Raw genomic sequence first — 53,979 nt, 5'->3', positions numbered from 1 at the left:
CCGGAAGAAGGCGGCCCCATGCTCCAGATTTCGTAATCGCGGTACTCGCCTTTCACGGGCTCGCGTTCTTTGACGCGGTAAGCCTTCAAATCTTCAAGGGTCATGAGGCCCGGATGAAAGGACGCGCCGCGCACGGCACGGACGATTTCTTCGGCCATCTCCCCTTCGTAAAAAACCGACGGGCCTTTCTCGGCAATCAGCTGGAACGTCTTGGCGAGCTCCGGCTGTTTGAGAATCGTTCCCGGTTTGAGAGCCTGGCCCTGGGCGTCGAGAAAAATGCGGCGCGGCCCCGGGAAAAGATGAAGACGCGGCGCTTCGCCGTCGATGTAGGCGGACAGCCTTTCCGAAACCGGAAATCCGTTTTCGGCCACGGCAATGGCTGGCTCAAAAAGCTTTCCGAACGGGATCTTGCCGCTGCCGAATCTCTGGTGCACGGTTTCGAGAAGCCGCAGCGTGCCGGGCACGCCCACCGGAAGGCCTCCTGTGTTGCGGTCCGGCCAGAATTCGTACGGCTTGCCTTGTTTATCCAGGAACATTTCCGGAAACGCGGCGGCCGGCGCGGTTTCGCGGCCGTCGAACGTGTAGACCTTCCGAGTGGCCGCTTCGTAGTAAACGAAAAAGCCTCCGCCGCCCAGGCCCGAGGAAAGCGGCTCCACGACATTCAGCACCCATTGCGCGGCAATGGCGGCATCCGCGGCCGTGCCTCCCAGCTTGAGAGTCTCGACCGCCGCTTGCGTGGCCAGGGGTTCGGCCGTGGCCACCATGGCTTTTTGGGAAACGGCGGCAAAGGAAAACGACGCGGGGGATAAAAGGAGGGTAAAAGCAAAAAAGATTTTGCTGGAACGAGAAATCATCGTTCAACCCAAAGGAACAGGACTGCGAAGGAAATTATTTAGAAAGGACTTTTTTGACGGCCCGGACAATGCCCTGCGCGGTCATGCCGTATTTTTCCATCACTTCGTCCGGGGCACCGGATTCGGCGAACGTGTCGTTGATCGCCACGAATTCCATCTTGCAGGGATGCGCGCCGGCCAGAAAGCGCGCCACCGCGCTGCCGACACCGCCCCAGATTTGGTGCTCTTCGGCCACGACCATGCGGCCCTTCTTGGCTTCTTCGACGAGGAGGGCTTCGTCGAGGGGTTTGATCGTATGAAGGTCGACGACGGAAGCCTGGATGCCTTCTGCGGCAAGCGTTTCCGCGGCCGAAAGCGCTTCGAAAACCAGGAGGCCGTTGGCCACGATGGAAACGTCTTTGCCCTCGCGCAGGCGGTTGGCCTTGCCGATCTTGGCGACGCCCTGCTTGTTGTAAATCAGCGGCGCCTTGGGGCGTCCGACGCGGACGTAAACGGGATGCGGATAATTCGCGGCTTCTTTGATCAGGTCGCGCGCGGAGAATTCGTCGGCAGGGCCGATCACGGCAACACCCGGAAGCGCGGCGGCCAGCGCGAAGTCTTCGATCGACATCTGCGAAGCGCCGTCTTCGCCGATCGAGATGCCGCCGTGCGTGCCGACCATCTTCACGTTGCATTCGGAAAAGGCGACGGCCATGCGCATCTGGTCAAAGCCTTTGCTCATGAGGAACGTCGCGAAGCTGGAGATAAAAGGAATTTTTCCGGCGGCGGCAAGGCCTGAAGCCACGCCGACAAGGTTCGCTTCCTGGATGCCGACGTTGAAGAAACGGTCCGGGAAAGTCTCGCCGAATTTCGCGGTCTTCGTGGACTTGGAAAGGTCCGCGTCCAACACAACCACGCTGGAATTTTCTTTTCCGAGTTCGACCAGCGCTTCGCCGTATGCGTCGCGCGTCGCTTTGCCGTACTTTTTCTCGAGCGGCATCAGCTGAGCTCCTTCAGGGCTTTTTCCATTTCTTCTTTCGTCGGAGAAACGCCGTGGAAATGATTGTTGTTCTCCATGAAGGAAATGCCTTTGCCCTTCACGGTATGACAGACGATGATGGCCGGCTGGTTCTTCACCTGCTTGGCTTTTTCCACCGCCGCGAGGATCTGGCCGAGGTCATGGCCGTCGATTTCCTGCACGTTCCAGCCGAAGCTCGCCCACTTCGCGCCCATGGGCTCCATGTTACAGATCACGTGCGTGGCGTCGTCGAGCTGGAATTTGTTGTAGTCCAAAAACGTAATCAGGTGGTCCACCTTGTGGTGGGCGGCCATGGCCGCGGCTTCCCAGATCTGACCTTCGTTGGATTCGCCGTCCGAGACGACCACGTAGGTATAAAAAGATTTCTGGTCGAGGCGCCGCGCGAGCGCGTGTCCGATGCCGATGGAAAGCCCCTGGCCGAGCGAACCCGTGGATGCTTCCACGCCCGCAAGGCGCCGGCGGTCCGGGTGTCCCTGCAGCGGGCTGTTCAATTTGCGGAAAGTCGGCAGAAGATCGCGGTCGAAATAGCCGGCCTCGGCAAGCACGGAATAAAGAAGCGGAGAAGCATGGCCCTTGCTCAGAATGAAGCGGTCCCGGTCGGCCCATTTGGGGCTTTTCGGGTCGTGCTTCATCACCGCAAAGTAAAGCGCCGTAAGGATTTCCGTCGCGGACAAGGAACCGCCGGGATGGCCGGAACCGGCCACCGCCGTCATGTGGACGATGTCCCTGCGGATTTGTTTGGCCTTGGCCTTGAGTTCTTCGATCGAGGGTGTTTTCACGGTTTTTGTCTGAGTGGGCATGAGATTGAGGAGTTTATCGTTTTTCTACGGGAGCGTCAACGTGAAATTCTGGAAACTCAAGCGGGACAAGGCGAAGCGCACGGCCCGAAGAGGCGCTCAGGCTTCGACGTACACGTCGTCGCCGTCTTCTTTCACCTTAAAAACGTCCTGCTTCAGCGCAGAATTGAAGCCGCACTGGCCGTTCTTGATGTTGAATTCCCAGCCGTGCCAGGGGCACATGACCTGTTCGCCGTGCACCGCGCCTTCGGCAAGCGGGCCGCCGGCATGGGGGCAGATGTGGTCGATGGCATACACCTTGTCATTTATTTTGAAAAGCGCGATCTCGCGCCCGCCCGCCTCGACGCAAAGCCCGCGGTCGGTCGGGATTTCGCTTTTCTTGGCCACTTTGACGAACTTGCCCATGCGCTCCTCAATCAAAAGATAAAGATACCGATAAAAAACTTGTTCCGGTTCCGGCAAAACCTCTACAATGATACTTAAACTTGAGGAACCCGCAATGAAAAAGCAGACGGACAATCGAAATATTCTCATGATCGCGGCGAGCGAATACGACGCGAATCTTTATTACGCCACGCAGTTCATTGCCCCGGACCCTTTCATCTTCCTGCAGATCAAGGGCAAGAAATACCTGCTCATGAACGACCTCGAAGTGGACCGCGCGCGCAAGCAGGCCAATGTCCACGAGGTCATCTCCACTTCTGTCCTGGCCCGGGAATACAAGGAACGGACGGGCAAGCGGCCCGGTTACGTGGACCTGGTCACGGACTTCCTGGAAAGAAAAAAGGTGCGCGACGTGGCTGTGCCCGGCAACTTCGCGCTGGAATACGCCGACCCTCTGCGCGAGAGAGGCTTCAAACTCGAAAGGCAGCCGGATCCGTTTTTTCCCGAGCGCGTGGTGAAGTCCGCCGCGGAAGTCAAAGCCATCGAGAAGGCGATCCGCCAGGTGGAAAAAGCTTTTGCCGCCGCCGTCGACGTCCTGAAAAAATCCGTGATCAAAAAAGGCAAAGTTTATTACCGCGGCACGCTCGTCACTTCCGAGTTCCTGAAAAAGGTCGTCAACGTAAGCCTGATGGAAAACGACTGCATCGCGGAAAACACGATCATCTCCTGCGGCAAACACGCCGTGGACCCGCATGACCGCGGCACCGGGCCCATTTATGCGAACCAGTCCATCATCATGGACATCTTCCCGCGTGATTCGGGCAGCCGTTATTACGCGGACTTCACGCGCACGGTCGTCAAAGGCAAGGCCTCCCCCAAGCTCAAAAAAATGTACGCGGCCGTACACGAAGGCCAGGAGATCGGCTTCCGCATGATCCGCGAAGGCGTGGACGCGAGCCAGGTGCACGCGAAAATCCACGCGTCCTTCGAAGCGCAGGGCTTCAAGACCGGTCTCATCAACGGACGCATGCAGGGCTTTTTCCACGGCACGGGCCACGGCCTGGGCCTGGACATCCACGAGCTGCCGCGCGTCGGCGGCGTGAAAGACATCCTGAAAGCCGGCCACGTGGTCACCGTGGAGCCCGGCCTTTATTATGAAGGCCTCGGCGGCGTGCGCCTCGAAGACGTGGTCGTCGTCACCAAAACCGGCTGCCGCAATCTCACCAAAGCCGCAAGATTCCTCGAGATCCGCTAGGTCCAGGGGACAGGTCCAAGGACCTGTCCCCATGAAACAAAAGAGGCGCCCGTAAAAGGCGCCTCTTTTGTTGCCGTCCCTTGGAAAAGCCAGCGTTTCTTCCAAAGAACAAAGTTTTTTTCTCCAGCTTATGCCGCACTCGGCTTGATAGCCGAGTACCGCATAAGCGGCGGACGGAGAAACCGCCGTCTTATGCGGCGGCATCCACCTTCCGTTGCGCGGCCTTGAAGATCGCGAGCTGCGCGGCCACGGCATTCAGCGGCAGATCGAAAGAACCGTCGTTTGCCACGTCCACGTGGATGTCCGGCAATTTCTGCGCGAAATATTCGCGGATCAAAACCGCGATCTGGTCCGGCTGCTGTTTCAAAAGCTCGGCGCTCATCTTGAGCTTCGACGCCAGGTCGAGGAGCAGCAGCGCGCGCGTCACATAAGCCTCCGCGGTCTTGACGAGGGCCTGCGGGTTGCCGCTGACTTTCATTTCCTGGGCGTTTTCTATCGTCTTGAGGATATTTGCGAGCACCTTGGAAAGCTGCGACGCTTCTTCGCTTTTCAGCGATACGGCGACGGAGCGGTTGCTCTTTTCTTCCTGGTGGATGTACTCGCCGACCACATCCGACAAGGAAGTATTCGGCTGCGTCGCGAAATCCACGATCTTGCCCACCAGGTTCTTTTCTTCGGGAGTGAGATTGTTACTCGCCGCGTACACCGCGTCTTTCAACGCGCGGGCATTTTCGCCCACGAGCTTGAACGACTGCGCGTACGTTCCGGTTTTGTCCTGCTTGGCAAGCGCCACCATGAACGGGATGGCCGCGAGCAGCAAGGGCTTGCGGTCCTGCAGCGCGCCTGACGTCGTCAGAATTACCGAGCCCGCGCCTTCCAGGACAAGCGTGCCGTTGGCCAGCAGCTTCTGTGTGGCAGCAATGCTCGAGTCGATTTCCGAACGGAAGCTGGCCACATCGATCTGCGCGACTTTCGCCACAGCAGGAACGATCTTGTCCAGCAGCGCGCGGAAAACTATATCATCCACGCGATGCGCATAGCCGATTGTGTCGGCCGCGACGTGCGCGGTTTCCGCGACGGCGTCCAGCGTATTCGGATACCGGGCAAAATAACGCGTCAGCACGTCCTCGGAAACGGCCGCGGGAGCACTGATGCGAAGCTCCGACTTCCGCGGCGGAACAATGCGCGTCACTTTTTTGGTGGGCGCTACCGGCGAAGTCCCGCCCAGATAAACGCCGGACAGCACGACCGCCAGGCCGAGATCCGAAAGTTCGTCGTGATCGGCGAACAATTCATCGATTCGTCTTTCGTTCTCCGCCTTTTCTTTGAGCCTCTTTTCGAAATCGAGGATTTCTTCCCCGTCTCCCAAAACCTTGGTGCCGCGGATTTCCAGCTTCCGGAACGGCGCCGTGCCCTGCGGCGTGCGGATTTGGATCTGGAGCTGGGTTGTCCGGCCTTCCGCGTCCGTCACCGTGATACGGAAGGTGTGCAGCAGGCCTTCCCGGGTTTCACGCGCGAAATACTCGATACGCACGCGCCCGAGCGGCGTATTGCCTTCGATGATCTGGTCGGGAATGAGGTCGCCCCCTCCTCCGAAATAACCGTAAGGGGAAAGCGGCTGCTTCTGCGGAACAGGGAGCGCCTGCGCGGGCAGAGTGGGATTACCATTTCCGAAAAGCGCGTTGAGCACCACGGGATTCACGTCCACGTGCGGCGCGGTCATGGCATTGAGCGCATTCGGCGGCAGGAAAAACAAGGGGCTCACGCCCGGCTTTTGCTCCCGCGGCTTTTCCGCCTTCACGGGAGTCTTGGGCCCTTGCTGCACAGGGCCTTGCACGGGTCCGGGCTGCGGCCGCGGTGTCACGGGCGTCGGAGGCGCATGACGCATGATCGTCACAGTAGCCGGGCGCGTGTTCAAATCGATCTTGAACGTGTCGCCCGGAATCTCGCCGGTCACAATGCCCTGCGGCGTGGCGACCGTGGCCCTAGTCGAGGCGACGATTATTTTTTCCGACTGGAACGTGAACCCGACCGCCCTTTGCAGGTGTCCGGTTTTCGTGCTCAGCGGGAGATTGATCACTTCCGTCCTCCCGGTCTGCGCGAATTCCCGGTAAGGAATCAGGTAAACGCGGTTGATGCTGTTGGCGGTCACGATTTGATTGCCGCTCGGGCTGAAAACCACCGGCGAATCGCTGCCGAAGCCCTGGGCATAGTCCTGCTGCACGTAACCCGTCCTGGCATTGAAAACAACGACATGCGTATTCGAACGTTCGTCGTAATTGTAAACCTGCAGTTCTCCATGCGCGGTTTGCACGAGGCCCACGAAAGAAGTTCCGGCCACGTTCGTGCGGACCGCGATCACGGGAGGAAGCTCGATGAGCTCGGCCTGCCCCTGGCGGGTGTCCACTTGAAAGGCCTTGCCCTGGTTCGGCGGAAAATAATTGACCAGGCCGGGAGCGAGCACGTCTTTCCGAAGCGTGACTTTCTGCCCCGAGGCCGCGTCGTAAAGCTCGGCCTCGCCGTTTTTGTAAACGACTCGGATCAAGCTGCTGGAGCCCGGCAAAAAGCGCGCGTCCAGAACCGGCTTCGCATCCGGAAGATCGATGTTCCGGTTCGTCTTCGCGTTCAAATCGCGGACGAAAATCGTGGACTGCTTCCTTATAAAGGCCGTCTGCGCGCCCTGCGGAATGTACGAAGATACGATCGCGAATCTTCCGTCCGGGCTTACGTCCACGTGTTCCGGATGATCGACGACCGTAAGCTCACTTTGCTCGGACGTCAGCCGGTTCAAGAGGACAATGCGCTGGACATTGCTTCCGGGCCTCTGAATGGTTTCGCCCGCACGCACTTCGTGGAACGCGTAAGCAGGATTCGACGGCGTCACCGTGAATCCCGCCGGGACCGCCGGGAGGAAATCCGAAAGCGAAACGCGGAAGGTCTTCGATTCCGTCGCCGGCTCGTTCGGATAGGACGCCGTCCTCACCGTGGCTTCCACAACCGCGAAACCCGGCTCGAAACGGATGGAATTGGCCGCGGCCGGTCCAATGGTTTTAACCGGCGTGCGGTTGCCCGCTTCGAGATCGGAGCGCCGGTAAAAGTTCACCTGTGAAAGCTGGCCGAGAATCGGGCCGGCTTCATAGAAAGCCGCGACCACGACGCTGCCGTCGGGCGAAATGTCGTACTTCCCCGGGCTGTGGCGCACGCGGCTTCCGCCGCCGACCAGGATCTCATTTGTAGGATTGCGCACGTCGATGAGGTAGAGATTCGCGTTCAGCTGCGTCGCATCGAGCTTCACGGCAAACGCATAATTAGGGTTTGATGCGGCAAGCCTGTAGCCTGCTGGAAGCGTCGGCTCAACTTGAAGCGTCCGGAGATTCACGGTCTTGTTGATCGCAGGGTTCGGGCTAGCCAGAACCACGGCGCGGTCGCCGCCCGGAAGCGTGGTCCAAGTAATCGTGTTGAGGCCGTAGGTGATCGGCACTGAAATCCCCTGCGCGGCATTGCTGATTTTCTGCACGCGTGCATTCGAGCCCGCGATGCCGAAGGCCGCGAAGTCGCCCTGCGGCGAAACGTCGTGAACTTTGAAAACCTGGTCGCCGTAGGATTCGATGGACGCGGTCGCGAGCTGCTGCTCCTGGCCCGTGCGCACGTCCAGCAAAAACAGGCGCAGCAGATAGCCGTTCAGCACGTCGGTGCGGAACGCGAAGTTGGCGTTCGAAGGCGCCAGCGTGTAGCCGGCCGGCAGCCCGGAAATCCGGGTGACCGTGGCAGGATGCGTGCCGAGGTCGATCTTGAATTTGTCTCCCGGCATTTCTCCGGTGACGACTCCCTGCGGCGTCGTGATCGTGGCTTTGGTTTCGACGATCGCCACGGTTTCGGATTCGAACGTGATTTTAACCGCGCGCTGCGTCCGGCCGGTCTGGGAATTCAGCGGCAGATTGACGAGATCCACCGTGCCGGTCTGCGCGAATTCTTTGTAAGGAATAAAGTACACGCGGTTGACGCCGCCGGCGATCGCGATCTGATTGCCGCTCGGGCTGAACGCCACGGCCGCTTCTTCGCCTTCTCCCACGAAAGGAAAGCCCTGGGCGGAATCCACCTGCACGTAACCGGTGCGGGCATTGAAAACGACAAGGCTGTCGTTGGAGCGCTGGCTGTTGTGATAAATCTGAAGCTCGCCGTGCGCCGTGTTCACGAGGCGGACAAACGAAGTGCCGACCACGTTGGTATTGACCGAGATGATGGCCGGAAGCTCGAGGAGGTGGAACTGTCCGTTCCGCGCGTCGATCTGGAACGCCGTGCCTTCCGGCGGGAAATAATTGATCAGCCCCGGCGCCAGCACGCTGGAACGCACATTCACCTTCTGACCGCTGGTCACGTCATAGAAATCCGCCTGCCCGGTCGGATAAAGCACGCGCACGTAACGGCTGGATCCGGGCATAAAACGGATGTCCGAGGGAATCGTCAGCGCCTGATTGTCCACGTCCTGGATCGTGAATCCCGGCAGCTGCCGGCCGGTCTGCGCGTCATAGACAAGGACATACAAGCGTTTCGTGTCATGGCCCGTGTAAAGCGAACGGCTTTGCTGGCCCAGGATCAGATAGTGGCTGTCCGGCGACACGTCTGGAACGCCCACAGCATTGACCGAAGACGGACCGAGGTTCATGGTTTTCGTGAACGTCGCGACGAGCGTGCCGTCCTTGCGGTAAACGTCATAAACGTACGGCGCAGCGCCGCCCTGGTACCGCGTCGCATAAAAAAACTCGGGATTCGAAAGCGTTCTGTCCGCCACCACCACTTCCCGCACGCTCGCGGCAAACGTGCCGTCGGGGCGGATGGAATCCGCCACGAAATTGCTCGCGTACTGGCGCTGCACGATGAGCTCCGCGCCGGGATTAAAACCGATGCTGCCCAGAGGCCCCACGTCCTTGCGCAAAGTCTCATGCCCCGGGCGCACGTAATAAAGGCCTCCCACGGGATTGACCGAGACCAGCGCGCTGTAAGTATACGGGATGGAAATGGGCACACCGTGGTCGCCGTAACCGGTCGTGTACGAAGTCCGCGTTTCATAGTGATTGATCTGCCCGCTGTAGGCGACAAAATACTTGTCGCCTTCGGACGTGTGGATGAGCGCCGCGTAATAGTGCGCGTTTTCGAGGCCCGCCGGAAAATTCAGGCTGGCCGGCGTCACGCCTTTCTGGTCGAGGCCGGATTGCGCGAGCACCGTGGACAGGTTCGTGCCCGTCACGGTGTTGCCGGCAATGATGATCTCGCGATCCACGATGACCGAAGGATTTTCCACGGGCGCAAGCCGGAGGCTGATGTCGCCCGACTGAGGTCCCGGATGATTCACGGACGCGATGGCAATCACGTTCGAGACGTTTTCCGGCTGAATGCCCGCGCGGGTAAACGCCGCGCGCGGAAAAGCATAAACCGTCAGGCCGGTTCCCACGCTTTGCACTTCGAATTTCACGCTCCGCTGCAGGCCTGAGGTGAAATCATTGAACTCGATGTCCAAGATGGTTCCGGCCGTGGACGAAAGCGCAAGCACGACTTGATCGCCCACCACTTGGGGACGAAGCGCGGTCGCGCCACCGCCGGCAAAACCGCTCAGCGTTCCCGCGGAGCCCGTATCCACATGCACGGTCACCGCTTTCCCGGTGGTGTCGATTGAAACAATGCGGCTGTCTTCGCTCGTGCCGAGCGAGACGGTCTGGCCCGTGAAACGAAAATCCGTCACATCGCGCGTCGCCAGCGCCGCGGAAGGTCCAAAAATTTCCAGGCCTTCGGGGCGCAGGCCGATCGTGACCGCGCCGTTCAGCGCGGCGCCCTTGGATTCCGCCACCACTTGCACGTAATTGAGATTCGGAAGCGCGGCGAGCTGCTGCGCGGACACCGTAAATACCTTGCGTCCGTCCGCGGGCGCGATCGTCACCGGAATTTTCACGACCTTGCGGTCGGAGCTCTGGAATTCCACGAAGACGTTGCCGATCTCGCCTTCGGCTTCCAGGGTAAACACGAGATTTCCCCGCCGGTCGATTTCCGCGCGGCTGAGAGGCTGGACGTAAGTGAACCCGCCGAAATCAAAAGTATTGCCGCGCACCGGCACGCGCACTTTGTCTCCGGGCACACGCGTGGTGTTCGGCCGGTCCCCGCTGTCGATGAGGCCGATGCCGGTCAGCACCGACTCCTGTGGCGTCAAGAGGTTCACGTCCGCGAAGGTCGGGACAATCGTCATGGTGTCGAAATTCACGGCCACGGTCTGCTCCGTCCCGTCATTATTCCGGACGCGGTACGTTCCCAGGTTTCCATTATATTGGACCGAGATGACGGCGCCCGGGAGATTCAGGACCTTGAAGGTCGTTTGTTCTTCGATCACGCTGCGGTTGGCGGTGCTGCCGTCGACGCCAATGGAAATGATCTGTTTTCCTGAGGGAGTCGTGTAGCCATCGAGAAGCGTATAAGCGCCGCTCGAATCCCCGCCGAGGCCGAGCACACGTTTGGTGGGCATGTTCACCTGCCCCTGGCTGGCATCATAGACGTAAACCTGGAACAACCGGCCGCTTTCAGAGCCGAGGTGCTCGGGCTGAAGCACGATAGGCGTGTCCTGGTCGACGAGAAGGCCCGTGCCCGCGGTCAGAATCGTCGTAAGCGGACGGCCGCTCCGGAGAATGGAGCCAGCGCCAACTTCAAATGCGTCGAGATCCTGAGTCACGGTGCCGCTGGGAAAACGGTTCCGCGTCGTCAGCGTTACGATATTATTTTCAAACCGGACGGATTGAAGCACGGGCTCCGCCTGCTGAACCCGGCTGTAGGTTTCCTGATACTGCGCGGCATTGTCGATGCGCTGCACGTGCACCGTGAAAAAATGGCCGCTGTCCGTGCGCGGGCCTCCGGTTTCGTAAACCACGACCGGGAAACCCGGGAACGATTCCGGAGAAACGTCGTAAACGCTTCCGATCCTTCCGCCGGAAGGCGTCTGCGCTTGCGCGAGGATTTGAACCGCGCCCGTTCTCAGGTCCATCAAAGAAAGTTTTTCTTCCGTAACGCCGCTGGGCAGGCGGTTGGATTCAAGATGAAACGCGTAGTTGCCGTTCGAGGCCGCGGCCGTCCATCCCGCGGGGACGGAAAGCGGGGCCAGCTTCATCATGATGTCGCCTTCCTGGGGCCCGGCATGATTGACCGAGGCAATGGCGATCACGTTCGAGACGTTTTCCGGCTGGATTCCGGCGCGGGTAAAAGCCGCGCGCGGAAAAGCATAAACCGTCAGGCCGGTTTCCACGCCCTGGACTTCGAATTTCACGCTCCGCTGCTGCCCCGTGCTGAAATCGTTGAACTCGACATCGAGGACCGTTCCCGCGGTCGAAGCGATCGCGAGCACGACCTGGTCGCCCACCACCTGCGGGCGCAGCGACGTGGCGCCTCCGCCGGCAAATCCATTCAGCGCTCCGGCAGGGCCGGTGTTCACATGCACGCTGACCGTTTTCGCGGCAAGATTAAACGTGGTCCGGCTGTCTTCCGAGTTTCCGAGCGACACAACCTGTCCGGTAAACTGAAAATCCGTGAGGTCCTGGGCCGTCAACGCCGATGGCCCGAAGATTTCAAGGCCTTCGGGACGCAGCCCGATCGTGACCGCGCCGTTCAGCGGAACGCTGTTTTTAGATTCCGCCACCACCTGCACGTAATTGAGATCCGGAAGCGACGCGAGCTGCTGCGCCGAAATCGAAAAGACTTTACGGCCGTCGGCCAGCGTCAGCGCCACCGCGACTCTCACCACTTTACGGTCCGAACTCTGAAATTCCATGAAAAGATTGCCGGTCTCGCCTTCGGCTTCCAGCGTGAAGACGAGATTGCCGCGGCGCTCGATCTCCGCGCGGCTCAGAGGAAAGCCGTACGTGAAGCCCCCGAAATCAAAGGCCGGGCCTTTCACGGGCACGCGCACTTTGTCTCCGGGGACGCGTGTTGTGTGCGGCGCATCACCGCTGTCGATCAAACCGATGTCCGTCAGCACCGACTGCTGCGGGCTGAGAAGGTTCACGTCCGCGAGCGTGGCTTGGGAAAAAGGAGCGAAATTGATCGTCACCTCTCCTGTGGCCGGGATTTCGCCGCCGCCGGCGTGGGCAATGCCCAGCGTAAAATTGATTTCGCCCACGTGCCGCAGGTCCACGCCGCGCCCCTGGCTGGCGAGTTTCGACAAATCCACGACCGCGCCTTTTCCGGGAATGTTTTGGACGTCGGCCAGATACAGGGCGCCGATGGTGCCGCCCGTCTGTGCGTCGTAGGTCCTGATCGTGAGCATGATCTGCGAAGCCACGCCTTCGATTCCGATTTTCAAAAATCCCATCTGGCTCAGATCCGCGGGCTGATCGAAGGTAATGCCGATGCCTGTGGCGCTTTGATGCGTGGTATCGTAATGAAACGTGACGCCGTGGTCCGTGCGGCTCGTGATCGTGGAGCCGTTGAAGGCCCTGACCGTGTAGGTGTCGGGAAGCGCCGTGATCTGCGCGCCGGGGACGTTTTCCCGCGCCAGCGTCACGACAGGTCCGGATTCCTGGCGGAATTCATGGTCGTCGAGGTAGAGCTGGTAGGTTTCGCCGTTGATCAGTTCCGCATTAAAAATGTTCGGGTGGTCGAGAGAGCGGCCGAGGATCTTTACGTTGTAACCTTCCGGATTCCGCTGCATGCCCGAAAGAAACGCGGGATCCAATCCCGGAATCTGGAATCCGCGCACCGAACCTTGGGGCGAGTTGAGAAGATTGGGGTTGTTCAGATGAAACGCATAGACCATGCGCTGCCCGTCCGCGATCACGATCCAGTTGTTGTCGCTGCTGAAGGCGTAGGACTGGATGCCGCTGACTTTGAGAAGAAACGGCGCGTCATAACGGATCGTCTTGCTCGCATCCTGCAGGTCCTGGACGACGAGAGAAGAGCCTTCCAATGCGATGGATTTTTTACCGTCCGGAGAAGCAATGCTTCCCGAGGGGCTCGACATCGGCATGACCGAAGCCCCGGAAGAAACCGGACCGGTAGGCGCGGTGCCGTACGTGCGGCTTTGTCCCGTGGCAATGCCGCCGGGCAAAAAACTTTCCGTGCCCGGAAGATAAATCGAATGCTGATAGCCCACAACCGTCGTGCCGCTCTGTACCGGAGCGCCCGGATTCGCCGCGCCCACCAAAGCCGGCTGATACTGAGGTTCCGGCATGACGACATGATCTTCGTCCGCCGGCGCGCCGTTGAGAAGCCGTCTTTCTTCCAGATACTGCACGTTGAGCGCGACACTTCTCGGAAATTCGGAAGCGCGCAGTTCGGCGCGTCCCTCTTCCGATTTCAATCCTTGAGCGGTCAGGACCGCGGTCCGTCCGTTGATCTGGAGCGGCTTTCCGTTAAGTAAAACGAGTCCATTATCGGCGATGGCCAGGCCCTGGCCCGCGAGCGCATGAGAGCGGCCGAGTGACTTGAGGATTTTGCCCAGCTCTGTCCCTTGAGCAACGTGCCGTGCTACGACCGTGCCCAAAACCGGCAGCACGTGATTCTGCTGCAGGCTAAGAGCGTAGTCCGGAAGGTTCGTTCCAAGGCCGGTGTCCGCCATGCGCGGCGTGTTGACGTAAGAACGCCGGGTGAACGGATCGCCCTTCATAAGCATGATGTCGGAATAGTTTTTATTTTCGGTGATCTCGGAAATGGCGGGCGTCACTTCGACGTAAGAAAGGCCCTGGTTCTCGAAAATTTTGTGCAGGCCGCGCGCGTGAAATCCGCCCGTGATTAAGATGGCGTTTGTCTTACCGGTCTCCCTCATCTTGCGGATCATGTTCCCATAAATCACTTCTTCGCGCTGCTGCGCGAGCTTGTAAAACGCCATGGCCTGGTCAAAAAGCTGCGCAAGCGAAGGAACGCGCGGTTCGTAAGCGCGGTGGGAAGTCTCGTCCGCCGCGGCCTTTTCATTTTCTTCCGGCCGGGCGAGCGCCGCCTTCACCGTTTCGCGGCGGGTTTGCAGCGTTTCGTATTCTTCATCGACGAGTTCGAGAGAAAAAAGTTTTTCGAGCAGGAGATAATCCTTGTACCGGGCGATCAAGGCACCTTCTTCGGGCGTCCGCGCAAGCTTGTCCAGGATGGAATCGCTCAGCTTCTTGATCTCCTCCATCAATTCCTCGGCGCGGATCTCGCTTCTGAGAACCGACGCGCCCATGGCCTTCGCAAGCCGCGGGTAATCCTTGAAAGAAAATCCCTTAGGTGCGGCCGCGTCATGAAAGGCTTCCAGGAACATTCTCAGATCGCTGAACGTCCCGCCTTCCAGGGCCTGGCCCGGCTTCCAATTCCGCAATTCAGCGGTGTATTTTTCGGGCACCCCATGTTGGGCGGCCCAATCTGCCAACAGGTCACGCTCCGCGAGCGCGGCCGCTGCGTCGGTTTCCGCTTCCAGGGTTTTGAATTTGGAAAACCGGACGAGCTGGGGCCAATCCGCCTGCTGACGGGCATCGTTCAGGTCCAGGCTAAGGTACTTGAGAGCATCCTGGCTGAGAACATTCATATGGCGCATGAGTTCACTGGGAACATCCTGATAAAAAAGCCATTCTCTGAAAAACGCCTTGAGCTCTTTGTTGAAAACCTTGGAGCTCTGCGTCAGGATCTCGGACTTCATGCGCTCCATGGCCTTGTCCGTGAATTCTTTTTCCGCGTAAACGGCGCGGTAGGCCTGCAGATTTTTTACGTAGAGATCGGCCCGCTCGACGCCGTAGCCTGCGACCGTTCCTTTTTTCGACGCCGTGTTCTCGAGAAGAAAAAGCTCGGCCCCTCCCAGCACGCCTTCCTTGGCGAGCAGGCCCGCCATTTCCTGGTTCCAGGATTCCTCTTTGAAATAACGCAGGCGATCCGCGTCGAGACGGTCAATCGCGCCTTCTACAAAGATGAGGCCCACGCCATGATGCGCCGTGACGTGGCGGATGATTTGCAGAATGTTTTGCTGGGCTTCGAGATTGGCGTGGGCGTCCTGGATATGAATGATCATTCCGGATGCGGTTTGCGGCCGCGACGATTCCGCGAGAAAGCGTTCCTTGATATCGCCATACGTCGCCGGGATGTCGAGCGTCTGCGCAAGAGACGGCAGCAGTACGCCGTCCTGGACGGAGGCATGGACCGGCCCTGCGAGATTAAATTCTGCGGGAGCAGCCCAAACAATGCTGGAGAAAATGAAGGTGAAAAGGACGGGAACGGCGGTGAGCTTCTTCCATAAGGGGTAGCGCATGCGACATCTCGCTTTCTCCCCCCTTACGGGTTAAACAGGTTTATAAAGCTTTATAAACCTGTGGCAACAATCGGCAAAAGCAAGTGTAACATTTTTTTTCGGGGCGTCAAGGGGGAGATTAAAAATTTTTAAGTTTTTTAAGCCGCAGGGCAGGGCTATCCAACGAGGTCGATCTTGATGCGGTGAGGAATCAGGCGTTGTTCGTACCCTTGATCGAGGAGAGTCTGGAAACCGCGAAGGCCTTTGTCGCCCATGTCCACTGTGGCGTCGTTGACGTACATGCCGACGAACTGGTCGTTAAGATCTTCCGCGAGTCCGCGGCCGTATTGAATCGCGTACTCGAGCGCCGGCGCTCGGTTATCGAGAGAATATTGGATGCTTTTTTTGAAAAGGCGCGCGAACCTTTGCATGATGTCCGCGCCGAGGTCCCTGCGGATAATGTCCACTCCCAGCGGAAGAGGAAGCCCTGTGGTCTGATGCCACCATTCGCCCAAGTCCACTCTCTTTTCGAAGCCCTCATCTTTATAGGTAAGCTGCCCTTCGTGGATGATGAGCCCCATATCGGCTTTGCCTTCGCGGACCGCATCAAAAATCTGGTCAAAAGGAACAAAGACCGGGACGATATTTTTTTCATAGAGCTGCAGCACGAGAAAGGCCGTCGTCAGCTTGCCGGGAATGGCGATCCTCTTCCCTCTCAAAGGCTGGCCGGGAAAAGTCCCTTTTGGGGCCACGACGATGGGCCCGTATTTATCGCCGATGCTGCCGCCGGAACGCATGACCGCGTATTTGTCCGCCAGGTAGGCATAGGCATGGCAGGATACGGCCGTCACTTCCAGCTCCGCCTTGAGCGCGCGCTGGTTCAGGCTCTCGATATCCTCGATGACGTGATCGACCTGGAACCCGTCCATGGGAATCTTGTTTTTGGCAAAGGCATAGAACATGAACGCGTCGTCAGGATCAGGGCTGTGGCCGAAACGGATGGTCTGCTGCTGGGTGGCTGGCATGGGTGCAATATACAGGAAGAGCCGCCTTCCGGCAAGCCAAACGGGCTTACGAACCCTTGTGGGAACCCCTTGCGCTTGAGTATACTTCAAGTCATGAAACGGGTTTGTCTCATCATGCTTTTATACGTTCTTTGGAGTGCTTCCTCTTTGCCGGCCCAAACCGAAGAGACCGCGGCCCCGCTTTCGCTCGACAGTCTCCTGATCCCCAAATCCCTGGGAAAAATCGAAGAACGATTTCAAGGAACCGGATCGCGGTGGGTCATCGAGATCCAGGACGTGCACGCGCACCTTCCCGCCCAGGAAAACATCGCCGCGATCCTGGATCACCTGAACGCGGTTTACGGCTTGAACACCGCGGCGCTGGAAGGCGGCTGGTCGGAAACAAGTTTTCCGGAAAGCTGGGGGCTGCCCAATTCCCGGGAAAAACAAACGCTTGCCCGCGCGCTTCTCGAGGACGGCGACATCACGGGCCCGGCCTTTGCCGCGCTCTTCTCCCAATCCCCCTTCAAGCTTGTGGGTATCGAGCAGGAAGACCTTTATCAGAAAAACCGCGCCGCCTATCTCGAGCACCACCAGGCCAGCGAAGCCATGCAGAAAAAAATCGGGGCCGCGCAAAAAAAGCTCACCCAGGCCAAGGCCGCCTTGTTTAATCCGGAGCTGAAAAGTTTCGACGACGCATTGACCGCGTTCCGCGAAGGGAAGAAAGCGGAGGTTTTTCTGCCGATGGTCGTTGCCGAAGCGCGTAAGCGCAGTCTTTCTTTCGATGACCTGACTCAGGTGAAACTCTTCGAGAAGGCGCTGGAAATGGAAAAAGCCCTGGACAAGGAAAAGCTGAAGTCCGAGGCCGAACGGCTCATGAACTCCTATAAAAGGAAGCGTCTCAGCTTTGAAGAGCTCCTGAAAAGCGGCATCATTCCCGAGGAACAGCTTCAGCATTACCCGGCCAGCCGGAGCTACCTGGAACTCCTGAACCTGCAGCTCGGCATTTCACACAAAGATTTTTTTGCCCAGCTGGACGACGCGATCGCGCGGGTCCAGAATGTCTTGTTCGCCAAGGACGAAGAACGGAGCCTGGCGGAGAAATGGGAACGGTTCCTTGTCGCCAAAAACATCCTCGATCTCAAAGCCACACCCGATGTCCTGGGCTATTATGAGCAAGACAAGAATACAATCGATGCGGAAACGGCCGAGGCCGGCCTCTCCGGGGAATTGAAAACTGCGCTCGAATATTATTCGCTCGCCAAGGCCCGCGACGAACGCTTTTTCTCGGCCGTGACAACGGACGCGCGGCTTTCAGGCAACATCGTGATGGTGGCCGGCGGTTTTCATACCGAAGGAATTACCGCGCGCCTGCGCAAAGCCGGCGTCTCGTACGTCGTCATCACACCGGAGCTCGGCGGCCAGGCGCCGGATGAAGCGCTTTACGACAAGCGCATGTCCGAGACGGTCAAGAGCCAGACGCTTTCCGAAGTCCAGAACCGTTTTTTCCCGCCGTCTTTTGACAAAGGTTTCACGGCCGGCGTCGCTTACCTCAAAACCGACCGCAATGTTTTGAAAGCCGTCGACATGACAATGAACTACGGCGGCGGGGCCGAGGCCGCACCCGCCGCACAGGTGAAACAAGTGGCTTGGGCGGATTACGAAAAGATGACGCCCGAAGAAAAGAAAACGGCCTTGAAAGGTTGGCTGCAAAAGACGCGGGAAAGTGCCGCGCGCACCCTGCTTGTCATTACGGCCGCGGACCTGGATGCTCTGCTGAAAGAGCCCCCGGGCGAAACACTCTGGGAACTGGCGGTCCGCTCCGAGCGTTCGTCCTCGGTTGTGCTCGTCTACGGTTCTCTGGCGGACATTCCGACGGACGCCATCGGTGGGAAATTCCGGGTCCATCGCATCGAAGGGAAAAGCGTGGTGGAGGTTTCCTCAGGGGCGGAATTCAAAGAAAAGTTCCGGGAGCTGCTCAATCAAAATCTGGTGGCGGCCATTGTGCCCGAAGGCACGGAAGGGATCGACGACAGAATCCTTGCGCTGCCGAACTCGTCGCCGGTTTCTTTCCTGTACCGCGCCTTTCTGTCCAACCCCTCGCTGCGCGAACTCGTGCGCCATCCGGAATTTTTCCAGTCGGTACGGAGCATCCTCGGCGAGGCTGAAAACCTCGAGTCTTTCCTCGCGGCAGCTTAGGCTCCGCCCTCAGCGCGCCGCTTCCAATTAGAAACCGTCAACTCCAGATTTTTTTCCATGACGTCGTGGACATATTCCGGCGCGAAAAAAGAGCCCGCGATCCCCAGGTCCCAGCGCATCAGGATGTCGACGGCCGCGCCTTCGGCTGTTTCCTGGAATCCCAATTCACGGTGAAGCTTGCCGCCAAGCGGCAGCGAGGTTTCCACTACGGCTTTTTTTAGCGGCTCCCAGGATTCGATGCGGTGATCCATCTGCACCGGCGTCACCCCGAACACCGCGTCCTCTTGCCAGGAAAATCCAGGGCCCTGGAGAACAGCGCTCGTGATCCGGCTTTGGGAAACGCCGGCAACCCATTCCGGATACTTCTCGACGTTCGTCCAGACATCCCACGCTTTCGAGACGGACGCCTTAAAAAAATATTGCTTCCGGATTTCACCCATGGTCAGAGCTCCAGCTCGAGGCTGACGGGACAATGATCGCTGCCCACAACGTCCGGCATGATGCCGGCTTTTTTGACTTTGGGCATCAGCCCTTCGGTCACGAAATGATAATCAATGCGCCAGCCTACGTTGCGCTCGCGGGCAAAAGACTTCTGATCCCACCACGTATATTGCCCGGCGTCTTTATTGAACTCGCGGAAAACGTCGATGTGGCCGGCGTCAACCCAAACGTCCATCCACTGCCTCTCCACGGGAAGGAAGCCGGAGGTCTTCTCGTTTTCTTTGGGCCGGGCAAGATCGATTTCCTTGTGCGCGGTGTTGTAATCTCCCGAGACGATGACTTCTTTTCCCTTCTTGCGCAGATTCTTCACGAAACGCAGCGTCTCTTCGTAAAAATCGAGCTTGAACTTCAGCCGGTCTTCGCCGCGCTGGCCGTTGGGAAAATAAATATTGAGAAGCGTGAAATGCTCGAACTCGGTCAGAAGAACGCGGCCTTCACAGTCAAAATGGGAAACGCAGTAGCCCTTGTCGGCGCGCAGCGGCTTCTCTTTGGAAAAGGTCGCGACGCCGCTGTAGCCTTTCTTTTCGGCGGAATTCCAAACGGTGTGATAACCCGGCGGGGTGGCGAGAAGAATATCCAGCTGGTCCAGCTGCGCCTTGGTTTCCTGGACGCACAAGACGTCGGGTGATTCTTTGGAAAGCCACTCCAAAAAACCTTTGCGCTGTGCCGCGCGGATTCCATTGACGTTCCAGGATAGGATTTTCATTCGAGAGGAACCGTGATGAGGTTGGTTACCGCGACAAAATTTCGAGCGTTCTTTCCGGCTGGTCGGTTTTGAGAACAAGGCATCCGCATTCCTGCCTCGGGATCGCGGTGCAGTAGGCATAAGCAATGTTGATGTCCGCTTCGGCCAGGGCCTGGCAAATGCGCGTCAGTTCGCCGGGCGCATTATCAAGTTCGAGGACGACAACTTCCTGCTCGAGGACGTAAAGCTCTTCCTGTTCGAAAAGCAGAAGCGCCTTGGTGGGATGATCCACGAGAAAGCGGACCACCGCGTTGTCCACGGTGTCATGCACGGCCATTGCAAGAATGTTGACTCCGGTTTCAGAGAGGATGGAGCAGGTGCGGGCGAGGACACCGGGCCGGTTGGGAAGGAAAACCGATAACTGTTTTTGAATCGCCCCCATGATCGCTCCTTTGACTCAAGGGCAGCAGAGAATCTTAGACTGAAATCCTGCTGATGATTCCCTGCGCAAGCCCCACGGCTGTTTTTGGAACGGCGATGCCGATTCCCATGAGCGGGTTGCCGTGAATATCTTTTTTGCCCTGCTCATAGATAATGCATTCGATCTCTTCTTCCTGGATCCGGGCTTGATAACGCCGCGCTTCATCGAGAGTCGCGGTTTCATAGACTTGAACCCAGACTTCCCGCGGATTTGCGCGGGACTTGAACATGCTCTTCTGCTTGCCCGGCAAAACTCCGCCGACAGAGGGAGCGCCTTCGGTTTGTCTCCGGCTCCATACAGAAAGCAAATACAAGACGCTGCCCAGCAAGATCAGATAGATAAAAAGGCGAATCATATTGAATGTGTATCCTAATCGGGAACAAAAAAAGAATCAATGGATTCGTGCGGCCGAACAAGGCCGAAAATAAAAAGACCGGAGAAATGAATCTCCGGTCTTTTTGGGATTAGCTGCGGGCTTTCGATGAAGTCCGCAATAATTAATCCCGGCGACTAGCTACTCTCCCAACGAACTGCTCCGTTAGTACCATCGCCGGTAGAGGGCTTAACTTCCGTATTCGGAATGGGAACGGGTGTGGCCCCTCTCCAATGGTCACCGAGAAGTGATTGGCTCCAGTTTTAACTGGAGCGCGAATATTCCAACGTAATGAGTCTCGACAGAGACATCGATACTTCACCAATAAATTTTTGGGATTTATCGGGAAATGTTAAGCCGAACGACCGATTAGTACAGGTAAGCTGAACACCTTACGGTGCTTACACATCCTGCCTATCAACCTCGTCGTCTTCGAGGGGTCTTCAAAACCGAAAACCGGTTGGGAAACCTTATCTTGGAGTCGGCTTGGCGCTTAGATGCTTTCAGCGCTTATCCATTCCGAGCTTCGCTACCCTGCGCTGCTCCTGGCGGAACAACAGGTACACAAGCGGCTCGTCACCTCCGGCCCTCTCGTACTAGGAGGTGCTCTCCTCAAGTTTCCTACGCCCACAGCAGATAGGGACCGAACTGTCTCACGACGTTCTGAACCCAGCTCACGTACCGCTTTAACCGGCGAACAGCCGGACCCTTGGGACCTTCTCCAGCCCCAGGATGCGATGAGCCGACATCGCACGTTCTCCACGCATTTCGCGTGGCGTAGACTATATCTTCATCCTCTCCGTGGCAGAGAGGAGTCGGCGTGTTATGGAGACCTAAGATATTTCAGTCCCCATCTAGAGAACACGTATTCTGTGTCCGCTAAGTCGTTACGGGGTCATAAGAGAGAAGATCTGTTTCCACACGCACATTACCCACACGCGTGGTTCCTCTTAGACTTCCCACGGTATTACCCGTTCTTCAAGTTTCGGATTTCCCGAAATAGAAGAGTGTGGGCTCCACCGTTATAAGCCGATGCTAGACGCAACATTACTGTTGTTCCACCCCATATGTTGAGGTGCCAAACCGGGCCGTCGATATGAACTCTTGGGCCCGATAAGCCTGTTATCCCCGGCGTACCTTTTGTCCGATGAGCGATGGCCATTCCACCTTGAACCACCGGATCACTAAAGCCGTGTTTCCACCTTGCTCGTCTTGTGTGACTCGCAATCAAGCCTGCATTTTGCTTTTGCGCTTACCGTGCGATTGCCAACCGCACTAAGCAGACCTTTGCACGCCTCCGTTACTGTTTGGGAGGCGACCGCCCCAGTCAAACTGCCAAGCTGGCACTGTTTTCCGCCCCGATTCAGGGGACGAAGTTAGAATTCTAGTTCAATGAGACCGGTATTTCACTGATGACTCAGCCCTGACTAGCGCCAAGGCTTCAAAGTCTCCCGGCTATGCTACACACACAAAACCAAAATTCAATACCAACCTACAGTAAAGGTGCACGGGGTCTTTCCGTCTAACTGCGGGATCGCGGCATCTTCACCGCTACTACAATTTCACCGAGAGACTCGCTGAGACAGCGGCCAGCTCGTTACACGATTCGTGCAGGTCGGAACTTACCCGACAAGGAATTTCGCTACCTTAGGACCGTTATAGTTACGGCCGCCGTTTACCGGGGCTTAACTTCAATGCTTCGCTTGCGCTGACATCTCCGCTTGACCTTCCGGCACCGGGCACGTGTCACTCCCTATACATCGTCTTGTCGACTTAGCAGAGAGCTGTGTTTTTGTTAAACAGTCGGCTGGCCCATTTCACTGCGACCTTTTCGGACTCGCTTGACGGTCATCCTACTCAGGCACCCCTTCTTCCGAAGTTACGGGGCCAATTTGCCTAGTTCCTTAGCGAGGATTCTCTCGAGCGCCTTAGTATTCTCTACTCGCCCACGTGTGTCCGATTAGGGTACGGACATTAGCTCAACTTACCTGAAAAGCTTTTCTCGCAAGTGTGGCGTTGATGAGTTCGCTCTTCCCGAAGGTCGAGCTCCCTAACACTCCTCACCCAGCCTTGCGGCTGGGCTACAAGCTTGGACGCGCACTTCCAATCGCGCGATCATCTAGCCTCCTCGGCACTCTCAGGTTATAACGCGGAGCTAATGGTGCAGGAATATTCAACCTGCTTTCCATCATCTACGCCTGTCCGGCCTTGACTTAGGACCGACTAACCCCGGGCGGATTAACCTTCCCCGGGAACCCTTGGGCTTACGGCGAACGGGTTTTCCACCCGTTTTATCGCTACTCATTCCGGCATAATCTCTTCCTCAGCGCTCCACGGATCCTTACGGTTCCGCTTCGATGCCCTGGGAATGCTCCTCTACCGCTCCAACTGCCCCGCAGGGAGTTGAAGCTCGCAGCTTCGGTATATGGCTTGAGCCCCGATCATTTTCGGCGCGAGAACACTTGACCAGTGAGCTGTTACGCACTCTTTAAATGGTGGCTGCCTCTAAGCCAACATCCTGGTTGTCTATGTATCCTCACATCCTTTACCACTTAGCCATAATTTAGGGACCTTAGCTGGCGATCTGGGTTCTTTCCCTCTCGAGCGTGAAGCTTATCCCTCACGTTCTGATTCCTGTGATTACGCTATCAGCATTCGGAGTTTCCTTGGGGTCGGCAGGCGGGTAAGCCCCCTAGCCCATTGAGTACTCTACCTCTGATAACTACTGCACAAGACCATGCCTAAACATGTTTCGAGGAGAACCAGCTATTTCCAAGTTTGATTGGCCTTTCACCCCTTACCACAGCTCATCCGATCGATTTTCAACTCAAATCAGTTCGGACCTCCACGCGGTTTTACCCGCGCTTCATCCTGGCCATGGTAAGCTCACTTGGCTTCGGGTCTATTGAATGAGACTAAACGCCCTGTTCAGACTCGCTTTCGCTTCGGCTTCACACCCTCAAGTGCTTAACCTTGCCGCATTCAATAACTCGCCGGATCATTATGCAAAAGGCACGCGGTCAGACATTACGGCAAGCCGTCATAGTCCTCCCACCGCCTGTAAGCCTGTTGGTTTCAGGTTCTATTTCACTCCCCTAACAGGGGTTCTTTTCAATTTTCCCTCACGGTACTTGTTCACTATCGGTCGCTTATTAGTATTTAGCCTTAGGAAGTGGTTCTCCCAGATTCCCACGAGCTTCCTCTTAACTCGTAGTACTTGGGGTACTCAAACAGAAAGCGTTTAACCTTTTCGCATACGGGGTTATCACCCTCTTGGACCAGTCGTTCCAGACTGTTCTGCTAAAGTTAAACAGGATTTCTTTCCGTCCTGATTCAGGTCAGGACCATTGAGCCCCACGACACCCAACAGACAACGCCCTGAAGCTTGACATCTGTTCGGTTTAGGCTGTTCCGCTTTCGCTCGCCGCTACTGACGGAATCGATACTTTCTTTCTACTCCTGGGGTTACTTAGATGTTTCAGTTCTCCCCGTATGGCCACATTCCCCTATGCATTCAGAGAATGTTCCTACCATGGTTGGTAGGGGGTTTTCCCATTCGGAAATCCTCGGATCAAAGTTTGCTTGCAACTCCCCGAAGCTTATCGCAGCTTGCCACGTCCTTCATCGCCTATAAGCGCCATATCATCCACCAACGGCTCTTAGTAGCTTAACAATTTCTCGATGAAAATCCCGCAAATTTACTCGATGAAATATCGATGAATCTGCCGAGACTTCATTACGTTGTCAAAGAACGACGCATTTTGAAGAACAAAATGCACCAGTCTCTCTTTAAAGGAGAGACGAAAATTTTTTAAATCACGAATGTTTTGATTACTGGACCTGAGCGGGATTGAACCGCTGACCCCCTGCTTGCAAAGCAGGTGCTCTCCCAGCTGAGCTACAGGCCCGAAGGAACCTTCCCTGAAGGGACAGGCTCGGAAAAACTCAAAGCCAATTTATTTCTTGGACTCTGGTTTTAGCTGGCGTCTGGTGGGCCCAAGTGGATTCGAACCACTGACCCCAGCGTTATCAGCACTGTGCTCTAACCATCTGAGCTATGGGCCCAAATGAAAATTCCTGCGGCTTATGCTCAAATCATTATCGTACTCGTAACTCACGCCCTTGCAGAGCAAGGGCATGGTTAGGAGTATTTGATATTAGCAAAAGACATTGATGTGCGGACGGCGATCCAATTCTAGGGATTACATCTTTTAAGCACTCTTCCCTCTTCTTTCGATTCGGGAATGTGCTCCTTAGAAAGGAGGTGATCCAACCTCACCTTCCGGTAAGGTTACCTTGTTACGACTTAGTCCCCCTCACGAATCATACCTTCGCAGCTGCCCTCCTTGCGGTTAGGCAATCTACTTCGGGTGCAACCCACTCGGGTGACTTGACGGGCGGTGTGTACAAGACCCGGGAACGTATTCACCCCGCCGTGGCTGATGCGGGGTTACTAACGATTCCAGCTTCATGGAGGCGAGTTGCAGCCTCCAATCCGGACTGGGATCGGCTTTTGGGGATTAGCTCTACCTTGCGGCTTTGCAACCCATTGTACCGACCATTGTAGCACGTGTGTAGCCCCAGGCGTAAGGGCCGTACTGACTTGACGTCATCCCCACCTTCCTCCGCTTTATCAGCGGCGGTCTCCTAAGAGTGCACCATTCCCGAAGGAATGGCTAGCAACATAGGACAGGGGTTGCGCTCGTTGCGGGACTTAACCCAACATCTCACGACACGAGCTGACGACAGCCATGCAACACCTGTGCACCAGTCCCCGAAAGGAGGGCCCTACTTTCATAGGGCTTTCCAGTGCATGTCAAGCCTGGGTAAGGTTCCACGCGTATCGTCGTATTAAACCACATGCTCCACCGTTTGTGCGGGTCCCCGTCAATTCCTTTGAGTTTCTGCCTTGCGACAGTACTTCCCAGGCGGATCACTTAATGCGTTAGCGGCGGCACCGAATGGTTTACCCACCCGACACCTAGTGATCATCGTTTACAGCTAGGACTACCGGGGTATCTAATCCCGTTTGCTCCCCTAGCTTTCGTCCCTCAGCGTCAGAAATGAGCCAGTAGAGCGCCTTCGCGACTGGTGTTCTTCCCGATCTCTGCAGATTTCACCCTTACACCGGGAATTCCCTCTACCCCTCTCATCCTCTAGCTCGGGAGTTTTGAAGGCAGTTCCATGGTTAAGCCATGGGATTTCACCTCCAACTTTCCGAGCCGCCTACGGACCCTTTACGCCCAATGAATCCGAACAACGCTTGCCACCTCTGTATTACCGCGGCTGCTGGCACAGAGTTAGCCGTGGCTTCCTCTGCTGGTACCGTCAAAGTTTCCTGATGTTATCAGGAAACCTTTCTTCCCAGCTGACAGTAGTTTACAACCCGAAGGCCTTCATCCTACACGCGGCGTCGCATCGTCAGGGTTTCCCCCATTGCGAATGATTCTCGACTGCAGCCACCCGTAGGTGTCTGGGCAGTGTCTCAGTCCCAGTGTGGCTGACCATCCTCTCAGACCAGCTACCCGTCTTAGCCTTGGTGAGCCGTTACCTCACCAACTAGCTGATAGGCCGCGGGCCCATCCAAGGGTGCCAGGCCTCTTGCGAGGTCCCTAGCTTTCCTTCCATCCCAATTAAGAAATGGAAACGTATCCGGTATTAGCTCGCCTTTCGGCAAGTTATCCCGAGCCCAAGGGCAGGTTACCCACGTGTTACTCACCCTTTCGCCACTATAGTCCGAAAAAGCTAGACTACCGTTCGACTTGCATGCCTAATCCACGCCGCCAGCGTTCGTTCTGAGCCAGGATCAAACTCTCCATAATAGAAAGTTTAGATCCTCTCGAACTGAATCGTCGGCTCCGCACATCAATGAGAAAGAGCTATTGGAGCGCCTTGGTGAGCCAAGGGCTTCTCCAAAAAACTTGATATTCAAAGATAAATTTAAGAAAGACTTGCTTACGAAGAATGTATTTCGCAGCGTTCCCTGTTGCAGGGGTTTGTAATTCTACTGAGGCAGCCCTACACTGTCAAGCGAGAAAACACAAAAAAGTTTATCGTCCCTGAATCCCTTGATCTTGAGGCGTTTTTGGGGCTTTTTTCTCGATCCGGCCGGCAATCAAAAGCGTGATTTCGAACAGCAAAACCAGAGGAATCGCCAGCAAAAGCTGGCTGACCGGATCCGGAGAAGGCGTCAATATAGCCGCCACAACGAAGATTCCGACCACAATAAGCTTCCTCATGCTAGCCAGTGTCTCGGTTTTCATAACCCCAAGTTTTATAAGGCCTAAGAGCACAACTGGGAAGTCAAAAAGCGCTCCGAAAGCGAGGATCATCCCCAATAAAAATGAGAAATAGGGGGCAATGGCGATGAGCGGCCGCAGGCTTTCGGTCTGAAAGCTGAGAAGAAAACCCAGCCCAAAAGGAATGACCAAAAAATAGGCGAAACAAACGCCCGCAAGAAACAGCAAAACACAGACAAATGACAGAGGCAGGATCACTTTTTTTTCGCGGTCATACAAGCCCGGCGAAACAAATTTCCAGAATTCGAAAAAAATAACCGGCAGCGAAAGCAACAGGCCCGTCACCGCTGAGACTTTCACGTACGTCAAAAAGGCTTCGTAGGGCGTCTGAAAAACAAGCTGCGCATTCTGCTGCTTGTGCAGCGGCTCGATTAAAAAATTTACGATCTGGCGGGAAAAAAAATACGCCGCGACCGTGCACGCCACGAAAACAAAAAGCGAGACGAGAATTCTCTTCCGCAATTCTTCCAAATGGGAAAGGAAATCAGGGGTCGTGTCCATCATAGGCCGCTCAGGGCCGAAGAGCTTGGGGATTAGGCCTGCGCGAAAACTTCGCGCGCCACGATGCCAACCACACCAAGAGCCACGGCATTTTCGCCGAAAGCAGAAGGAATGATTTTAACGTGGCTGGAAGCTTCTTCGACAGACCATTCTTTTACGGCGTTTTTAACGGCATCCAGCAAAGGAGCACCGCAATCTTCGACGCCGCCCCCGATGACTACGATTTCGGGGTTGAGGAGATTCACAAGAAACGCGATTTTTTTTCCGAGAGCCTGGCCGGCTTCATCCACGACCTGAAGCGCGAGACTATCTTTTTCCTTCACGGCCCGCACGATTTCTTTGAAAGTAAGCTGGTTGATGTTTCCGTTCACGAAATCGCGGAGCATGGACTTCTCGCCCTTCTCCAGTCTGGCTTTGGCGTGCAGGACCATGCCGAGGTCCATTTCCCAGCGGCCTAGCTGCGGCGCGATTTCCTTGGCATAATCTTTTGCGGAACGGCTGCTGGAAATTCCCAGCTCGCCGGCAGCGCCCGTGGCCCCGCGGTAGATTTCACTGTTGATCAGAATGCCCGCGCCCACGCCTGAAAACATGTACAACATGTGGCGCACGTCGCGGTCGAGACCCAGCCACTTTTCGCCTAGCACCGCGGCATTCGCATCATTTTCCACAAACGTCGGAATCTCGAGGCGCTTTTCGAACGTATCCTTGATAGAAAGACAAACGTTGATGTCTTTTTCGCCGAGGCTTTGCGGCCAGCGGATGGTACGGCCGCGCTCATCGATGATGCCAGGAACGCCGACGCCGACGCCCACGATTTTGCTCTTGTCGATTTCGGCCTTCTCGATGATTTCCTGGGCCATGTCGACCATGTTCTCGATCACGGACTCAGAATTTTCGGGATTGCGCTCGCGCTTTACTTCGGCGATGACATTAATCTCGAGGTCGACGAGAACGCCAACCACGCTGAGCATGTTGAGGCCGACGCCGACGATGTAGCCGGCTTTCGGATTGAGCTCTACCAGAACGGGCTTGCGGCCGCCGGTGGATTCATCCAGCTCGCCTTCGACGACAAGGCCTTTTTTGATGTAATGATTGACGTAATTGGAGACGGTGACGATGTTGAGTTCGGTGATCTTGGAGATGTCCGTGCGGGAGATGGGGCCGTTTTTCCTGATGACCTCCAGGATGGCGAGGTTCTTTCTCTCTTTGTCTGTCAGGATGCGGTCTTTTAAGAGAATCTGTTTAATCACGAGGCCCTCTCCTTTCCCAACTTCCGTCCCTAAATCAAGAAAAAAACCGGGGAATTCGTCCTAATGGCTCGGTATTGTATAACTAAACAAATGATTTTCAAAGCACTAGTTACGTCTTGAAAAAACTTTCTTTCGACAGTAAATCCTCCGCCTTCTTTCCGACCGGATCCGCGTGAAAACGGTTCTGGATGGTCCCTTCCTTTAAATAATTGGCGATGGCGACAAGGATCATGCCCTGGTCCAGGGACAGGTACTGAGGGTTGACCCGGCCTTTTTTGAGGTCGATGGCATCGTAAAAGCCGTATTCCCCATAAATATCGAATTTCAGTAGATTACGGATATTTTTGAGGGCATCTTGCGGCAGGCTGTCCAAAGCCAGAAAACTCACGTGCGGCGTTACCACGCCGGCATCCGGATATCCTTTAGCTCCCAGGCCCGGCACCCCGTATTCCCGGTACGTCCATTGGCGACCGTTGGAGACTGCGCAGGGCGACATCCCCCAGACCGGATATCCTTTTTTAAGCGCATAATCCCGCTGCAGCTCTGTCGCGATCTTGTCGTTCAGGCCAAGGCCCTGGGGCGCAAGCTTCCTTTCTTTTAGAACAAGAGTCGGCATCAAAAACTCGAACAGGGACCCGCCCCAGCTCGGCACAAACTTTTTTCCGTCCTGCTGGTAATACCCCTGAAAATATTCCACCCCATCTTCGGTAATGAAATCGCCCGCGGGCTTTTGCTTTTGCCATCCCCAGACCTGCGGAAGCGTTCGGTAGATAAACCACCAATGCTCCCGCGGGAGATCGCCTTTTCCGATCGCGTAAAGGCTCGTCGCGCGCGCCTCCGTAACCAGCAGGCCGTAATGGTACTTACCGAAATCCTTCATGGGAACATCCAGCCCTACGACCAATTGGTTGTTTTCCGGATCCAGGAAATCTCCGAAGTGGAATCCGTCGAGAAACTTAGAAGCCTGCTCCTTATATTCGGGAAAGGCCTGACGCACCACGACGAGCGCGATAGCGAGCCAGCCGCTGTCCACGGTCGAAATGTAACTCCTTTGGATAGAAAGCTTTGCGATGTCATAAAAATTGTAGAAAAAGCCTTTGTACTTAGGCAGCCGGTCCAGCGTTTTCAGTACCTTTCCCACGGAATCCGCAGCCTGCTCGCGGGACAGGATTTCCAGATCCATGGCGGCAATCGTCGACAAAAGGTCCATGGCGATATTGGTGGGCGACGTGTAATCGGCAATGAGAGGCGCGTCTCCCAGACGGATGTGGTCGACGATCAAGTGCGTGTTTTTGTCCCTCGCATTTTCGAAAAATTTCCACGTGTCTTCCGCGATCATCTTCAAAAATTTGGCATCTTTTTTCTGTTTTGCGAGCTTGTGCCGTCGCTCCGAAGACATGCCGGAAGGAAAAGAAACGATGTTGTCCCGGTGGCTGAGAAATTCCGCATTGCCGGGGCCGAAGAAAGCGATTTCGTCGAGCCACAAGGCCCCGTGCATTTTTTTCGAGTCCGGAGCGGTCAGCGTAAATTTAAGGCGGGTCAACTGGTCAGGGTCCAATCCCGAAAAATCCCCGATCGGAAGCTCGACCTCGATCCAGGAACCGTCCGCGGCCGCGACACGCGGGGAAAGGTCGACCTCGGCCTGCTTCTGGTTCCAATCCATAAGAGTCACGGCGAGCTTGCCGGGAAAAGCGGCTTTGTCTTTCATCGCCAATTTGATTTTAAAGACCAGATGCGTGGCCTTGCTCACGTCCATGTGGTCCAGCGAAGTTTCGAAAGATGCTTTTTCGGAGGAGGCAAGGCTGAAATCGTTTTTGAGGGAATACCCGCGCTCAGGATTCCGCGCATCGGTTTTGTCGATCATGATTTCCAACGCGCCGAGCGGGCCTTTGACGCGCCACCCCGCGCCTTCGCGAATCAGAAATTTTCCGGTATTGAAATCATCGACGAGGATGAACTGAGAAGAGGTTTCGAGGGACTTTTCCGCAGGCACCAGCCCGTAAATAGCGGGGTCGGATGCGGCATGGGCGGGCGAAGCGGAAGCGATGAGAGTGACAAGGGCGGCCGAGATAAACCCGCGGCCTTTTTTTTGCATGCGCATGGTTGTCTCTTTCGGGGGAATCAGAACAAACGCATCGAGGACGCTCAAAAAACCGCCACCCCTTTCCGAAGAAAGGGGTGGCTGAAAGCCCGATCTGAAAACGAGGGGTTTACTTCTTTCCCAAAACGACGCGGACCTGATGGGTCTTGCCGTCGGAGAACGTGGGAACCACGTTGGACGACAGCCTCTTGCCATCCACCGTAATTTCCTTCACGCCGCCATTGGCGCCGCTGGGATTCTGCACGTCGATCATGTACGTGGCGCCGCGGAACGTCCTCTTAGCCTTGAAACCTTTCCAGGCTTTCGGGATCGAGGGATCAATGATCAGCCCATCGCGGGAAGCGCGGATGCCGCAGATCCAATTGTAAGCGACCTTCTGCATCCACGAACCGGAACCGGAATACCAGGTCCAGCCGCCACGCCCGAAATTCGGGGAATCGGGACCATCCACGTTGCCCGGCGTCACATAAGGCTCGCCGTAGTAGTGATCGGGATTCAGACCGCGGTAAACAGGGTTCATGTTGGTGTAGGCCTTGTACGCCATTTCGGCATCGCCCATCATGGCCGCGGCCTGAACGCCCCAGCAAGCGGCATGCGTATAAACGCCGCCGTTCTCGCGAACGGAAGGCGCGTAACGCGACAGGTAACCGATGGTTTCATCGAGCTTGTCATAACCCGGCGTGAAGAGCAGCGGACCATATTCACGGTACAGCCACTTGTAGGCCGAATTCATGGCTGTCCGCGCCCGTTCCGGCGTCGCCGTTCCGCAGATAACCGCCCAGGTCTGCGCGTTCAAGAAGATCTTGCCGCGGTCCTGAGTCTTGCTGCCGAGCGGAATGCCGTTGTCGCGGGTCGCGCGAATGTACCATTCGCCGTCCCAAGCGTGTTCATTGACAGCGGCCTTGAGCTTTTTGGCACGGTCGAGGTAGCGCTGCGCGCGGTCTTTTTCACCGCGCTTTTCGCAAACCGGCGCAAGGCGGTTGAGCAGCCCATGGAAGAAGTGCGCAAGCCACACGGATTCGCCCTTCCACTTCGGACCGACATGGCTCATGCCGTCGTTCCAGTCGCCTTCGCCCATCAGCGGCAGGCCGCGGGGCGACCAGCGCGAAAGGACCTTCTCGTAGGAACGGCAGATGTGATCGTACACCGTGCCTTCCTGCTTCGGTTCATTGCCTTTGGTCACATACGGGGCCACTTCATCGAGGATCGACTCATCGCCGGTTTCATCGATGTAGTTGAGCGTGATGAGGGCAAGCCAAAGAAGGTCGTCGACCATTTCGGTGTGCGCGCCAATGCCCGCGCCCGGATGCCACCAGTGGTACACGGTTCCGTCGGGGAACATCTGTTCAGCATGGACCAGGATCTGCTTGCGCGTGATGTTCGGATCGGACTCGAGCATGCAGTTCGAATCCTGGAGCTGATCGCGAAAGCCTATGCCGCCGGAGCACTGATAGAAGGCGGTCTTGGCCCACATGCGGGCGCAAACAGCCTGATAGCGGTACCATTTATTGGTGACGAAGTTTAGCGCTTCGTCCGGCGTTTCGACCCACGACTTGTCCGTGAGGTCTTTCCAGTAATTCACGATGCGGTCGAGCTCTTTCTTGACCAGCGCCAGCGTGCTGTACTTCTTGATAATCGCGGGAGCCTTGGAAGCGTCTTCGATACGGGCGAGAAGGAAAACGAGCGTTTTCGATTCGCCGGCCTTGAGCTTCACATTGGCCTGCATGGCGGCAATCGGATCGCCCCATTTTTCGAGCTCGCGGCGATTCTGCACCTTGCCTTCGAGAACGGCCTTCGGATCCTGGTACGTGCCATACATGCCGACGAACGTTTCCTTGTCGCCGTCGTAAGCCGCCGGCTTCTGGTTCGTGAGCGCGAACACGCCGGTGAGCGGCGTATCTTTCAGGCCCGTCGAAATGTGCGGAGGAACCAGCGGCGGACGTTTGCGGCCGATGATGGCGCCGAGCTTGCGGTTGATCTGCACTTCGATGAAGGTCTTCTGGAATTCGCGGTGCGTTTCCGTGCCGTTGCCGAGGCACCAGTCGAAAAACGGAAACACGCTGATGTCGCGCGCCTTCTTCGTTTCGTTTGTCAGCGTCACCTGCCAGATTTCGCAGGAGTCTTCGCGCGGGACGAACATGAGCTGTTCGGTCTTGATGCCCTGATAGCGCGTCGTGAACTTCGTGTAGCCGAGACCGTAGCGGGCTTCGTACGAATCATACTTGAAGCCGGTCGGCTTCCACGTCGTGGACCAGTGCTTGCCGGTCTTGTTGTCGCGGACGTACACGTACTTGCCGTACGGGTCGCGGATGAGATCCTGGTACCACGTGGTCAGACGGGAAAGCTGGGAGTTTCCGAACCAGGAAAAACCGCCGCCCGTCTGCGTGACGACGAAGCCGTAGTTTTCATTGGCGCAGACATTGATCCACGGGCGCGGCGTGCGCGGGTTCGTGATCACGTACTCGCTGCCGTCCGCGGTGAAATGGCCGTACTTGGACGCAAACTTTTTTTCGGAAGCCGCGCCCTGCGTCGCCTGTTTCGCGCCGCTTTTGGAAGATTTCTTGGAGCTTTTTTTCTCTAACGTCATGGTCATGGTTTTGTTTTTCCTCACTTTTCGGGAGCTTGTAAGATAGCGTTGATTTGGGGAGCCACGGTATTCAGAACTTCCGCCGCGGTCTTCTTCCCATTAAAAACCAAATCTAATTGGGGGCTTAGATATTTTTCTTCGATTTCGCGCCAGCGCGAATGAAACGGGCCAAACTGAATGTACTTCACGGCCTCGTTCAGCATTTTCTTGTTCACGGGCTTGTCGGTGTTCTGCGCCCACGCGTCGGACTCGGCGACGGAAATTCTGGAAGGCTGCGCGAGACCGCGCTTGGCCAGCTCTCTCTGCCCCGCCGCGCCGGTAAGCGCCTTGATGACTTCCCACGCTTCTTTTTTGTGTTTCGACGTCTTCAGGATGGCATAGCCAGAGCCGCCGGAGCCGAAACCCCGCCCGCCCTTGGGGCTCTTCGGAAACATCGCGACGTCCCAATCGAAATCATAGCGCCGCAAGCCGGGAGTTTCCCAAACGCCGGACAAAAACATACCCAGCCTGCCGCTTGCGAACATCAAATCAATGCCCATGCCCAGGTTCGCCAGGGCCACCGGCGTGGGCATGACCTTATAAAGGTTGATCATGTCGGAATAAAACTGCAGGCCTTCGATGGCCGCGGGCTCGTTGATCCGCGTGGCCTTGGGGTTTTTTACGTCGTCGACGATCGCGCCGCCATTGCTATAAATAAAATCCTGCCACGCCCAGCCGTAGAAACCGTATTGGGTGATCCTGCCGCTCTCGTCTTTTTTCGTGAGCGCGCGCGCCATGCGCAGCATGTCGTCCCAGGTCCAATCATCCGTGGGATACTGGAGGCCGGCTTCGTCGAACAGCTTCTTATTATAGAAAACGCAGGCGAACGGCGCGACGTCGCGGGGCACCGCGTACATATTTCCTCCGACCGTGAAGCGGTCGAGAATCGTCGGAAAGTAATCTTCTTTGTGAAACTCGGGATCCGCGTCCGCATACGTCGAAAGATTTTCGAGAACACCCTTGCTCGCGAACGTCACGAAGTAATCGACCTCGGTCGCGATGATGTCGGGCGCGGCGCCACCGGCAATGCGCGTCAGGATTTTGCTGTCGTAGCCGGTATAGGGCGTGTGCTCAAACACGACCTTGATATCCGGGTGGGCCGTCTGCCAGTCTTTAATCGAGTTGGTGATGATCTCGATTTCTTCGGGGCTGCCCCAGAACGTGACTTTGATTTCTTTGTTGGTAGATTGGGAGGAGCTTCCGCCACATCCTGCCAGGGAGAAGGAAAAGAAAAACGCGAGCGCGACGCTTAGAAAAGATTTTGGAAACTTCGAAATCACAGGGCCCTCATTGGGTGATGAAAGTCGTAAATTATATCTACCCTGGCGGGCACTGTCAATTCCGCAAAACGGAAGACTCGCGCGGACGGCTAAACTTTGGGAAAGCGCATTCTCTCTAGGATGCTGTCGAGTTCGTCCAGTGAGAAATAATGAAGCTCGATCCGGCCCTGTTTCATGTTTTTCTTGGGATGAACCCGCACCTGCGTGCCCAGATGCCGCGAGAGATGGTTCTCCAGATCGACGATTTCAGGGCTCAGGTTTCTTGCCTTTTTCGGCTTGCGTTTATGCGCAAGGCTCCGGTTGACAAGGGTTTCCACCTGGCGGACGGAGAGATTTTCCTCCACGATCCTCTTGGCGATCTGCCGCTGGTGTTCCGGCGTCAGAAGCCCGAGCAGCGCCCGCGCATGCCCCGCCGAAAGCACTCCGTCGACAAGCCACCCCCGGAGGTCCTGCGGCAGCCGCAGGAGCCGGAGCGTGTTCGTGACGGCAACGCGGCTCTTGCCCAGCCTTTTGGCGATCTCGTCCTGGGAAATTTTATGGTCTTCAGCCAGCTTCTGATAGGCTTCCGCTTCTTCGATAGGATTGAGGTCTTCGCGCTGAATGTTCTCGATCAGCGCCCATTCCAGGAAATCGCTGCGCGCGATATCTTTGATGACCGCGGGAACTTTTTCCAAACCGCAGAGGATTGCGGCGCGGTACCGCCGTTCGCCGCAAATCAGCTCGTACGTTTTATCCGCGATTTTTTTAACGATGACCGGCTGCAAAATCCCCTTTTCGCGGATAGAGGCGGCCAAATCTTCAATGGCCTCTGGCTTAAATTCTTTCCGAGGCTGGTCTTCATTGGCGCGAATATGCTCGATGGGGATCATTTCCAGCGCGTTTTCAGGAAGTTTTGTCTCCGCCTGCGGCTGAGCGGCCTGAACTGCGGGAAGATCTTTGCGCACTTCGCCCGATTTGACGTACGTATCCGGAATTAATGCACTTAATCCTTTACCGAGCGCCTTCTTGATCATGATTTCCTCCTTGAGGATTTTGAACGGGTGCGGGGTTTTGTTCCTGCGCCGCGATGGGCTCATCGGAAGCTTCCTGAACCGGCTCCGGCTCCGCCGAAGATTCAGGTTTGAACCGGCGCAAAAATTCCCGCGTCATCTGCTGGTAGCTTTTGGACGCGCGATTGTGCGGATCATAAAGAACAGCGGGCTTGCCGAAGCTCGGTGCTTCCGACAGCTTAACCGCGCGAGGCACCACGGCCTCGAACACTTTGTCTTTAAAGTAATTCCGGACTTCCTCGATGACCTGCTGCGTAAGATTCGTGCGAAAATCCGCCATGGTGAGAATCACTCCGCCGATATCAAGCGCGGGATTGAGATTCGCTTGGACCAGCTGAAACGTGCTGATCAATTGCCCCAATCCTTCGAGCGCATAATACTCGCACTGCAATGGTATCATGATATAATCGCTTGCTGTTAAACAGTTTACAGTTATAAGCCCGAGTGACGGCGGGCAGTCGATGAAGATAAATTCAAAGCGCTCCTTAAGGGAAGCCAGACGCTGCGCCAAGATGAATTCTCGCCGCTCTCGGTTGATCAGTTCCAAATCCGCTCCAGACAGATCCGCATTTGCGGGAATAAGCCGCAAATTTTTAATCCCTGTCTGAATGACGATTCCCTCCGGGTCGGAATTATCCACAAGAAGTTGATAACTTGTGGATTTCAGATCTTGCTTCTCGATTCCCAGACCGCTGGTGGCATTTCCCTGCGAGTCCATGTCGATAAGAAGGGTTTTATACCCTTTCGAAGCGACGATAGTAGCCATATTTACGGCAGATGTGGTCTTTCCCACGCCGCCCTTTTGATTACAAAAAGCAAAAACATTCTTCATGATTGCCTCCCAAATGTTTCACGTGAAACATCGGCTGGCATCTTACACATCTTGATTGGAAATCTCAAGACGAAAGAGAATGTTTCACGTGAAACGGTGAAATTAGGAAGAAAAGGACGCGGCGTTCTTTTCCAAGTGGACGACGAGCAGAGAAATATCGCAGGGTGAAATTCCCGGAATCCGTGCGGCCTGAGCCACAGAGATCGGCTTGATTTTGGAGAATTTCTCTCGCGCCTCGCGGCTGATGCCCCGAATTGTCTCATAATCGATCTTTTCGGGTATTTTCTTGCGATCTAGGCGCTTTAATTTTTCAACTTCGAGATTTTGGCGAGAAATATATCCTTCATACTTAACTTCGGTTTCTACCGCGAGTTTTTCTTCTTCGGAAAGATCGGCGAGGTGGAGAGATTGGTTCTCGAGCGATTTATAGGAAATGCCGGGCCGCTTGAGATAACGGTGGAGATTGCCGCTTCCGTAGCCTTTGGCTTTTAGCGCCTGGATATCGTTTTGGATCCGTTCGTATTTTTTTTGCATGGCCTCGTCGACATTCGCCGAAATCAATCCGAATTTGCGGCCGTATTTCATCAATCTGCGGTCGGCGTTGTCTTGCCGCAGAAGAAGGCGAAATTCCGCGCGGGAAGTGAACATGCGATAGGGCTCGGGAGTTCCTTTCGTAACCAAATCATCAATCAGGACACCGATATACGCTTCGGCCCGCCCCAAAACGAACGGCCGTTCTTTGCGAATCTTGCGAATCACGTTGAGCCCGGCCATAAGGCCCTGGGCCGCGGCTTCTTCATAGCCGGAGGTGCAATTGATTTGGCCTGCCAAGAATAAATTTTCGATCTGTTTGGTTTCCAGAGAATGCTTGAGTTGGGTCGGAGGGGCGCAATCATACTCAATGGCATAGCCCAGCCGCAAAAAAGCCGCATTCTCCAAGCCGGGAATTTGTGCCACGATGCCTCTTTGAACATCTTCGGGCAGGCTGGTGGAAAGTCCATTCACATAAATCGAATCTGTATCCCGGCCTTCCGGCTCAAGATAGATCTGATGCCGTTCCTTGTCCGGAAACTTCACGATTTTATCTTCGACGGAAGGGCAATACCGCGTGCCCGTTCCTTTGATAAGACCGCCATACAGAGGTGAACGGTGCAAATTGGCGTGAATAAGTCGGTGGATTTCAGGGTTGGTGTGCGTTATAAAGCACGACAACTGTTCAACTTGCAATTCTTGGGTGCGATAAGAAAAGGGCTGCGGAGGGGCATCGCCCTTTTGTTCTTCTAGGATGCTCCAGTTAATGGTTTTGGCATCAAGACGCGGCGGAGTGCCGGTCTTGAACCTCACCAACTCGATGCCGGCCCGGCGCAGCGAATCACTCAGTCCCACCGCGGGTTTTTCGCCCGTGCGGCCGCCCGGAGTATTTTTTTCGCCGACGTGGATCAGGCCCTGCAAAAAAGTCCCGGTCGTTAAAATAACAGCCTCGGCGTAAAAGCGTTCTTCTTCCTGCGTCTGAATGCCGCAGCATTTTCCGTTTTCGATTAAAAGTTCCGTGGCCTGCGTTTCTTTGAGGATAATATTTTTTTCTGCGGCAATGATCCGCTGCATATATTGCGAGTACTGCTCCTTGTCGGCCTGAGCCCGCGGCGACCACACGGCCGGGCCCTTGGAGCGGTTGAGCATCTTGAATTGAATTCCCGTAGCATCGGTGGCGAGCGCCATTTCGCCGCCCAGGGCATCGATCTCGCGCACCATGTGGCCCTTGGCAATGCCGCCGATGGCGGGATTGCAGGACATACGTGCGACAGCCTTGGCATCCATTGTAATAAGCAGGACTTCGTGGCCTGACCGGGCGATGGAAAGGGCGGCTTCGACACCAGCATGGCCGGCGCCGACAACGATGGCGCCGAAGGTTTGGGTGGATTTCATAAGCGGGTATTGTACTTTTGCCCGCGCTTTATGACAAGCGGCGTGCCGCCGGAGAGCTTGAGAGTTTTATCCGAAGAGAGGCGGGGACTAGGTGTGCTTGGCGTCTTCGTGATGAAGCGCAACCACCACCGGCTTCACCAATCCCTGCTGGATAATCGAAAGGACGTTGTTCAAAAACCAGTAGAGCACGAGGCCTGAGGGCATTTTATAAAAAATGAACCCGAAAATGAGCGGCATGAACGCAAAGGCCTTTTGCTGGTCCGAAGGCATGCCGCCCTGCGGGTTAAGCCTTTGCTGAACAAACATGGAAGCCAGCATGAGCAGGGGAAGAAGATTGAAGCTGTGACCAATGACCGGAAGATCCCACGGCAGCATCAAAAGGCGGTCCGGCTCGGACAGGTCTTTGATCCACCATATAAAAGCAGCGCCCTTCAAGTCGATGGTTTTGTTGAGCACGTTGTAGAACGAGATGAAAACCGGGATTTGGAGGACCATGGGCAGGCAGCCGCCCATGGGGTTCACGCGGTTTTTCTTGTACAGCTCCATCATTTCCTTGTTCATCCGCGTCGGATCTTTTTTGTGGCGCTCCTGGATCGACTGGAGCCTGGGCTGCAAGGCTTTCATCTTGGCCATGGAGTTGTAGCTCATGTGCGTCAGGGGAGAGAAGAGAAGCTTAAGCAGGAACGTCAGCAGGAGGATGTCCCATCCGTAATTGCCGGTATACTTGTGGGAAAATTTCATGGCCTGCAGCAGCAAGAGTTCGAACGCGCCGAAAAACCCTCTCGAGAGGATGTTTTCAAAGCCCACGCCGAAACTCTTCAGCGTGTTGTACCGCTGCGGCCCCGCATAAACGAAAAATTGTTTGGTTATTTTCTGGCCCGCGGGCACGGACACGGGTTCCAGCTTCAAGTCCGCCCAAAGCGTATGGCCTACTTCCCGGACGTCGTAGCCCATGGCCTGGATGTCCGGCTTGACCAGCAGCGCGAAATACTTTTTGAGCAGTCCCGCCCACGCGATTTTTCCTGAAACCTCGAATCCTTTTTTGCGGATGCGGGTATGGTCGGAAGCCATGACCTTGTCGGTCCAGGCCACGGCTTCGAAATCGTGGATGCGCGTCGATTCGTTGGCTTCCGCGAGAAGCCCGAGCGAGAGATCCACGGGAAACTGCTTTTCCGTGTCCGAGAGGTTCTCGATCTCCATCTCGAGATTGATGATCGCGGATGTCCCGCTCATGAAGAACCGTTTGACGAACCGGTATTGTCCCTGCCGCTCGTAAACAAACTCGAAACTGTCGCCGTCCTGCTTATTTAATTTGAAAAGCGCGCGGCTGAGGTCCGTGGTTTCGTTGGTGAATCGGGCCGCGAATAGGCCCGGGTCTTCTCCGGTCGTATTGAGCAGCACGGCCCGCGTTCTATCGCGGTTTTCGGGATCTCCTTTATAAACCAGCCGAACCACGGAAGCGCCGAGCGTGGAAAATTCCGCTTCGTAGAGATTATTTTCAAACCGGATGATGGCGGGTGCCTCAGGCTTCTCTAGAAACGGGCCTTCGGGCGGACTCAGGGGCTTTTCGCCGTTTTCCACGGCCTGATCCGCGGCGGGAGCTGCGGCCGGACGGGCAGCGGCCGCAGGATAAAACTTTTTGAGCGCCATGGGATAAATCCACAGCACGGCCATGCACAAAACAAGCGCCATGATCTGATTGCGTTCCGGTGACGACTCTTTACTCAACGGGATCAAAGCCTCCGGGGTGAAACGGCTGGCACTTCGACAGACGCAAAAAAGTCGCCGCAGCCGCGGCCAAAAAAGGTTGCACGCGGAACGCTTCTTCCGCATACGCGGAACAGGAAGGATAGAAGCGGCAATGCGATCCAAGCAGGGGAGAAAGCAGCCGGCGATAAGCGCGGATCAAGGCGATGGCAGCGGCGTTGGGCCATGAGAAAATCCTTACGGTCTCCTGTTGATGAGGCCGCTTTTCGTCAGAAGCCCCAGAAAATCGGCTTCGATTTCGCGGCTGGCCGGCATTTTTTCGCATTTTAATACCATCAAAACCAAAGAGTAACCCGGCTTGATCTCGCCGTTGTTGTTTCTGAAAATTTCCCGCAGCCGCCGCTTCCAGACATTCCTGCGGGTTGCCAGAGGTTCGGCTTTTCTCCCGACCACGATTCCCAGTTTTGCGGGGCCTCGCTGACCGGGAGTGGGGCAGTACCACAGGTTGAGAAAAATGCCCCGCGCCTTGGTTCCTTTTTCAAAAATAGCCTTGAATTCGTTTCGCTCGCGGACTTTTTGCCCGGGCGTTAGTTTGCGATGACCTTTGGAGGAGCCGCTCATGCTTGAGGCGATCGCCCTCTTGGCCGGCATCGTCAGCGCGCGGGCCAAGCGGGACTATTTTTTGTAAATGGGAATCAGGCGCTTTCTGCCTTTTCTGCGCCGGCGTTTCAAAACTTCCCGTCCGCCCTTGGTTTTGACTCTGGCGAGATACCCGTGTTTAGTACGACGTTTGCGTTTGGATGGCTGGTATGTTCTTTTCACTTGAAACCCTTTCTTAACGACATCTTTGACACGGGCCCGGGAACTTTTTTAAAAATGTCCCTGCCGCCCCGAAGAGGTTGGGATTATATAACAAATCTTTCACGGCAACAATCGCATATTCGGATTGCGTGCGCCGGAGAAAACGGGCGCGGCCGCGCGCTCCGGCTAAAATCCCGTAGACATTTCACTGCCCAGGGGTAAAATACCCTGCTTCACTTCGCAAGGATCACCGCAGCGGCATTCTCACTCGAATAAGCTGTGAATATCCTTTGGTATTGCGGTTTCTTTCTGTGAATAAAACTAACCCAACGTTCCTCTTTAGCCTGTCATACCGGTCTTTTTAGCTGTGGATAATCAACTCGTGAACGAAAAATCCAACGTGACCTCTGCCGCGAACTCTTTTGCCGCACGCGAATCCTGGGAGAAAATTTTCCTCCTTCTTTCGCGCGAGCTGAGCGACCAATCCCGCAAGGCATGGTTCGAACCCATTCAATGCCTGGCGTTGACCGACACGGAGATCGTGCTCGGGGTTCCCAACGAATATTTCGGGGGCTGGATCCGAGATAAATATCAGGCGATTCTTCAGAACGGCGTGAAAGAAGTCCTTGGCGGCCCGCGGGAAATTTCTTTTGCGGTCGTGGCGGAAGAAAAACCCGTTCCCGATGCCCGCGTTCCCGAATCTCCCCGCGTAGAGCCTTCTGCGGCCCAGGGGCCGACCACCGTTCAGGAAGCGGCGCTCAACCGCCGCTACACGTTTGATGACTTCGTTGTGGGGCCCGGAAACCGGTTTGCCCATGCGGCTTCGGTCGCTGTAAGTGAGGCTCCGGCAAAGAATTACAATCCTCTTTTCATCCATGGTCCCGTAGGGCTGGGCAAGACGCATCTCATGCAGTCCATCGCCCATGAAATGAAGCGCCGCTACCCGCACTTCCGCGTCCTTTACATTTCGAGCGAAAAGTTCACCAACCAGCTGATCACCGCCATCCAAACCCGCTCGACCCAGCAATTCCGCGCCAAGTACCGGACGCTCGACCTGCTTCTCATCGACGACATCCACTTCATCGCGGAAAAAGAAGCGACCCAGGAAGAATTTTTTCACACGTTCAATACGCTCTACGACGCTCATAAACAAATCGTGGTGTCGAGCGACCGCTCTCCAAGGGAAATCCCCGGTCTCGAAGAACGTTTGATCTCCCGTTTCGGATGGGGCCTTGTGACCGATATCCAGCCGCCGGACTTCGAGACGCGCGTCGCCATCCTCAAGAAAAAAATGGAGAAAGAAACGGTTTATGTTCCCGACGAAGTTTGCTTTTTCATCGCAAGCCAGTTCAAGTCCAACGTCCGGGAACTCGAAGGTGCGCTGATCCGCGTGGTAGCTTATTGCGCGCTCACCAACAAGCCAATTTCTTTGGAGCTCACCAAAGAAATCCTTCATCATTCCATGCAGGAAGAAGAAAAGAAAATCAGCATGGAAAAAGTCCAGCGCCTGGTTTCGGAATACTTTCACATCAAGGTCTCGGACCTCAGGTCAAAGCGGCGGACCAAATCCGTGGCTGAGCCGCGCCAGATCGCCATGTACCTCATCCGAACCCTGACCACGCATTCCTTTCCGGAGATTGGGGAATACTTCGGGGGACGAGACCATACCACGGTCCTCCATGCTTACAATAAAGTGTCCAAAGACATCCTCACCGACACAAAAAAAATGCGCATGCTCGAGGAAATCAAAGATATGTTGAAGAAAAGCGCCTAGTTATCAACATGTTTTGTTTCTTCTAACTCTTTTTAAAACGGGCGGATGCAACACTTATTCACATATTGACATTCCCTAATAAGATGATGACTATAATTATATTTTTGATAAAATAGCCTCTTAAAAGTAAAGGGCTCTCACCCATGGAAATCTTAATCTCCAAAAGCAGTCTTCAGCAAGGCGTAGGACTTGTCAGCGGCGTTACCTCCACGAAAACAAACACCCTTCCTATTTTGAGCAATCTTCTCATGGAAACCGAAGGGGATGGCAGCGTGCGCCTTGTGGGGACGGATTTGGAAGTGGGGATTTCCACGCTTCTTCCCGCGAAAGTTATTAAAGAAGGAAGCATTACGATTCCCGCCAAGAAGATCCAGGAGATCGTGCGCGAGCTTCCTGATGGCGAAGTGGAGATCTCAGTGGCTAAGAATAACGCCATCAACATCCGCGGCGGCAAAGCCTTCTTCAAAATCATGGGACTTGCGAAGGAAGATTATCCGAAGCTGCCGGAATTTGACGAGAAGAACACGGTGGAGATCGACCAGTCTCTGGTCAAGGAAAGCTTCGAGCTTACGTCGTTTGCCATTTCTTACGATGAAACGCGCTATGTGCTGAACGGGGTTTTGCTCACCATCCAGGGCGACCAGATCAAGTTCGTGGCCACCGACGGCCGGCGGCTTGCCTTCATCGACAAAAAGCTCGCGAAGGCTGCCAAACAAAACTTTGAATTGATCATCCCCACGAAAGCGGTCCAGGAAGTCATGAAAAACCTGGGATGGGAAGGCGCCGTCAAGATTTCCCCGTCCAAAAATCAGGTGATCTTCCAGATCGGCGACACGCTTATTTTTTCGCGCGTCATCGAAGGAAATTTTCCGAATTACGAGCAAGTCATTCCAAAAAGCGAAAAAACGTTTTCTCAGGCAAGCCGCGAAGATTTTTTGCAGGCGGTCCGCCGGACCTCACTGCTGACCTCTGCGGATTCGCCGGCCGTGAAACTGGATTTCGTAAAGGGGAAGATCCTCATTTCCTCCCGGTCGCCGAATCTTGGCGAAGCCAAGGAAGAATTGTCCGCGGATGTGAAAGGCGAGGATCTCGCCATTGGATTCAACCCGCAGTACTTGATCGATGTCCTGAAGAACCTCGACATTGACAACATTTCGATCTCCTTGTCGGATCCGGATAAGCCGGGCCTTGTCAAAGGCAAGGAAGGCTACCTTTACGTGATTATGCCGATGCAGCTCAACTGATTATGAAGAGCCTGAAAGAATGCCTCCCGGATGTTCTGTCTGGCATGAGAACGCCGGAAAAAACAAAACGCCAAACCCTGATCGATTCCTGGGGTGCCATCGCGGGTCCCGCCGTTGCTCCCCATACGCGACCGTCGCTTGCCGATGATGGAAGGCTTTTTGTCTGGGTGGACCAGTCGTCCCTTGCGTTTGAGCTAAACCAAAATTACCGGCAGTCGATTTTAAAAAGAGTCCAGGCCGTGCTGGGGGAGCAAGCGGTCCAGAAAGTTTTTTTCCGGGTGGGCCAGCTGAGATGAGCCCGAGGACGGAACGACAGCCTTCGCGAAAAAAATGAACGGAGATAGGCGATGCCTAAACTTGAAAGCGTGGCAACGATGAAAGAAAAAAAGAAAAAAACCGCGGGAAAGAGCGAATCGGGGGGCGCGAAATACGACGCGACACAGATTCAGGTCCTGGAGGGTGTCGAGGCGGTCCGTAAAAGGCCGGGCATGTACATCGGCGATACGACGCTCCGCGGCCTGCATCACCTCGTCTACGAAGTCGTGGACAACTCGATCGACGAAGCGCTGGCGGGCCACGCCACGGAAGTTGTGGTCGTCATCCGCGAAGACGGCAGCGTTCAGGTTACCGACGACGGCCGCGGCATCCCGGTAGACCTGCACAAGACGCAGAAAAAATCCGCGCTGGAAGTCGTCATGACCACGCTTCATGCCGGCGGCAAATTCGACAACAAGGCCTACCGCGTTTCCGGCGGTCTTCACGGCGTCGGCGTCTCCGTGACCAATGCCCTTTCTTCCTGGTGCGAGGTGGAAGTTTACCGCGACGGGAAGATTTATTTTCAAAAATACAAGAAGGGCCATCCGGCCAGCAAGGTGGATGTGATCGGAAAAACGACCCTGCGGGGGACGCGCGTTTCGTTCATGGCGGACACGGAAATCTTTCCGAGCATCGAGTTCAGTTTTGATACGCTTTCCAACCGCCTGCGCGAGCTCGCCTTTTTGAACAAGGGCGTCAAGACGGTCATCCGTGACCAGCGCGACAAAAAAGAAATCAAAGAGCACGTCTTTTTTTACAAGGGCGGCATCTCCGAATTCATCCAGTACCTGAACCGCAAGAAGGCCGCGCTTCACAAAAAAATATTTTATGTGGACCGCGAAAAAGACGGCATCCAGGTCGAGGCTGCGTTTCAGTACAACGACAGCTTCACCGAGGAGGTTTTTTCCTTCGCGAATAACATCAACACGGTTGAAGGCGGCACGCACTTCAGCGGCTTCAAGACGGCGCTGACGCGCGCCACCAACCAATACGCCAAGACCAAGGACATGCTGAAGGGCATCGAGGGAACGCTCTCCGGCCCCGATCTCATGGAAGGTCTCACGGCCGTTATCAGCGTCAAGGTGCCGCAGCCGCAGTTTGAAGGGCAAACGAAAACCAAGCTCGGAAACGGCGAAGTTGAAGGTATCGTGTACTCCGTGATCTACGACGGCCTGCAGCAGTTTTTCGAAGAAAACCCGCCCATGGCCAACAAGATCATCGAAAAGGCCGTGCTGGCGCTCCGCGCGCGCGAGGCGGCCCGCAAGGCGAGAGAGCTGACTCGCCGCAAGGGCGCGCTCGACAGCTTTGCGCTTCCCGGAAAACTGGCGGATTGTTCGGACGATGACCCGAAAAACGGCGAGCTGTATCTGGTCGAAGGTGACTCCGCCGGCGGCTCCGCTAAGCAGGGAAGGGACCGGCGTTTCCAGGCCATTCTTCCTCTCCGCGGAAAAATTATCAACGTGCAGAAGGCGCGCATCGACAAGGTGCTTTCCAACGAGGAAATCCGCACGATCATTACGGCGATCGGCACGAGCATCGATGCGGAATTCAATATGGAAAAATTGCGCTACCACAAAATCATCATCATGTGCGACGCCGACGTGGACGGAAGCCACATCCGCACCCTGCTCCTGACGTTTTTTTACCGGCAGATGCGTAAGCTTATCGAGGGCGGCCATATTTTTATCGCGCAGCCGCCGCTTTACAAAATCAAAAAGGGCAAGCAGGAAGAGTACGTGCAGACCGAAGAGAAGATGAACGAAATGCTTCTGACGCTCGGCTGTTCGGACATCGTGCTTTCCAAGGCCGGTTCGAAAGTCGAATTTACCGGCAAGGATCTGCGCGAGCTGGTCGGTCTCATCCAAGGCATGGAAGACCTCGAGGTCTCGCTCGCCCGCAAAGGCGTCCATCTCGAGACTTTCCTGAAGGCGCGCGACGCGAAAAAGGGGTACCCGAAATTTTTTGTCCGCATTTTCGAAGACGGTTCTGAGAAGTTCTTTTATTCGGAATCCGACCTGCGCGCGGCGTGCGAGGAGCTGGATAAAAAGGCGCCGGCCAAAGAGGAAGAGAAATCCGAGAAGCCCGCCAAGGCCGAAAAAGGCGACAAGGCGGACAAGGGCGCCGAGGAAGGCGTGTCCGCGACGACTTACGAATGGAGCGAAGTCCCCGAAGGCAACGAATTCGAAAAAATCGAGAAACATTTTTCGAAACACAAGCTCACGATCGAGGATTTCTGGGGCGACGAGAAAAACGGTTTCGACATCCAGCGCGAAAAATCCAAGGTGACCGTGAAGTCGCTTGCCGACTCGCTGCGCTGGATCAAGGAGCACGGCAAAGAAGGCATGACAATGCAGCGCTACAAAGGCTTGGGCGAAATGAACCCGACCCAGCTGTGGGAAACCACCATGGATCCGGGAACGCGCACGGTGCTTCGCGTCACCTTGGACGACGCGGTGCAAGCCGAAGAAATCTTCACGGTCCTCATGGGTGACCAGGTCGAAGACCGCCGCGAATTCATCCAGCGGCATGCCCGGGCCGTCCGGAACCTCGACATTTAATAGCGGCGATCCCGCAAAACTACAAAAGGCAGAGGATTATGGCTGACGAAAAAAATCTCTATGCGATGAACGAAAAAATCATCCCGGTTCCGATCGAAGACGAAATGCGGGATTCGTACATCGACTACGCGATGTCCGTCATCGTGGGCCGCGCTCTGCCCGACGTGCGCGACGGCCTGAAGCCGGTGCACCGCCGCATCCTGTACGCGATGAACGACCTCGGCATCGTGCACAACAAACCCTACCGCAAGTCCGCGCGTATCGTCGGTGAAGTGCTCGGTAAATACCACCCGCACGGCGACACCTCGGTCTATGACAGTTTGGTCCGCATGGTGCAGGACTTTTCGCTCCGCTATCCGCTTGTTGACGGCCAGGGGAATTTCGGCTCGATCGACGGCGACAACGCGGCCGCCATGCGTTACACGGAAGCGCGCCTCGAGGCCGTCAGCCGCGAACTCCTCGAAGACATTGAAAAGGAAACCGTCAACTTCGTCCCGAACTTCGACGAATCGCTAAAAGAGCCGGTTGTCCTGCCGTCGGCCATCCCGAATTTGCTTATCAACGGCTCGAGCGGCATCGCCGTCGGCATGGCCACGAACATTCCGCCGCACAACCTCAAGGAAGTCGTGCAGGGCATCATTGCCGTCATCGAAAATCCCGCCGTGACCATCAAGGAACTGGGAAAGCTCATCAAGGGCCCTGATTTTCCCACCGGCGGCATCATCATGGGCCGCGACGGCATCAAGAAATACCAGGAAACCGGACGCGGCAGGATCGTGGTGCGTGCCAAGGCGGCCATCGAAACCGGCCCGAAAAAGGATGCCATCATCATCACCGAAATTCCGTACATGGTGAACAAGACGAACCTCATCGAATCGATCGTTTCGCTCGTCGAGAACAAGAAGATCGAGGGCATTTCCGACATCCGCGACGAGTCGGACCGCGACGGCATGCGGCTTATGATCGAATTAAAGAAGGATGCGATCGCTCAGGTCATCCTGAACCAGCTCTACAAGCACACGCAGATGCAGGAAACTTTCGGCGTCATCATGCTGGCGCTGGTCGACGGACAGCCGCGTGTCATGAACGTGAAGCAGGTCATCGAGCAGTTCATTAATTTCCGGATCGAAGTCATCACGCGCAGGACGAAATTCGACCTCGAAAAGGCCGAGCGGCGCGCGCACATCCTGGAAGGCCTGAAAATCGCGATCGCGAACCTCGACAAGGTCATCAAGATCATCCGCTCTTCGAAAAATCCGGAAGAAGCCAAGAAGTCGCTGCTTGCCCAGCTGAAGCTGACCGAGCCGCAGGCCAAGGCCATTCTCGAAATGCAGCTGCAGCGCCTGACCGCGCTCGAGCGCGAGAAGATCGACGAGGAATACCTCGGCCTCATCAAGCTCATCGAAGAGCTGCGCTCCATCCTGAAAAGCCGCACCAAAATGCTCGGCGTCATCAAGAAGGAATCGGAAGCGCTCATCGAGAAATACGGCGACGAACGCCGCACTCAGATCGTGGCCGCCGAAGAAGACATCGACATCGAGGATTTGATCGCCGAAGAGGACGTCGTAGTGACGATGTCTTTCGCGGGCTACATCAAGCGCATCCCTGTTTCCATGTACCGGCGCCAACGCCGCGGCGGGTCCGGTGTCACGGGCTCGGGGCTTCGCGACGACGAAGATTTCATCCAGCACATGTTCCTGGCCTCGACGCACGAGACCATCATGTTCTTCACCAACACGGGCCGTTGCTACTGGCGCAAGGCCTATGAGCTGCCGCAGGCATCCCGTCAGGCCAAGGGCAAGGCGATCGTGAACCTGCTTTCGCTCCGCCCGGGAGAGAGCATCACGAGCTTCCTTCACATGAAGGAGTTCGACGACAAGCGCTCGATTGTCATGGTGACTAAAAACGGCGTGATCAAACGGACGAACCTGATTCACTATTCTCGCCCGCGCGCCAACGGCATTACCGCGATCAATCTGCGCGACAAAGACGAACTGGTCGGATGCGCGCTCGTTTCAAAGAAAGACGAGATCTTCATCGCAAGCCGTGACGGCAAAGCCATCCGGTTTTCGGAGAAAGATGTCCGTGACATGGGGCGCACCGCGAGCGGCGTGCGCGGCATGAATCTCGACAAGGGCGACCGCGTCATTGCCGTGGAAGTCGTGGACCCGAACGCCACCGCGCTCAGTGTGACCGAGCTCGGTTTCGGCAAAAAATCCAAATTCAAAGATTACCGCCTGCAGTCCCGCGGCGGCAAAGGCGTCATCAACGTCAAAGTCACACCCAAGAATGGCAAGGTCGTCTGCCTGCTGGCCGTTCAGGAACAGGACGAAGTCATCGTCGTGACGACCGGCGGGATGGTGGTTCGCAGCCCGGTGGATCAGATCCGCATTTCCGGGCGCAACGCGCAGGGCGTGCGGCTCATCCGTTTGAAAGACGGGCACAAAGTTGCCGCGGCCGCGCGCGTCGTGGAAAAAGACGATGCCGAAGGCGCCCAGCTCGAACTTCCCGAAGCGGATGAAAAATAACCGGAGCTGCAACCGCGGTCTCTAATTCCCCGGAGAGTATTTTCCAAGGACAGTCCCTGTTTTTTAAAGGAGTTGGTTGTGCTCGATCTCAAATGGATTCGTGAAAATTCGGACAAAGTTCGCGAAGGCCTTAAAGCCAAGAACGTCACATTGGATCTCGACGGATTGCTGCGTCTGGATCAGGAAAGACGCGGCTATCTTCATGAGGCCGACCAGCTCAAGGCCAAACGCAACCAGGTGAACGATGAAATCGCCCGCCTTAAGAAGTCCGGACAGCCCGCCGACCAGGTTATCGCCTCCATGAAGGAGGTTTCCCAAAAAATCAAAGATTTAGACGATAAAGTGGGGGATGTTTCTCAAAAGATAGCCGGATTTGAACTCATGATCCCAAATGTTCCTCATGAATCGGTTCCCATTGCCCGTGGGGCCGAGGGGAATAAGATCGTGCGAACCTGGGGTGAGCCGAGGAAGTTCAACTTCAAGCCCGCCAATCACTTAGAGCTTGGCGCCGAGCGCAATGCCTTGTTTTCCATGGCCTGGGGAGCAAAACTGACCGGATCCGGATTTCCGGTTTACCGCGGGCTGGGCGCAAGGCTGGAGCGCGCACTCATTAATTTCATGATCGATTTGCATGTCTCCAAGCACAAATTCACCGAGGTGTGGCCGCCGGCGCTTGTGAATCGTGCGTCGATGACCGGCACGGGACAGCTTCCCAAAATGGAAGAGGACATGTACCGCCTGAAAGAGGAGGACTTTTTTCTGATCCCTACGGCCGAGGTGCCGGTGACGAACATCCACCGCGACGATGTTCTTCAGGAAAAAGATCTTCCGGTTTATTACACCGCGTATTCGCCGTGCTTTCGCCGCGAGGCCGGTTCCTACGGAAAAGACACGCAGGGTCTCATGCGCGTGCATCAGTTCGACAAGATCGAGATGGTGAAGTTCGTGAAGCCGGAATCTTCGATGGACGAACTGGAGTCGCTCACGGGCTGCGCAGAAGCCGTGCTGCAGGCCCTCGAGCTTCCTTACCGCGTCGTCCTTCTCGGAAGCGGGGACATGAGCTTCGCGGCCGCGAAATGCTACGATCTCGAAGTGTGGGCGCCCGGCACGGAAAAATGGTTCGAGGTCTCGAGCTGCAGCACTTTCGGGGATTTCCAGGCGAGAAGGGCCAATATCCGCTTCCGCCGCGAGGCCACAAACAAGCTGGAATTCGTCCACACGCTGAACGGCTCAGGCGTTGCTCTGGCGCGTACGGTGCTTTGTATCATCGAAAACTTTCAAACGGCGGAAGGCAAGATCGAATTTCCCAAGGCCCTGAAGCCGTATCTCGAGCCGCCCAAATAAATCATGCCGGTTTTTTGAAATCGGCATATAATAACCGGCTTGCAATTCCGGTTGGAGCCTCTGGAACTCGGCCCCGCACATCTGCGTTTTGGGAGGAGTGGCAGAGTGGTCGAATGCGGCGGTCTTGAAAACCGTTAGGGTCGCAAGGCTCTCGTAGGTTCGAATCCTACCTCCTCCGAAATTATTTTGAAATCCTTTGATGGCTTATGGAGAGGTCGCATAGCCCGGCTTAGTGCGGCGGTTTGCTAAACCGCTGTGGCGTTAACCCGCCACCGGGGGTTCAAATCCCCCCCTCTCCGCCATTTTCCAACCCAAGGGGTTTGAAGCGGCTCCGTTCGGGCGAAGTAGACAAATCCCAAACTTTGCGACTCTTACCCCCTTTCACCAACCGCATTTTCGCAGGAGACCCCATGCAAACATCCACGGAACTCCAGAACGATATCTCTCTCGAACAGGCGCGCGCGGCCGTCACCGCCGCCGTCAACAAATCCAAGGAACTCGGCGTGAAAATGAACATCGCGCTCGTGGATGCCGGTGCCAACCTCAAGGCCTTTGCCCGCATGGATGGGGCCTGGCTAGGCTCCATCGACATCTCCATCAAAAAGGCAAAGACCGCGCGCTTTTTTGACATGCCCACGGGTGCGATCGGCAAGCTTTCCCAGCCGGGCGGTTCCCTTTACGGGATCGAACACTCGAACCAGGGGCTGATCAGCTTTCCGGGCGGCGTTCCCATCAAGAATAAGGAAGGGCAGGTGATCGGCGGGGTCGGCGTTTCCGGAAGCACCGTCGAAAACGACGCCGCTGTTGCCGAGGCGGCAGCCAAGACCTTCGCCTAGCGGGCGGGTAAAGAGGAAGGTTTCCGAAAATCCCGCCGGAGAACCGGCGGGATTTCATTATGAACGATAGAAATTAGGCAATCTTTCTTCCGCGGCACATGCCCGCCATGAGGGAAGTATCCTCTTCGATCTCGGAAGCTTCGATCGAAACGGTTTCCGCATAACCCATGCTGCGAAATTCTTCTTCGCGGGTCTCGCGGCTGTCTTCAGGCCGCACATCCCAATCCGGCACTTCCGTATCTTCGAACTCCGCACCGAAACGTTTAGGGTCGCTCATCGCGCACCTCCTTTTTGACCGCAGTTTAAACAAAAACAAAAAAGCCGGATGTCAGGTCAAAGAGAATTTCCGTACCGGCAAATACACTAGGCCTTAGACGTGAAGCAAGCGCGGTCTTTCTGTGCCGCGCGAACTTTTTGCGTTATACTTTCTTCCATTACCCATGTCATCCAGCGCCGATCGATCCACCCAACCGAAAAAATACAAAGGCAAGCGCGCAATGGCCGTGCGTTTCGGCATCGGCGTGCTCCGCCGGATTTACGGTCAGCGTCCCTGGCCCGTGACGGCGGTCCGGCTCTTGGATCGAGTCGGCAAATGGATAGCGCTGACGCCGCCTCTCCAGGAATGCATTTCTTCCGGGGCCTCGATCCGGAATCCTTTTTTGTCGGAATTTTTCAGAGATGTGGAAGTCGGAAACACGAGCTTGACGGTTCCCACCCTTGATTTTCTCGAGGCCCAAATCAAATCTTTCGCGCCACAATTGATCTTCGAGTTCGGCAGCGGCATCAGCACAGTCTGCCTCGCGCGCTTTATGCAAGAGCTCCACGGTCCCAGCGGAGAGAGAAGGGTGCTATCGGTCGATCAGGACGACGGCTACGCGGAAATCACGCGCGGGCTGCTGAAGAAAGCAGGACTGGACAACATGGCCGGCGTGTTTGTCGCGCCGCTTGGCGCGCAAGAGATCAACGGCCACACCATCCGGTGCTATGAAATGAAAGACATCGGCACATTTTTCGGCGGCCGCAAGGCGGACTTTGTCTTGATCGACGGCCCCTTTGACAGGGAAACGCCAAGCCGGTACGGAACTCTGCCGCAAATCCGGCCTTTTCTCAAAAGCGGAACGCCTTTTTTTCTGGACGATGCTTTCCGTGCCAAGGAACTTCTCATTGCCGCCCTTTGGAAAAAACTGCCCTATATCCGGCTGCGGGGCATCCATCCCGTCGGCAAAGGCCTGCTGGAAGGCCGCGTCCTGTAAGCCGCGGGGAGGCAATTCCTGTTAAAAGCTGTTATCATTAAGATGAGTGCCGGAACGCTCCGGCACCGGCCTGCGGAGGCGCCGTGAAAACGCTTTTTATCGTGGATGACGAAGAAGACCTGATCAAGATCCTTTCCGTGCAGCTCATCAAAGTCGGGTACAAGGTGGTCAGCGCCTACCGGTACCATGAAGCGCTCGGCCTTATCGACCAGCACAAGCCCGATTTTTTCCTTTTGGATTATGTGATCGCGGGGGAAAGCGGCGCGGATTTATGCAGGTGGATCCGAGGCAAGCCGGAACTGGAAAGCGTTCCCGTTGTTTTTATGACGGCAAGTCCCCAGATGTTGACGCCCCGCCACATGCAGTCCATCCGAGCTTCCGATTATCTGATCAAGCCTTTCCACTTCGCGGAACTCCTGGAAAAAATTAATGGATTTTTGAAAACGTAAGAAGAAGCGCGTCTCAGTACGCGGCCGGCCCGCTCCGGCATGCCCCTTCGCCCGGGGCGAAGGGAAGCCCAGCCCTAGCGGATCGCTTATTTCCCTCTATACAGCACCCCCCATTTTTAGATATACTTTCCCCCTCTTATCGAAGGGCCCCACATAATCCCTCGAAGCCATTTTCGTTTGATTTCATGCGCCCGTAGCTCAATTGGATAGAGCATCTGACTACGGATCAGAAGGTTCCAGGTTCGACTCCTGGCGGGCGCGCTCTTCTTCTAAGGCGTAAGCTGACGACCCACAGCGGCTTACGCCTTTTTTCGTCATAGGCTCTATCCAATTGAGCCACTCACGCAAACCGCTACTTTCCGGGTAGTTGTGTCACCAAAATGACACCGAGAGCGGTGTCGCTTCTTTGACAGGCAAGGGCTTTGGGGATAAAATGGTTTCACAGTTGCGGTGTCATGCAGGTTCGATTCCTGCTATGCGCAGTGTAAAGAAACCTCCGTTGCAACAAAAAGGCTAGAAGTGGAAGTCGAATTA

The 53,979-nt window shown here is 55.9% G+C and carries 33 protein-coding genes, 5 tRNA genes, 3 rRNA genes and 1 pseudogene; 14 read left to right on the top strand and 28 right to left on the bottom strand.

Features of this window, described 5'->3' with window-relative positions; genetic code table 11:
* The 4 genes from VL688_08055 to nirD form a co-directional block, all read right to left on the bottom strand.
* The coding region (locus tag VL688_08055) for a gamma-glutamyltransferase (GenBank protein ID HTL47993.1) at positions 1-854 on the bottom strand (854 nt) is incomplete at its 3' end.
* Between the two features lie 34 nt (positions 855-888).
* Positions 889-1,833 (bottom strand): transketolase C-terminal domain-containing protein, encoded by a 945-nt coding sequence (locus VL688_08050; protein ID HTL47992.1) that lies wholly within the window; start codon positions 1,831-1,833, stop codon positions 889-891.
* Positions 1,833-2,672, bottom strand: a complete 840-nt coding sequence (locus VL688_08045; GenBank protein ID HTL47991.1) for a transketolase — start codon at positions 2,670-2,672, stop codon at positions 1,833-1,835. The genes VL688_08050 and VL688_08045 overlap by 1 nt, the downstream gene beginning before the upstream one ends.
* A 96-nt stretch (positions 2,673-2,768) precedes the next feature.
* Positions 2,769-3,074: a nitrite reductase small subunit NirD gene (gene nirD, locus VL688_08040; protein HTL47990.1), complete on the bottom strand. Its 306-nt coding sequence runs from the start codon at positions 3,072-3,074 to the stop codon at positions 2,769-2,771.
* 94 nt (positions 3,075-3,168) lie between these two features.
* On the opposite strand from nirD, the gene VL688_08035 reads away from it, so the two are divergent.
* Complete coding sequence (locus VL688_08035; GenBank protein HTL47989.1) at positions 3,169-4,308, top strand: Xaa-Pro peptidase family protein; 1,140 nt, start codon at positions 3,169-3,171, stop codon at positions 4,306-4,308.
* Between the two features lie 190 nt (positions 4,309-4,498).
* Here VL688_08035 and VL688_08030 read toward each other — a convergent pair whose 3' ends face one another.
* Entirely contained in the window at positions 4,499-15,550 is an 11,052-nt protein-coding gene (locus VL688_08030; GenBank protein ID HTL47988.1) for a hypothetical protein, read from the bottom strand.
* A gap of 155 nt (positions 15,551-15,705) precedes the next feature.
* Positions 15,706-16,554 (bottom strand): MqnA/MqnD/SBP family protein, encoded by an 849-nt coding sequence (locus VL688_08025; GenBank protein HTL47987.1) that lies wholly within the window; start codon positions 16,552-16,554, stop codon positions 15,706-15,708.
* A gap of 147 nt (positions 16,555-16,701) precedes the next feature.
* Between VL688_08025 and VL688_08020 the strand changes: the two genes are divergently transcribed.
* A complete protein-coding gene (locus VL688_08020) occupies positions 16,702-18,732 on the top strand; it encodes a hypothetical protein (protein HTL47986.1) in 2,031 nt (676 codons plus the stop codon).
* Here the strand turns inward: VL688_08020 and VL688_08015 are convergent.
* The 21 genes and pseudogenes from VL688_08015 to rpmH form a co-directional block, all read right to left on the bottom strand.
* Positions 18,729-19,172, bottom strand: a complete 444-nt coding sequence (locus VL688_08015) for an SRPBCC family protein (protein ID HTL47985.1) — start codon at positions 19,170-19,172, stop codon at positions 18,729-18,731. The genes VL688_08020 and VL688_08015 overlap by 4 nt on opposite strands.
* A 2-nt stretch (positions 19,173-19,174) precedes the next feature.
* Positions 19,175-19,939, bottom strand: coding sequence for an exodeoxyribonuclease III (locus VL688_08010; GenBank protein ID HTL47984.1), 765 nt, complete (start codon positions 19,937-19,939; stop codon positions 19,175-19,177).
* A gap of 25 nt (positions 19,940-19,964) precedes the next feature.
* On the bottom strand, positions 19,965-20,360 hold the full coding sequence (locus tag VL688_08005; GenBank protein HTL47983.1) for an ACT domain-containing protein: 396 nt from the start codon (positions 20,358-20,360) through the stop codon (positions 19,965-19,967).
* A gap of 34 nt (positions 20,361-20,394) precedes the next feature.
* Complete coding sequence (locus tag VL688_08000) at positions 20,395-20,754, bottom strand: hypothetical protein (GenBank protein ID HTL47982.1); 360 nt, start codon at positions 20,752-20,754, stop codon at positions 20,395-20,397.
* Positions 20,755-20,900: 146 nt separating this feature from the next.
* Positions 20,901-21,017 (bottom strand): 5S ribosomal RNA (rrf, locus tag VL688_07995).
* Between the two features lie 103 nt (positions 21,018-21,120).
* A 23S ribosomal RNA gene (locus VL688_07990) occupies positions 21,121-24,445 on the bottom strand.
* Positions 24,446-24,607: 162 nt separating this feature from the next.
* Positions 24,608-24,680 (bottom strand) — tRNA-Ala (locus VL688_07985).
* A gap of 80 nt (positions 24,681-24,760) precedes the next feature.
* Positions 24,761-24,837: transfer RNA gene (locus tag VL688_07980), tRNA-Ile, on the bottom strand.
* A 192-nt stretch (positions 24,838-25,029) separates the two neighbouring features.
* Positions 25,030-26,594: ribosomal RNA gene (locus tag VL688_07975) — 16S ribosomal RNA — on the bottom strand.
* The 16S, 23S and 5S rRNA genes sit together here with 2 tRNA genes alongside, the layout of an rRNA operon.
* Positions 26,595-26,822: 228 nt before the next feature.
* Positions 26,823-27,572 (bottom strand): twin-arginine translocase subunit TatC, encoded by a 750-nt coding sequence (gene tatC / locus VL688_07970; protein ID HTL47981.1) that lies wholly within the window; start codon positions 27,570-27,572, stop codon positions 26,823-26,825.
* 32 nt (positions 27,573-27,604) lie between these two features.
* The gene (locus VL688_07965) at positions 27,605-28,822 is read right to left on the bottom strand and encodes an ROK family transcriptional regulator (protein ID HTL47980.1); all 1,218 of its coding nucleotides are present in this window, start codon (positions 28,820-28,822) and stop codon (positions 27,605-27,607) included.
* Positions 28,823-28,931: 109 nt separating this feature from the next.
* Positions 28,932-30,923, bottom strand: coding sequence for a glucoamylase family protein (locus tag VL688_07960; GenBank protein HTL47979.1), 1,992 nt, complete (start codon positions 30,921-30,923; stop codon positions 28,932-28,934).
* A 109-nt stretch (positions 30,924-31,032) separates the two neighbouring features.
* On the bottom strand, positions 31,033-33,516 hold the full coding sequence (locus tag VL688_07955) for a glycosyl transferase family 36 (GenBank protein HTL47978.1): 2,484 nt from the start codon (positions 33,514-33,516) through the stop codon (positions 31,033-31,035).
* Positions 33,517-33,530: 14 nt separating this feature from the next.
* The gene (locus tag VL688_07950) at positions 33,531-34,829 is read right to left on the bottom strand and encodes a sugar ABC transporter substrate-binding protein (protein HTL47977.1); all 1,299 of its coding nucleotides are present in this window, start codon (positions 34,827-34,829) and stop codon (positions 33,531-33,533) included.
* Between the two features lie 89 nt (positions 34,830-34,918).
* The gene (locus tag VL688_07945) at positions 34,919-35,842 is read right to left on the bottom strand and encodes a ParB/RepB/Spo0J family partition protein (protein ID HTL47976.1); all 924 of its coding nucleotides are present in this window, start codon (positions 35,840-35,842) and stop codon (positions 34,919-34,921) included.
* A gap of 115 nt (positions 35,843-35,957) precedes the next feature.
* A pseudogene (locus VL688_07940) lies at positions 35,958-36,710 on the bottom strand (AAA family ATPase).
* A gap of 102 nt (positions 36,711-36,812) precedes the next feature.
* Complete coding sequence (gene mnmG / locus VL688_07935; protein ID HTL47975.1) at positions 36,813-38,636, bottom strand: tRNA uridine-5-carboxymethylaminomethyl(34) synthesis enzyme MnmG; 1,824 nt, start codon at positions 38,634-38,636, stop codon at positions 36,813-36,815.
* Between the two features lie 87 nt (positions 38,637-38,723).
* Positions 38,724-40,364, bottom strand: coding sequence for a membrane protein insertase YidC (gene yidC, locus VL688_07930; GenBank protein HTL47974.1), 1,641 nt, complete (start codon positions 40,362-40,364; stop codon positions 38,724-38,726).
* Complete coding sequence (yidD, locus tag VL688_07925) at positions 40,357-40,578, bottom strand: membrane protein insertion efficiency factor YidD (GenBank protein ID HTL47973.1); 222 nt, start codon at positions 40,576-40,578, stop codon at positions 40,357-40,359. The genes yidC and yidD overlap by 8 nt, the downstream gene beginning before the upstream one ends.
* Positions 40,579-40,580: 2 nt before the next feature.
* Entirely contained in the window at positions 40,581-41,012 is a 432-nt protein-coding gene (gene rnpA, locus VL688_07920; protein ID HTL47972.1) for a ribonuclease P protein component, read from the bottom strand.
* Between the two features lie 6 nt (positions 41,013-41,018).
* Positions 41,019-41,165, bottom strand: a complete 147-nt coding sequence (gene rpmH, locus VL688_07915; GenBank protein ID HTL47971.1) for a 50S ribosomal protein L34 — start codon at positions 41,163-41,165, stop codon at positions 41,019-41,021.
* Between the two features lie 361 nt (positions 41,166-41,526).
* Between rpmH and dnaA the strand changes: the two genes are divergently transcribed.
* The 9 genes from dnaA to VL688_07870 all read left to right on the top strand — a co-directional run bounded on the left by dnaA (position 41,527) and on the right by VL688_07870 (position 51,743).
* Positions 41,527-42,918, top strand: a complete 1,392-nt coding sequence (gene dnaA / locus VL688_07910) for a chromosomal replication initiator protein DnaA (GenBank protein ID HTL47970.1) — start codon at positions 41,527-41,529, stop codon at positions 42,916-42,918.
* A gap of 143 nt (positions 42,919-43,061) precedes the next feature.
* Positions 43,062-44,162 carry a DNA polymerase III subunit beta gene (gene dnaN, locus VL688_07905; protein ID HTL47969.1) on the top strand — a complete coding sequence of 367 codons (1,101 nt, stop codon included), beginning with the start codon at positions 43,062-43,064 and terminating at the stop codon, positions 44,160-44,162.
* Positions 44,163-44,164: 2 nt separating this feature from the next.
* Complete coding sequence (locus VL688_07900) at positions 44,165-44,458, top strand: DUF721 domain-containing protein (GenBank protein HTL47968.1); 294 nt, start codon at positions 44,165-44,167, stop codon at positions 44,456-44,458.
* Between the two features lie 78 nt (positions 44,459-44,536).
* Positions 44,537-47,035, top strand: coding sequence for a DNA topoisomerase (ATP-hydrolyzing) subunit B (gene gyrB, locus VL688_07895; protein ID HTL47967.1), 2,499 nt, complete (start codon positions 44,537-44,539; stop codon positions 47,033-47,035).
* 38 nt (positions 47,036-47,073) lie between these two features.
* Complete coding sequence (gene gyrA, locus VL688_07890) at positions 47,074-49,563, top strand: DNA gyrase subunit A (protein ID HTL47966.1); 2,490 nt, start codon at positions 47,074-47,076, stop codon at positions 49,561-49,563.
* Positions 49,564-49,641: 78 nt separating this feature from the next.
* On the top strand, positions 49,642-50,907 hold the full coding sequence (serS, locus tag VL688_07885; protein HTL47965.1) for a serine--tRNA ligase: 1,266 nt from the start codon (positions 49,642-49,644) through the stop codon (positions 50,905-50,907).
* 91 nt (positions 50,908-50,998) lie between these two features.
* Positions 50,999-51,085 (top strand) — tRNA-Ser (locus VL688_07880).
* Between the two features lie 30 nt (positions 51,086-51,115).
* Positions 51,116-51,209, top strand: a tRNA-Ser gene (locus VL688_07875).
* A gap of 108 nt (positions 51,210-51,317) precedes the next feature.
* Complete coding sequence (locus VL688_07870; protein ID HTL47964.1) at positions 51,318-51,743, top strand: heme-binding protein; 426 nt, start codon at positions 51,318-51,320, stop codon at positions 51,741-51,743.
* Positions 51,744-51,816: 73 nt separating this feature from the next.
* Here VL688_07870 and VL688_07865 read toward each other — a convergent pair whose 3' ends face one another.
* Positions 51,817-52,020, bottom strand: a complete 204-nt coding sequence (locus VL688_07865; GenBank protein ID HTL47963.1) for a hypothetical protein — start codon at positions 52,018-52,020, stop codon at positions 51,817-51,819.
* A 220-nt stretch (positions 52,021-52,240) separates the two neighbouring features.
* Here VL688_07865 and VL688_07860 point away from each other — a divergent pair, with 220 nt between their 5' ends.
* The 3 genes from VL688_07860 to VL688_07850 all read left to right on the top strand — a co-directional run bounded on the left by VL688_07860 (position 52,241) and on the right by VL688_07850 (position 53,706).
* Positions 52,241-52,996, top strand: a complete 756-nt coding sequence (locus VL688_07860; protein HTL47962.1) for a class I SAM-dependent methyltransferase — start codon at positions 52,241-52,243, stop codon at positions 52,994-52,996.
* Between the two features lie 83 nt (positions 52,997-53,079).
* Entirely contained in the window at positions 53,080-53,445 is a 366-nt protein-coding gene (locus VL688_07855; protein ID HTL47961.1) for a response regulator, read from the top strand.
* A gap of 187 nt (positions 53,446-53,632) precedes the next feature.
* Positions 53,633-53,706, top strand: a tRNA-Arg gene (locus VL688_07850).
* Positions 53,707-53,979: the final 273 nt, after the last annotated feature.

It is taken from the genome of Verrucomicrobiia bacterium (assembly GCA_035495615.1).
GTDB lineage: Bacteria > Omnitrophota > Omnitrophia > Omnitrophales > Aquincolibacteriaceae > DATJFP01.
The sequence above is the reverse complement of the archived record's forward strand: the minus strand, read 5'-3'. Positions and strand labels throughout refer to the sequence as shown.

Coding starts and splice junctions, on each gene's coding strand:
- VL688_08015 (HTL47985.1), bottom strand. CDS start 19,172: ATGGGTGAAATCCGGAAGCAATATTTTTTTAAGGCGTCCGTCTCGAAA.
- VL688_08035 (HTL47989.1), top strand. CDS start 3,169: ATGAAAAAGCAGACGGACAATCGAAATATTCTCATGATCGCGGCGAGC.
- VL688_08005 (HTL47983.1), bottom strand. CDS start 20,360: ATGGGGGCGATTCAAAAACAGTTATCGGTTTTCCTTCCCAACCGGCCC.
- VL688_08030 (HTL47988.1), bottom strand. CDS start 15,550: ATGCGCTACCCCTTATGGAAGAAGCTCACCGCCGTTCCCGTCCTTTTC.
- VL688_07860 (HTL47962.1), top strand. CDS start 52,241: ATGGCCGTGCGTTTCGGCATCGGCGTGCTCCGCCGGATTTACGGTCAG.
- VL688_07960 (HTL47979.1), bottom strand. CDS start 30,923: ATGCGCATGCAAAAAAAAGGCCGCGGGTTTATCTCGGCCGCCCTTGTC.
- VL688_08045 (HTL47991.1), bottom strand. CDS start 2,672: ATGCCCACTCAGACAAAAACCGTGAAAACACCCTCGATCGAAGAACTC.
- VL688_08000 (HTL47982.1), bottom strand. CDS start 20,754: ATGATTCGCCTTTTTATCTATCTGATCTTGCTGGGCAGCGTCTTGTAT.
- gyrB (HTL47967.1), top strand. CDS start 44,537: ATGAAAGAAAAAAAGAAAAAAACCGCGGGAAAGAGCGAATCGGGGGGC.
- VL688_08050 (HTL47992.1), bottom strand. CDS start 1,833: ATGCCGCTCGAGAAAAAGTACGGCAAAGCGACGCGCGACGCATACGGC.
- tatC (HTL47981.1), bottom strand. CDS start 27,572: ATGGACACGACCCCTGATTTCCTTTCCCATTTGGAAGAATTGCGGAAG.
- VL688_07865 (HTL47963.1), bottom strand. CDS start 52,020: ATGAGCGACCCTAAACGTTTCGGTGCGGAGTTCGAAGATACGGAAGTG.
- VL688_07870 (HTL47964.1), top strand. CDS start 51,318: ATGCAAACATCCACGGAACTCCAGAACGATATCTCTCTCGAACAGGCG.
- VL688_07900 (HTL47968.1), top strand. CDS start 44,165: ATGAAGAGCCTGAAAGAATGCCTCCCGGATGTTCTGTCTGGCATGAGA.
- dnaN (HTL47969.1), top strand. CDS start 43,062: ATGGAAATCTTAATCTCCAAAAGCAGTCTTCAGCAAGGCGTAGGACTT.
- gyrA (HTL47966.1), top strand. CDS start 47,074: ATGGCTGACGAAAAAAATCTCTATGCGATGAACGAAAAAATCATCCCG.
- VL688_07945 (HTL47976.1), bottom strand. CDS start 35,842: ATGATCAAGAAGGCGCTCGGTAAAGGATTAAGTGCATTAATTCCGGAT.
- VL688_07955 (HTL47978.1), bottom strand. CDS start 33,516: ATGACCATGACGTTAGAGAAAAAAAGCTCCAAGAAATCTTCCAAAAGC.
- nirD (HTL47990.1), bottom strand. CDS start 3,074: ATGGGCAAGTTCGTCAAAGTGGCCAAGAAAAGCGAAATCCCGACCGAC.
- VL688_08010 (HTL47984.1), bottom strand. CDS start 19,939: ATGAAAATCCTATCCTGGAACGTCAATGGAATCCGCGCGGCACAGCGC.
- mnmG (HTL47975.1), bottom strand. CDS start 38,636: ATGAAATCCACCCAAACCTTCGGCGCCATCGTTGTCGGCGCCGGCCAT.
- VL688_08025 (HTL47987.1), bottom strand. CDS start 16,554: ATGCCAGCCACCCAGCAGCAGACCATCCGTTTCGGCCACAGCCCTGAT.